We start from the raw sequence: 55876 nt of genomic DNA on the forward strand, positions 1-55876 counted from the left end.
AGGGGCGCTCAGGCGTCGTCGAAGAGCGTGGGCACCGCCACGGAGCCGACGGCGTCAGGAGGCGGAGTCAGGCCGAGGTGCGCCCAGGCGGTGGCGGTGGCGACGCGGCCCCTCGGGGTGCGGGCCAGCAGCCCCTGCCGCACCAGGAAGGGCTCGGCCACGACCTCGACGGTCTCCGGCTCCTCCCCCACGGCCACCGCGAGCGTCGACAGGCCCACCGGGCCGCCGCCGAACTTGCGCAGCAGCGCGTCGAGCACGGCCCGGTCGAGCCGGTCCAGCCCCTCGGCGTCCACCTCGTAGAGGTTGAGCGCCGCCGCCGCGACCTCCCGGGTGATCACGCCTTCCGCGCGGACCTCGGCGAAGTCGCGCACCCGCCGGAGCAGGCGGTTGGCGATGCGGGGCGTGCCGCGCGAGCGGCGGGCGATCTCGAGGGCGCCCTCGTCCGGCAGCTCCACCGACAGCAGCCGCGCCGAGCGCCGCAGCACCTGCTCCAGCTCGGCCACCTCGTAGAAGTCCATGTGGGCGGTGAAGCCGAACCTGTCGCGCAGCGGCGCGGGCAGCAGTCCCGCCCGGGTGGTGGCCCCGACCAGCGTGAACGGGGCGATGTCGAGGGGGATCGAGGTGGCGCCGGGACCCTTGCCGACGACGATGTCCACCCGGAAGTCCTCCATGGCGAGGTAGAGCATCTCCTCCGCCGGGCGGGCCATGCGGTGGATCTCGTCGATGAACAGGACCTCGCCCTCGGTCAGCGTGGACAGGATCGCGGCGAGGTCGCCCGCGCGCTCCAGCGCCGGGCCCGAGGTCATCCGCAGCGGCGCGCCGAGCTCGGAGGCGATGATCATGGCGAGCGTCGTCTTGCCGAGCCCGGGGCCGCCGCTCATCAGGACGTGGTCGGGCGGGCGGTTGCGGCGCAGGGCGCTCTCCAGCACCAGCGACAACTGCTCGCGCACCCGGCCCTGTCCGATGAACTCGTCCAGGCGCCGGGGGCGCAGCGCGGCCTCGATCGCCCGCTCGTCGCCCTCCGGTTCCGGCGACACGAGATCCCGCTCGAAGCTCACTCGACACCATCCGCTCGACCCGCCGGGATCCGTCCGCTTCCCGGTGAAACTTTCATCGAACCATCAGCCCGCCACGCGCCCCGCACGGCGCGCGAGGCGCGGCCCTTCACGAGGTCACCGCACGCTCAGCGCGCGCAGGGCGGACTTGAGCAGCGCGGCCACCCGCGGGGTGCGGCCGGCGGCGACCTCCGCCTCGGCCTCCGCGCTGACCGCCGCGACCGCCTCGTCGGCGTCCCTGGACGAGTAGCCGAGCCCGACCAGTCCCGCGTGGACCTGGTCGCGCCAGACGGGCGCCGCCGCCGCGCCGTTGATCGCGGCGTCGACGGCCGCCGCCGGGGTGCCGAGCTTGTCCTTGAGTTCGAGCACGATGCGCTGCGCGCCCTTCTGGCCGATGCCGGGCACCATCGTCAGGGCCTTGATGTCGGCGCTCGCCACCGCGACCCGCAGCGCGTTGGGCGCGTGGACCGCGAGCATGGCCAGGGCCAGGCGCGGCCCGACCCCGCTGGCCGTCTGCAGCAGTTCGAAGACCGTGCGCTCGTCGTCGGAGGCGAAGCCGTACAACGTGAGCGATTCCTCGCGGACGACGAGCGAGGTCGACAGCCGGGCGGGTTCGCCGACGCGCAGTCCGGCCAGGGTGCCCGGGGTGCAGTGGACGAGCATCCCGACGCCGCCCACCTCGACCACGGCGCTGTCGGCTCCGATCGCCGCCACCTGCCCCGCAACGGATGCGATCACCGCGTGCTCCCTCCCCGGTCCGGACGCCCGGCCGCGACTTCGCCGGGCCTCCCAGTCCTACCAGAGCCCCCAGAGCCCCCAGTGCCAGCAGTGCCAGCAGTGCCGGCAGCGCCCGCACCCCCGGAACGGGCCCGGGCCAGGGCGTCGGCCAGGCGGTTTTGCACGCCGCCGCGCCAGACGTGGCAGATGGCCAGGGCGAGCGCGTCGGCCGCGTCCGCGGGCTTGGGCATGGCGTCGAGTCGCAGCAGCCGGGTGACCATCGTGCCGACCTGCTTCTTGTCGGCGTTGCCGTTGCCCGTGATGGCGGCCTTGACCTCGCTGGGCGTGTGCAGCGCGACCGGCAGCCCCCGCCGGGCCGCGCAGACGATCGCGACGGCCGACGCCTGGGCCGTCCCCATGACCGTACGGACGTTGTGCTGGGCGAAGACCCGCTCGACGGCGACCGCGTCGGGCCTGATCTCGTCGAGCCAGCGCTCGATCTCCGCCTCGATGACGACCAGCCGGGACCCGATGTCGTCGTCGGCCGGGGTGCGGACCACCCCGACCGACAGCAGGCTCAGCGGCGCGCCGGGACGGCCCTCCACGGCGCCGAGACCGCATCGCGTCAGCCCCGGGTCCACGCCCATCACCCGCAGTTGGGGCAACCGCACCGGCACGCCTCCCTGATCCCGGCGGCGCGGCCGCCGCTGCGCCGAACATCTGTTCGGTCGGTCATGCTATCGCGATCAGCGGCCGCGCGGGCGCGTCAGAAGTAGTCGATCATGTACGCGGCGCAGCCGAACGCGGCGTCCAGTGCGTCGTCGGCGTCGGGAGAGCCGCCGCTCAGCAGGCCGGCGCGGCGGAGCGTGGCCGTGGGCACGCCGGCGAACAGCGCGGACATCCCGCCGATCGTGAGCCGCGTCGCGTCCTCGTGTGCCCCCTCACCACGCGCCGCGTCGGGCCGCGTCACGGAGCCGGCGCCGCCGTCCACCCGCAGCACCCACGTGCCCGCGTTGCCCGGGCGCCGGGAGTCGGTCACCTCGACGGGGGTCTCGACGCGGACCCCTGCGGGGAAGCCGCGCCCCTCGACCGCGGCGGGCAGGTCGATCAGCCGGAACATCCACCGGGTCTGGGTGACCTCGTCCTTCGACCGCTCCCGCAGCATCCAGAGCACCGGGTCGGCGGGGTCGACGCAGGCGGTCACCGACTTCGCGACGGTCGAGGCGCTGCCGACCATCGACCACAGGGCCCTGGCCGTCGCCTCCGACCCCGCCAGCAGGTTGTCGACCTCGATGTCCCCGTCGCTCCACCGGTAGACGACGAACCCGTCCTCGGCCAGGTAGCAGAAGTCGTCGTCGTCCTCCAGCCACAGCCGCCAGGTCCGCTCGTCGAAGCACAGCGGCCCGCTCGCGCGGGTGGCGGCGTGCACCCTGCCGATCAGAGCCACGAGCTCGGCCGCGTCGGCGGGGCCCATGCGGCGCAGCTTGACCGCGCCGGCCGGGCCGCCGGGGCCGCCCAGCCTACGCAGCGCCTCGGCGGGCACGGTGATCCGCTGGAGCACGCCGGCGTGCTCGTAGCCCGCGCTCCTGTACACCGGCGTGGTGGCCGGGTAGAGCGCGGAGACCGCGTGGCCGAGCTCCGCGCAGCGCTCGATGGCCGCGTGCGTGAGCGCCCGGCCCACACCCCTGCCGCGGTCCTCAGGCGACACCGTCACACCCGCCACGCCGCCCATGGACAGGGGACGGCCGTGCCACCACTGGACGTACGGGTTGATCCTGGCCGTGCCGACGAGGCGGGGGCCGTCGAAGGCGCCCAGGTAACGGCCCTCGGGCAGCATCGGGGAGACGAGCTTGCGCCAGGTCTCGGCGCCGCCGCCGGACAACGGGCCGAAGGCGCGCCTGCGGTTGTCGAGGACGGCGTCCAGGTCGTCGCTCGTGAGATGACGGATTTCCACAACCGGCCAAGCTATGCGGGCCCCGGCGGCCTCTGCCACCGGTTTTCCGCCCCCTCGCGGATCTGGGGCCGAGGCTCTCCGCCGATCCGGGGCCAGGGCCCGTGCCCGCCTCCGGCGTCAGGCCTCGACCTTCTCCATGACCTCGTCGCTCACGTCGAAGTTCGCCCAGACGTTCTGGACGTCGTCGCTGTCCTCGAGCGCGTCGATGAGCTTGAAGATCTTGCGCGCGCCGTCCTCGTCCAGCGGGACGTTGAGCGTCGGGACGAAGCTCATCTCGGCCGACTCGTAGTCGATGCCCGCGTCCTGCAGCGCCTTGCGCACGGGGATGAGGTCGGAGGCCTCGGAGATCACCTCGAAGTTCTCACCGAGGTCGTTGACCTCCTCGGCCCCCGCCTCGAGGACGGCCATGAGCACGTCGTCCTCGGTCAGCGACCCCTTGGGGACGATCACGACGCCCTTGCGGTTGAACATGTACGACACCGAGCCGGGGTCGGCGAGCGAGCCGCCGTTGCGGGTCAGCGCCACGCGCACCTCGGACGCCGCGCGGTTGCGGTTGTCGGTGAGACACTCGATGAGGACCGCGACGCCGCCGGGGGCGTAGCCCTCGTACATGATCGTCTGCCAGTCGGCGCCGCCGGCCTCGAGGCCGCCGCCGCGCTTGCGGGCCCGCTCGATGTTGTCGATCGGGACCGAGTTCTTCCTGGCCTTGGTGATGGCGTCGAACAGCGTGGGGTTGCCGTCCGGGTCGGGCCCGCCGGTCCTGGCCGCGACCTCGATGTTCTTGATGAGCTTGGCGAAAAGCTTGCCGCGCTTGGAGTCCAGCGCCGCCTTCTTGTGCTTCGTCGTCGCCCATTTGGAGTGGCCGGACATCGCCTAGAGCTCCCTCACCATTTCGACAAAATACGAGTGCACTCGCGCGTCGCCGGTCAGCTCCGGATGGAAGGACGTCGCGAGCAACGGTCCCTGTCGGACCGCGACGATCCTATCCCCAGCTTCGGTGCGGCCCAGCACCTCCACGTCGGGCCCCACGGACTCGACCCAGGGCGCCCGGATGAAGACGGCCCTGATCGTCCCGCGCCCGGCGAAGTCGAGATCGGCCTCGAACGAGTCGACCTGGCGGCCGAAGGCGTTGCGCCGGACCACCATGTCGATGCCGCCGAGCGTCTCCTGGCCCTCGATGCCGCCCTCGATCCGGTCGGCCAGCATGATCATCCCGGCGCACGAGCCGTAGGCGGGCATGCCCTCCTTGATCCGCAGCCGCAGCGGTTCGAGCAGCTCGAAGATGGTGGCGAGCTTCCACATCGTGGTCGACTCCCCGCCCGGGACGACCAGCGCGTCCACTGCGGCGAGCTCCTCCTGCCTGCGCACCGGCGTGGCGGTCGCGCCCGACTCCTCCAGAGCGCGGATGTGCTCGCGCACGTCGCCCTGCAGGGCGAGCACGCCGATCTTGGGTGCGGACGTCACGGTTTCCCTTCCTGTGGTGACCCTGTTCAGGGTATGGCCACGGTCTTACGCGCCCAAAACGATAAATCAGACACCGGCGCTCAGACACGACCCAGCTTGGCCAGGGCGGGGAGGGCGCGGGCGATGGCCGTGCGCTCCTCCGGGGTCAGCGCGCCCAGCCGGCCGGACAGGTAGGCGATCCTGGCCTGCCGTACGGCCCGGAGGCGGTCGCGGCCCTCACCCGTCAGTTCGACGGTGCGCACCCGCGCGTCGGAGGCGTCGGTGCCCCGCGCGACGAGACCGGCCTCCTCCAGGCGGTTGACCTGCACGCTCATCGTCGGCAGCTGCACGCCGTGCTCCTCGGCCAGGTCGGTCATCCGGCACGCGCCGTCCTCGAGGGAGCCGAGCACGGAGTACTGCTGGGCGGTGACCGGCTGTCCCGCCGTCGTACGGCGCAGCAGCATCACGATGTGGCGCAGCTCGCGAGACAGGTTCTCGGCGAGCCGTCCGGTGTCGTCGGTCGTCATAGCAGGTCACCATAACGGTGGCCGGCCCGGCGCAGACGAAGCGGGCGGCGCCCCCGGAAGGGGGACGCCGCCCGCTCGGTGCACCTGCGCGCGCCGTCAGGGGCGCTCGGTCTCCTGCCGCACGGTCTCCTCCACCATGTCCTCGACCGTGATCTCCCGCCGCGCCGCGATCGAGGGGTCGAGCGGGCGCAGGTAGGTCTGCTGCACGCCGGGCACCCTGTCCTCGATCACGAACGTCGCCCTGGTGCGCACCTCGGAACCGGGGGCCGAGACGACGGGCACCACTTTGAAGTCGGCGGTCAGCGCGTCCTTGTCGATCTTCGTCAGGACGTAGCCGCGCTGGTTGTTGTAGAACTTCAGGTGGGGGTTGATCTTCAGGAACGGGTGCGCCGCCGGGTCGGAGTCGGCCCCGTCGCCGGTGGTGCTGATGGAGGTCGTCACCAGCTCGGACCCGACCGTGGGACCGGTCGGGTCGTCGTAGTCCAGCTTCAGGTCGCTCGCCCAGTGCGCGTGCACGTCTCCCGTGAGCACGACCGGGTTGCGCACGCCGGCGTCGATCCAGCCCTGGGTGACACGCCGCCGCGACGCGACGTAGCCGTCCCAGGCGTCCTGGCTGGTGATCTTCGCCGGCCCGGCGTTGTTGTCGCGCTGGGCGAAGAAGACCTGCTGGCCGATGACGTCCCAGCGCGCCCGCGACCGGCGGAACCCGTCGAGCAGCCACGCCTCCTGCTCGAAGCCCATGATCGAGCGGGCCGGGTCGACCGCCTCGGGGCAGTCCTTGTAGCCGTCGCCGCAGCCCTGGTCGTCGCGGAACTGCCGGGTGTCGAGCATGTGGAAGTTCGCCATCGCCCCCCACCCGACCCGCCGGTAGAGCTCAATGTCGACGCCGCGCGGCACCGAGGTGCGGCGCAGCGGCATGTTCTCGTAGTAGGCGCGGAAGGCGGCGGCCCGGCGTTCGAGAAAGGTGGGCTGCTCCTCCGGGTGCTCCGGCATCTCGTCGGCCCAGTTGTTGTCCACCTCGTGGTCGTCGAAGACGACCAGCCACGGCGCGCCGGCGTGCGCGGCCTGCAGGTCGGGGTCGGTCTTGTACTGCGCGTGCCGCTGGCGGTAGTTCGCCAGCGTCGTCGTCTCCGGCCCCTCGTGGTCGCGCACGTTGCCGCCGGCGGCGACGTAGGTGTTCTTGGTGTACTCGTACTGGTAGTCGCCCAGGTGGAGGACCAGGTCCGGGTGGTCCTCGGCCAGGCGGCGGTAGGACGTGAAGTAGCCGTGCTCGTACTGCGCGCAGGACACGAAGGCCATCGTCAGCGGGCCGCCGAACGACAGCGGGTGCGGCGCGGTCAAGGCCCTGCCGGCCGGTGAGACGTACGGCCCGACGCGGAAGCGATACCAGTACTCCCTGCCGGGTTCCAGGTGGTCCACCTCGACGTGGACGCTGTGCCCCCATTCCGGGCTCGCCTCGGCCACGCCCGCCCGCACCACGCGGCGGCAGCGCTCGTCGGCGTAGACCTGCCACTGCACGGCGAACGCCCGCTGCGGCACGCCGCCGAGCCCGTCCTCGGCCAGCGGCTGCGGGGCGAGGCGGGTCCAGATCACGAAGCCGGCGTGGTCGGGGTCGCCCGAGGCCACGCCGAGCGTGAACGGGTCGGAACGCAGGCCGCGGGAGGCGAGTTCGCCCGCCGCCTCGGGCGTGGGCGTGGGGGCCGCCGAGGCGGCGGCGGGGATCGCCGTGACGGCGCCCGCGGCGAGTCCGGTGACGAGGAAGGAACGACGATCGAGGCCGGGCAATTGGGCTCCCTGTGACGATCAGAGGCGGGACGCCCGCAGCCTGACGATCGATCGTGACAGGAGAGTAAAGATCGGCGGAACGATATCGGTCCCACGAAAGGCGACATCACCGCACCGTCGCCCCAAATCCGACATAAGCCTCAAATAGCAAGAACGCCCGGCTGGGATGTCCCAGCCGAGCGTCCGTCCCCTGGTTTCAGGGAATGTCTACCAGCCGCGCTCGGCGAGGCGGTGCGGCGCGGGGATGTCGTCGACGTTGATGCCGACCATCGCCTCGCCCAGACCGCGCGAGACCTTGGCGATCACGTCGGGGTCGTCGTAGAACGTGGTGGCCTTGACGATGGCGGCGGCGCGCTTGGCGGGGTCGCCGGACTTGAAGATGCCCGAGCCGACGAACACGCCCTCGGCGCCGAGCTGCATCATCATCGCGGCGTCGGCCGGGGTGGCGATGCCGCCCGCGGTGAACAGCACCACCGGCAGCTTGCCGGTCTTGGCGACCTCGGCCACCAGCTCGTACGGCGCCTGCAGTTCCTTGGCGGCGACGTACAGCTCGTCCTCGGGCAGCGAGGTGAGGCGCTTGAGCTCGCCCCGGATCTTGCGCATGTGGGTGGTGGCGTTGGAGACGTCGCCGGTGCCGGCCTCGCCCTTGGAGCGGATCATCGCGGCGCCCTCGGTGATGCGGCGCAGCGCCTCGCCGAGGTTGGTGGCCCCGCACACGAAGGGGACGGTGAACTGCCACTTGTCGATGTGGTTGGCGTAGTCGGCCGGGGTGAGGACCTCGGACTCGTCGATGTAGTCGACCCCGAGCGCCTGGAGCACCTGGGCCTCGACGAAGTGGCCGATCCTGGCCTTGGCCATCACCGGGATGGAGACGGCGCTGATGATGCCCTCGATCATGTCGGGGTCGCTCATCCGGGACACGCCGCCCTGGGCGCGGATGTCGGCGGGGACGCGCTCCAGCGCCATGACGGCGACGGCTCCGGCGTCCTCGGCGATCTTGGCCTGCTCCGGGGTGACGACGTCCATGATGACACCGCCCTTGAGCATCTCGGCCATGCCGCGCTTCACGCGGGCGGTGCCGACGGCGGTGGTCTCGTTGACTTCGGGCGTGCTGCTGGACACGGTGATACCTCACGACGGCGGGCCTACGGAATCCCCTCCATGGTAGGCGCTGGCCGATCCCGCACCCGACGCACCCATCTGTCAGAGTCGATCAGGCGTTTTGTCCATCATGGTGCGACGGGCTTGCGCGAGGCGAGCACGACCCAGACCTGGCCACGGGCGAACGGCATGGGCGTGCCGTCGGCCATGGTGTAGGTCGTGCCCTCCTTCTCCGAGGCGCGCGACCACTTCACCCGGTAGGCCTGGCCGTCCCTGAGCACGACGCCGGTGCCCTTGCCCACCGTGTGCACGAGCGGGGTGTAGCTGCCGGTGAAGTCGTGGAACTCCGAGCGGTCGGTCTTCACCCACTGGATGACGATCGTCGGGGCGCCCTGCTGGCCGCCCTCCGCCGCCATGTCCTTCTCGCCGTCCTGCGTCACCAGCCAGCGCTTCTGGGCGGCCGACCAGGCGAACGTGAAGCGGGCCGCCGGATAGCGGACGCTGACGCTCTTCTGCGGCGTACCCCCGGCCGGCGGTTCGTCGGAGAAGACGAAGCCGATGTCGTCCGCCTTGCTCGCCTGCGGCGCCTTGGCCAGCAGCTTCCTGGGGCTGCCGATCAGGTTGTACGGCGCGACCCGCCCGGCCGCGCGGGTGTAGGCGCCGGGGACCCGGCTGTCGGACACGTCGAACAGCGAGGCCTTCTGGACGAAGGGGATCATCTTCGTCTGCACGCCGGAGTAGGCCAGGGCGGGCTTGCCGAACATCGGGAGGATGTGCAGGTCGGAGATGCGGGCGCTGCGGACCGGCCCCACCTGGGCGGGCAGCTTCGAGGAGAAGATCGCCATGAGCCGGGTGAGCCCGCCCTCGACCTGCTCGACGAAGACGACGTCGGCGCTGCGCAGGCCCATCTGCGGCTTACCCGCGTGGGTATTTTCGATCTTCACGGCGAGGACCGGCTTGCGGGCGGCGACGGGGCGGCCGGTGAACGGATGCTCGGGGGGCGGCGTCGGCGACGGGGACGCCAGCGGGCTCGCGTCCTGAGATTGAGCGGCGGGCTTGTCGTCGCCCGAGCACGCGGCTCCGGTCAGGATGACCGCCATGGCCAGCGTGAAGCCGATCCCTGCCCGCACCGTACCCGCTCCTCCCGGTGGAGAGCCCCCGCCGCCAGGCACGACGGACCCGGCCCACGCAGACCCGTTGACCAGCATGGCAATGAAACGGCATGAGCTTACCGGGATCAGACCGAAATGCCCGACAAAAAGTGACTATCCAGTAGCGAGGGATTCGGGCGGTTCGTCGTCGATGTCGAAGAAACGGGGCGGATCGGTGTGCCCGGCCAGACGCAGCGTGCGGGCCAGCCAGCGCCGCTGCGCCGTACGGGTGACGCCGGCGGCGTTGTTGTAGAACCGGCGCGAGTAGACGACCTTCGCGACGGCCGTGTCCAGCTCCTCCAGCAGCGCCGCCCCCGCGGGATGCTCGGCCAGCTTCTCCCGGAACCGCTCCTGGTCGACCACCGCCCGCAACGTCCTCGACAGGTCGCTCTCGGCGTGCTCGCGCTCGTCCGGCCCCGCCGTACGGGCCTCGTGGGCGGCCGCGGCGAGCACCAGCGAGGTGGCGGGGTCGAGGATGCGCGAGCCGGCGAGCTCCAGGCAGACCGCGGCGCGGCGCAGCAGCGCGGCGTCGAGCGCGGCCTGCGCGGTCTCCAGGCGGATGTGGAGACGGTCGAGCCGCCCGGCCCGCCAGGAGACGTAGACGGCGAACAGCACGACGACCACGGCCGCCACGAGGATCAGGGTCGTGGTCACGCCGGCACCTCCCCGTACGCGGCCTGATCGCTGCGGATCGTCATGGCAGCACGTCCTCCACCACGCCCGCGCTGGCGTGGGCGACCGTCTCGTAGACGCGCACGACCTCCCGCGCGACCGTCGACCAGTCGTACTTCCACACCGCCTGGCGGGCCTCGTCGGAGAGCTTCGCGCGCCGCTCGGCGTCGTCGAGCAGCCGGGCGGCCTCCCTGGCCAGGGCGGCGGAGTCCCCGGTGGTGAACAGCGCCCCCGCCTGCCCCTCGCCGAGCACGCGCCGGAAGGCGGGGATGTCGCTGGCGAGGATCGGCGCCCCGGCCGACATGGCCTCGGTGAGCACGATGCCGAAGCTCTCCCCGCCCAGGTTGGGCGCGCAGAAGACGTCCACGGAGTGGTAGGCGCGCACCTTGTCGGCCTCGCTGACCATGCCGAGCAGCCCGACCCTGTCCCGGTACTGCCTGGGCACCCGCCCGAGCACGTCGTCGGGGTCGCCCGGGCCGGCGATCAGCAGGCGCAGCGCGGGCCGCTCGGGGGCCAGTAGGGCGAACGCCTCCAGCAGCACGGCCAGGCCCTTGCGCGGCTCGTCCATCCGCCCGAGGAAGCCGATCACGTTGCCGTCCGGGCCCCAGCCCGGCAGCGGCTCGCCCTCGGCGTACCTGCGCACCGTGACGCCGTTCGGGATCAGCACCGCGTCGCCGCCGAGGTGCTCCACCAGCGTCTTGCGGGCGGCGTCGGAGACCGCGATCCTGCCTGTGATCTTCTCCAGCGCGCTCTGCAGCATCGGCGCGGCCACCGACATCGCCCGCGACCGCTCGTAGGAGGCGTGGAACGTCGCCACGATGGGCCCGCGGGCGACCCAGCAGGCGAGCACCCCGAGGGACGGCACGGCGGGCTCGTGCACGTGCAGCACGTCGAACCCGCCCTCCCTGATCCACTTGCGCACCCGGTTGGCCGACAGGAACCCGAACGCCAGGCGCGCGACCGACCCGTTGTACGGCACGGGCACGGCGCGGCCCGCCGGGGTCACGTACGCCGGCAGTTCGGCGTCGTCGGCCGCGGGGGCGATGACGGACACCTTGTGCCCGTCGTCGATGAGCGCCTCGGCGAGGTCCCTGATGTGCGCCTGCACGCCCCCGGGGACCTCCCAGGTGTACGGGCAGACGATGCCGACGTTCACGACCCGGCCCCGGCGCGGGGCTCCAGGTCGTCGAGCCACAGGCGCTGGAGCATGTGCCAGTCCTCCGGGTGCTCGGCGATGCCCTTCTCGAACACCGCCGCCAAGGCCTGGGTCATCACCCTGACCTTCTCCTCCCGCGTCCCCTCGGTCGGGACCGGGATCTCCTCGTGGATTCGGATGCCCCAGCCGTCCCCGTCGAACCACAGCACGGCGGGCAGCAGCGCGGCGCCCGTCTGGATCGCCAGCACGGCGGGTCCGGCGACCATGCGCGTCCTGGCGCCGAAGAACTCGACCTCGACGCCGGAGGCGGTCAGGTCGCGCTCGGCGGGCAGGCAGACCGGCTTGCCCTCGCGCAGCCGCTTGGCGAGCGTGCCGAACGCCATGGCGCTGCCGCCGTCCCTCGCGGTCAGCGGCAGCACCTCCATGCCGAGTCGCTCGCGGTAGGCCATGAAGCGCTCGAACAGCGACTCCGGCTTCAGCCGCTCGGCGACGGTGGTGAAGCGGTGGCCCATGTGGACCAGCCAGGCCCCGGCGAGGTCGTAGTTGCCCATGTGGGGCAGCGCGATCACCACTCCCCTGCCCCGGGCGAGGTTGTCGAAGATGTGCTCGCCCCCGGTGGCCCGGGTGCCGTCGAGGATGCGCTCGCGGGTGTAGGCCGTGAAGCGGAACGACTCCATCCAGTACCGGAAGTAGGAGCGCATGCCGGCCCGGCTGAGGTCGCGCACGCCGGGGTCGCCGGGGTCGCCGCCGACGACGCGGGCCAGGTTGGCCTCCAGGCGGAGCACGGACTTGCCCCGCCTGCGCCACAGCCGGTCGGCGAGGACCCGGAAGAACCAGGCGGCCAGCCGTTCCGGCACGTATCGGACCACGGCCCAGCCGACGGTGTACGCCGCCGCGACCAGCCGGTCGGCGAGCGGCGCCGCGCCGGGTCGCGGGGGCCGCCCGGGGGGTGAGCCGGCCGTGCCCTTCATCTGACCACCGCCTGTCTGTAGACGTGCACCATCCGCTGGACCACCGTGACGGCGCTGGCGGCGGCGAGCAGCCAGAGCCCGGCCGCCAGGACGTACGGCACGCCGAGGCCGGACAGGCCGGCCGCGACGAGCACGACCACGAGACGCTCCCCACGCTCGGCGATGCCGACGTTCGCGGTCATGCCGAGGCCCTCGGCCCTGGCCTTGGCGTAGGAGACCAATGCTCCCGCGACGAGACAGAAGAGCGCGACTGTCGCGAGGACGATCTCGGGTTCGTCCTTGAGGACGAAGTAGAGGATCAGCCCCGAGAAGATCGAGGCGTCGCCGAGACGGTCGAGCGTGGAGTCCAGGAAGGCGCCCCACGTGCTCCCCTTGCCCGTCATCCGGGCCAGCACGCCGTCCAGGAGGTCGGCGAGCACGAAGAACGTGATGACGAGCGTTCCCGCGAACAGATGCCCGAGCGGGTAGAAGACGAGAGCCGAGACCACCACTCCGAGCGTGCCGATCGTGGTGATCACGTCGGGCGAGATCCCCCAGCGGGCGAGGGCTCGCCCCAGCGGGGTCATGACTCGGGTGACGGCGGGACGCAGGATGTTCAACATCGCCGTCCGATCGTAGGCCATCCAGCGCCGCCGCACCTCGCAAGCACATTCCGCCGAAAAGTCTTGTGATATGCGCCACATGGGTAAAGGGTGAAGAGCACGCGCCCGCAGGACCGCGCGGAGATGTCACGGAGGTGAACCGCCGTGTCAGCCGCCGCACGGTCCTGGAAGGGCGAGGCCCCCGGGCGCGGACAGCGACGGCACGAGCGGCCGGCGCGGGGTGCGTGCCACGTGCCCATCCCGACCGCTCAGAGATTCGGGAGGCGATGTGGCCGAAAGATCAACCGGCGCGACAACAGGGGCCGCGGGCAGGGCACCCGCGGCCGATCGGCCGGACATGGTGCGCAATGTCGTGCTGGTCGGCCATTCCGGGGCCGGGAAGACCACGCTGGTCGAGGCGCTGCTCACGGAGACGGGCACCATCCAGCGTCCCGGCCGGGTCGAGGACGGCACGACGGTCAGCGACTTCGACGAGGTGGAGGTGCGCCAGCAGCGTTCGGTGAACCTGTCGGTCGCCCCCGTCGTCCACAACGGCATCAAAATCAACTTTCTGGACACCCCGGGGTATGCGGACTTCGTCGGCGACCTGCGGGCCGGGCTGCGCGCGGCCGACGCGGCGCTGTTCGTCGTCTCGGCGGCCGAGGGCGTGGACGGGCTCACCCGCATGCTCTGGGAGGAGTGCGCGCTCGTCGGGATGCCCCGAGCCGTGGTCATCACCAAGATCGACCACCAGCGCGCCAACTTCGACGAGGTCCTCGCCACCTGCCAGGACGCGTTCGGCGACGGCGTGGCGCCGCTCTACCTGCCGGTGGACGGCACCGGGCTGCTCGGCCTGCTGTCGCAGCGGCTGTTCGACTACGGCGGCGGGCGCCGGACAGAGCGGGAGCCGGACGCCGACCAGCTCGCGCTCATCGAGCAGTACCGCGGCGACCTCATCGAGGGGATCATCCAGGAGAGCGAGGACGAGTCCCTGATGGACCGTTACCTCTCCGGTGAGACGATCGACACCAAGGTGCTCATCGACGACCTGGAGAAGGCGGTCGCCCGGGCCGGCTTCTACCCGGTCCTCGCCACGGCGCCCGGCGTCGGCATGCTGGAGCTGCTGGAGATCGTCACGCAGGGCTTCCCCTCGCCCCTGGAGCACCCGCTGCCGAAGATCACCTCGATCGACGGCAAGCCGTGCAGGGAGATCACCGCCGATCCGGACGGCCCGCTCGTGGCCGAGGTCGTGAAGACCACGAGCGACCCGTACGTGGGACGGATCAGCCTGGTCCGGGTCTTCTCCGGCACGCTGCGACCGGACATGACGGTGCACGTCTCCGGCCACGGCCTGGCGGAGCGGGGGCACGAGGACCACGACGTCGACGAGCGGGTGGGCGCGCTGTCGTCGCCGCTCGGCAAGTCGCAACGGACCGTGGGCAAGTGCGTCGCCGGGGACATCTGCGCGGTCGCCAAGCTGTCGCGGACCGAGACGGGCGACACGCTCTCGGACAAGGACGACCCGCTGCTGGTCGAGGCGTGGACCATGCCGGAACCGCTGTTGCCGGTCGCCATCAGGGCCAGGTCGAAGGCCGACGAGGACAAGCTCAGCCAGGCCCTGAGCCGCCTGGTGGCGGAGGACCCGACCCTGCGGCTGGAGAACAACGCCGAGACCCGCCAGCTCGTGCTGTGGTGCATGGGCGAGGCGCACTCCGACGTCCTGCTCGACCGCCTGGCCAAGCGGCACGGGGTCGAGGTCGAGAAGATCGACCTGCGCGTGCCGCTGCGGGAGACGTTCGCCGGAAAGGCGCAGGGCCTGGGGCGCAACGTCAAGCAGACCGGGGGCCACGGGCAGTACGCGATCTGCCACATCGAGGTCGAGCCGCTGCCGTCGGGCGGCGGGTTCGAGTTCGTCGACAAGATCGTGGGCGGCGTGGTGCCGAGGCAGTTCATCCCGTCCGTGGAGAAGGGCGTGCGGGCGCAGATGGAGCGCGGGGTCGTCGCCGGCTATCCGATGGTCGACGTGCGCGTCACGCTCTACGACGGCAAGGCGCACTCGGTCGACTCCTCCGACATGGCCTTCCAGATCGCCGGTCAGCTCGCGCTCAAGGAGGCCGCGTCCAAGGTGGCGACGCACCTGCTCGAGCCGGTGGACGAGGTGTCGGTGCTCGTGTCGGACGAGTACGTCGGGGCCGTGATGTCCGACCTGTCCTCCCGCCGTGGCAGGGTGCTCGGCACCGAGCCGGTCGGCACCGGCCGCACGCTGGTGCGCGCCGAGGTGCCGCAGCTGGAGATCACGCGGTACGCGATCGACCTGCGGTCGCTGTCCCACGGGGCGGGCACGTTCAGCCGCTCCTTCCTGCGGTACGAGCCCCTGCCCGCCCACCTTGCCGACAAGGTGGCCGCGGCGGGCGAGTAGCGGCCCGATCGCAGCGATTCCGAGCGATCCGGAGACCCCGGCGGCCCGCCTCCCGTCCGCCGGGGTCTTCGCAGCTCACGCGCACCGTCGCCGGCGCCGGGTTTCGCACGTCCGGGGTAAGGGGAGCCCCAGAGGGTGCCCCGCGTCACATCCGCATCACAAGTTCATTTCGTTTTTCTGGCTAAACCGCTCTTTTGCCGATGTAAGACTTATGGCCGGACTTACTGGCAAATCGGAGGGGTAGCCACGTGACCGAGCGGAGACAGGTCGTCCGCCCGTTGATCGCGACCACCGTCATCGCCGCCGTCGCCGTGGGAGCCGCCTACACGTTCGGCCCCGGCGCCCAGGCCGAGAAGGTCGGTGCCGAAAAGGCCGGCCGCTCGGCGGTGCCGAAGGCGACGCGGCAGCACGTCGACGCGGAGACGCTCACGGCGGCGGACACCTGCGCCACCAGCGTGAAATACCCCAAGCGCCAGCTTCGCGGCGTCTGGATCGCCACCGTGCACAATCTCGACTGGCCGTCGAAATCGGGGCTGTCGCCCGACCGGCAGAAGGCCGAATATGTGAAGATCCTCGACAACGCGGTCAATCGGCGTCTGAACGCGGTGTTCTTCCAGGTGCGGCCCGCCTCGGACGCGATCTACCGCTCGTCGATGGAGCCGTGGTCCCAGTGGCTCACCGGCGCGGCGGGCAAGGACCCGGGCTGGGACCCGCTGCCGTTCCTGGTGGAGGAGGCCCACAAGCGCGGCCTGCAGTTCCACGCGTGGTTCAACCCCTACCGGGCGGCCGACTCGGCCTCCTCGAAGCTGCCCGCCGGGCATCCGGCGCTGCTACATCCCGACTGGGCCGTCAAGCACGAGGGGAAGCTGTACTACAACCCCGGCCTGCCGCAGGTGCGCGACTGGGTGACCAAGGTCGTGACGGACGTCGTCAAGCGCTACGACGTCGACGGCGTCCACTTCGACGACTATTTCTACCCCTACCCCGGCCAGGGCACGCGGTTCGCCGACCAGGCCGCGTACAAGAAGTACGGCAAGGGCCTGACGCTGGCCGACTGGCGGCGGCGCAACGTGAACCAGCTGGTCGCCCAGGTCTCGCAGGCGGTCCACACGGCCAAGCCGTACGCCGCCTTCGGGATCAGCCCGTTCGGCATCTGGCGCAACAAGGCCGAGGACCCGGCGGGCTCGGACACCAAGGGCATGTCGGCCTACGACTCGATCTACGCGGACGCCAGGGCGTGGATCAAGGCGGGCTCGGTCGACTACGTGATGCCCCAGCTCTACTGGCCCCGGGGATTCGCCGCTGCCGACTACTCCGTGCTCGCCAAGTGGTGGGCCGACGCGGTGAAGGGCACCGACGTCGACCTCTACATCGGGCAGGCGCTCTACCGGGTGGGCGCCGCCGACACCCCGGCCTGGACCAAGGCGGGCGAGCTGCCCGCCCACCTCACGCTGAACCGCAAGTATCCGGAGATCTCGGGCGACGTCTACTTCAGCGCCGCGCAACTGGTGAAGAACCCGCTGGGCGTGCTCGACCGGATCGTGAAGAGCCACTACGCCCACCCGGCGCTGCCGCCGATGCTCAGGCAGGGGCCCGCGCCCGCGGCCCCGCGCGGGGTGAAGGCGGCCGGCGGGACGCTGACGTGGCAGGCCCAGCCGGGCGCCCAGTCATACGGGATCTACCGGGTGACGGGCCAGGACGCCTCCTGCGCCACGGCGGACGCGCGCAACCTGGTGGCCGTCGTGCCGGCCTCCCAGGCTCCGTCGTACGCCGCCGGCGACCCGGGCGCCTACTACGTCACCGCCGTCGACCGACTCGGCAACGAGAGCCCCGCGACCCGGGCGGCCTGACCCCGGGCTGGGGCCCTCCCCTCCGCCGGGACGGGTCGTCGCGGATTGCTGCGCGGACGTCAGCGGGTCCGATAGCGTGGTCGCGAGTTTTTTCAAGATCACGTACGGGGACTGCGCGTACTGGGACCGCGCGTACTGGGATTGGGGGCCGCCGGTGAAAGGCACGTGGGTGAAGCGCGCGGTCGTCGCCGCCGTGTTCGGCGTCGCGGTCGTGGCCTCCGCTCCCGCGGCGGCCGCGTCCGCCGGGCTCGCGGCCCGGCCGGCGACGGCGGCCGGTGAACGGGTCGTGCTCGTCGGAATCCCCGGCCTGATGTGGAGCGACGTCACCCCGGCCGACACCCCGAACCTCTGGCGGCTCGCCGGCGACTCCGCCCTCGGCTCTCTGTCGGTGCGGGCCGTACGCAAGGACACCTGCCCGTACGACGCCTGGCTCACGGTCTCGGCCGGGGTGCGGTCGGCAGTGGGGGGAGCGTGCGGCATGGCCCCCACGCCCAAGGCCGACGGCGAGGGGGCGGTGGTCCCCGAGTTCTCCTGGCTGTGGGAGGTGCGGGAGCAGCGCGAGGCGGGCACGCTCGGGCAGGCCCTGCACGCGGCCGGGCGGACGACGATGGCCGTAGGCCCGGGAGCGGCGCTCGCGCTGGCCGACCGCGAGGGCCGGGTGGACGCCTACGCCCCCTCGCCCGCCGAGGTCACGCAGTGGTCGCGCGGCGACGTGGTCGCCGTGGAGATTCCCGACCTCGTCGCGCCCTACGTCTCCGGCGACCGGCTGAGCGACGTGCCCGAGCGCCTGTCCGCGGACGCGCGGCGGGCCGCGGCGCGGGCGGCCGACGCGAAGCTGGGCTCGTTCCTGCCGCGGCTCGGATCGGCGACGGTGCTCGTCGCCGGGCTCTCCGACCACGGTTCGGTCCCCCACCTCAGGACCGCCATGCTGCACGGCCCCGGCAGTGGACTCGGCGGTGGACTCGGCAGTGGACCGGCGCGGACGCTCGGCGCCCGGTCCACCCACAGGGACGACATGATCATCCTCCCGGACCTCACCGCCACGATCCTGGCCAGGACCGGGGTGGCCGCTCCCCCGGCCGTCGTCGGCGTGCCGGTCGAGACCCATGCGACGGGTGGAAACCTGGACGAGCGTGTGGCGGCCCTGCGCACCGCCGACGTCGCCGGGCAGACGATCCGCGACACGACAGGCGTCTTCTTCACCACGCTCGCCGTGCTCCAGGTGGTCTTCTACGTCACCGCGTTCCTGCTGCTGCGCCGCCGTGACGGGCTGCCCGCAGTGCGGGCCGCCGCCGTGGCGCTCGCCTCGATCCCCGTCTCGACCTACCTCGTCAACCTCACCCCGTGGGCCCGTGCGGCACAGCCCGCGGTCACGCTCTTCGCCTCGATCGCGGCGATCGCCGCGGCGCTGACCCTGGCGGCCCTGGCGGGACCGTGGCGGCGGAGCGTGCTCGGGCCGCTGACCGTGATCGCGGCGGTGACCGCAGCGGTGCTTCTCGGCGACCTGCTGACCGGCACGCCCCTGCAGCTCAACAGCCTGATGGGCTACACGGGCGTGGTCGGCGCCCGCTACTACGGCCTGGGGAACATCCCCTTCGCGTTGCTCGCCACGGCCGTGCTGCTCGTCACCACGGCCGCCGCCGATCGGCTGGTGAGAGCGGGCCGCAAGGCCGTCGCGGTGGCCCTGGTCGCCGCGCTCGGGGCCTTCGCCATGCTGCTCGACGGCTGGCCGGGCGTGGGCAGCGACTTCGGCGGCGTCATCGCCTTCGTCCCCGGCATCGCGGTCACCGCCCTGATCGTGGCGGGCAGGCGGGTGTCGATCGTCAAGCTGGGTGCGTTCTGCGCCGCGGGCGGCGTTCTGGTGATGGCGATCGCCTACCTCGACTACCTGCGCCCCCCGGCCAGCCAGACGCACCTGGGCCGCTTCGTGGGGCAGGTGGCCGACGGCACGTTCCTGCCGGTGATCTCCCGCAAGCTCGGGGCCATGCTCTCCACGCTGCTCAGCCCCAACCTGATGCCCGTGGTGATCGCCGCGTTCGCGTTCCTCGTCTTCGCGCTGCTGCGGCCGGGGGCGGCGAGCGCCGGCGTCCTGCCGATCGCGTTCGAGCGGGCGCCCATGCTCAGGGCGGGCCTGCTCGGCGCGCTCGTGAGCGGCCTGGTCGGCATGCTCGTCAACGACTCGGGGGCCGCGGTGCTGTCCATGGCCCTGGCTCTGGCCGTGCCGCTCGTCCTCAGCGCGGGCATCCGCGCCCTGCAGCACGGCGAGCAGGTCCCGGCCGCCGGATCGCCGGGCCTGCCGCCGAGCCCCGCGGCGGCCTGACACCGTTCGGGGCGACCGGATCTTGGCCGAGGAGCGGTCAGGAGGCGGCGGGCCAGGCGTCGGCGAGCAGGTCACGCGTGTCACGCAGCAGCTGCGGCAGCACCTTGGTGCGCCCGACCACCGGCATGAAGTTGGTGTCGCCGCCCCACCGGGGCACGACGTGCTGGTGAAGGTGGGCGGCGATGCCCGCGCCCGCCACACTGCCCAGGTTCATGCCGACGTTGAAGCCCTGCGCCCCGCTCGCCTTGCGCAGCGCCTGCGTCGCGCGCTTGGTGAAGTCGGCCAGCTCCGCCGTCTCGGGCCCGTCGAGGTCGGCGTAGTCGGACACGTGCCGGTAGGGGCAGACCATCAGGTGCCCGGAGTTGTACGGATAGAGGTTGAGCACGGCGAACACGGCCGATCCCCTGGCCACGATCAGCCCGTCCTCGTCGGGGAGCTTGGGAATCTCGCAGAACGGGCAGCCGTCATCCGCGCCGGACCCGCTGGGCTTGTTCTCACCCTTGATGTAGGCCATCCGGTGCGGGGTCCACAGGCGCTGGAAGCTGTCGGGAATCCCGGCGCCCGACTGCTCGATCGGCTCTGAATCCACGTCCGCGATCTCCTCCGCTCCCGTTGTCCCTGTGCACTGTTGCATTTGGTACTGGGCACTGGCAGCAGCATATGACCTCGCGGATCTCCTCTCACCGGCCGGGTTGCACCAGGCCGACGACCACCAGGCCGACGACCGTCGGCCCACCGATATCCGCGGACACCGGGCGGCTCGCTCGGTCATCGGGCAGAATGCACCTGCCGGACGCCCCACCCCCGAGGAGCCGTCACATGAGTGAGACCGCCGCCGTCGAGGAGCGAGTGGAAGAGCAGACCGACGCGTACGCCGAGGGGAGCCTCGACGACCCGGCGGGCCTGGAGGCGGCCGATCCGGCGGCGCCGGAACTCCCCTTGCAGACGCCGAGGCCCGAGGCGCCGACCGCCGACGTCCTCAAGGGCCGGATCAAGGTCGCTGACGAGGTGGTCGAGAAGGTGGCCGCGCTGGCCGCCCTGGAGATCCCCGGCGTCGCCGACCTGGGCGGCGACCTCGAGCGCGCCTTCGAATCCGTACGTGACCGCATCGGCGTGGGGACCAAGCGGGCGACGCAGGGCGTGCAGGCCAGGATCCAGGACCAGCGGGTCTCGGTCGACGTGACCATCGTCATCGTGTACGGCCACGTGGTGATGGACGTCGCCACCGAGGTCAAGGTCAACGTCGCCAGGTCGGTGAGCCGGATGCTCGGCATGCGTGTGGTGGAGGTCAACGTGACGGTCGACGACGTCCGCCTCCCCGGTCAGGACTCCCCCACCAGGGACGCCCCGGCCGCCTGACCCAATGCCGCCGGAGGACTTCCCCCGCGGCCGGGGAGATCCACCTCGCGCGGCCGGGGAGAAGCGAGAACGCGGGGGCCCCAGGTGGGGCCGCCCGCGTTCGAGGCGATGACGGGTCAGACCTGGATGCGGCGGCGGACCGCGTCGACGATCTCGGCGACCGCCTGCTCGACCGGCACGCCGTTCTTCTGCTCGCCGCTCCGGTAACGGAAGGAGACCGCGCCCGCGGCGATGTCGTCGTCGCCGGCCAGCAGCATGTACGGCACCTTGGCCTTCTGCGCGTTGCGGATCTTCTTCTGCATGCGGTCGTCGCTCTCGTCGACCTCGACCCGGATGCCCTCCTCGCGCAGCCGCTTGGCGACGTCCTGCAGGTAGGGCACGTGGGCGTCGGCGATCGGGATGCCGACCACCTGCACGGGGGCCAGCCACGGAGGGAAGGCACCCGCGTAGTGCTCGACCAGCACGCCGAAGAACCGCTCGATCGACCCGAACAGCGCCCTGTGGATCTTGACGGGCCGCTTCCTGGTGCCGTCCGCGGCCTGATATTCCAGCTCGAACAGCTCGGGCAGGTTGAAGTCGAGCTGGATGGTCGACATCTGCCAGGTGCGGCCGATGGCGTCCCGCGCCTGCACGGAGATCTTGGGGCCGTAGAAGGCCGCGCCGCCCGGGTCGAGCACCAGCTCCAGGTTCTCGGACTCGGCGACCTCGCGCAGCGTCTCGGTCGCCTCCTCCCACACCTCGTCGCTGCCGACGTACTTCTCCGGGTCCTTGGTGGACAGCTCCAGGTAGAAGTCGTCGAGGCCGTAGTCGCGCAGCAGATCGAGCACGAACCGCAGCAGCGACTTGAGCTCGTCACGCATCTGCTCGGGCGTGCAGTAGATGTGTGCGTCGTCCTGGGTCAGCCCGCGTACTCGGGTCAGGCCGTGCACCACGCCCGACTTCTCGTACCGGTAGACCGTGCCGAACTCGAACAGCCGCAGCGGCAGCTCGCGGTAGGACCGCCCGCGCGCCCTGAAGATCAGGTTGTGCATCGGGCAGTTCATCGGCTTGAGGTAGTAGCGCGCGCCCTCCAGCTCCATGGGAGGGAACATGCCGTCGGCGTACCAGTCGAGGTGGCCGGAGATCTTGTAAAGGTTCTCCTTGGTGATGTGCGGGGTGTTCACGAAGGAGTAGCCCGCCTCCTCGTGCCTGCGGCGCGAGTAGTCCTCCATGACCCGGCGGATGACGCCGCCCTTCGGGTGGAAGACCGGCAGGCCCGAGCCCAGCTCGTCAGGGAAGGAGAACAGGTCGAGCTCGGCGCCCAGCCTGCGGTGGTCGCGCTTTTCGGCCTCCTCCAGGAAGTGGAGGTACTCGTCCTGCTTCTCCCGCGACTCCCAGGCGGTGCCGTAGATGCGCTGGAGCTGCGGGTTCTTCTCGCTGCCCCGCCAGTAGGCGCCGCCCGACCGCATGAGCTTGAACGCCGGGATGACCCGGGTGCTCGGCAGGTGGGGCCCCCGGCACAGGTCCTTCCAGCACAGCTCGCCCGTCTTCGGGTCGAGGTTGTCGTAGATGGTGAGCTGGCCGCCGCCGACCTCGACGCTCGCGCCCTCGGTGGACTCGGCCGCGCCGCCCTTGAGCCCGATCAGCTCCAGCTTGTACGGCTCGGCGGCGAGCTCCTCGCGGGCCTCGTCGTCGCCGATCGGACGGCGCCGGAAGGTCTGCCCCTGCTTGACGATCTCGCGCATGCGCTTCTCGATGCGCTTGAGGTCGTCGGGAGTGAACGGCTCGCGGACGTCGAAGTCGTAGTAGAAGCCGTTCTCGACCGGCGGGCCGATGCCCAGCTTGGCCTCGGGGAAGATCTCCTGGACGGCCTGGGCCATGACGTGCGCGGTGGAGTGGCGCAGGATGGCCCGGCCGTCGGAGCTGTCGATCGCGACCGGCTCGACCACGTCGCCCTCGGCGACCTCGGCGGCCAGGTCGCGCAGCTCGCCGTTGATCCTGGCGGCGATCACCGACCTGCCGTCGGCGCCGAGCGCCTCCCCGGCCGTCGTACCCGCCGCCACCACGCGCTCGGCTCCGGCGAGGGTGATGCGTATCTCAAGGGCGGCGGACACGGTGGCTCCTTAGGACAGGGTCGATGCATGGATCTCGGTGGCCGCGCGCACGCGCGGCGGCGGCTCCGGTCGCATCCGATGCTACCGGTGCCGTCGCCCCCGAATGGCGGTGATGCGCCGCGCCCGCTCCCCGGAATCAGTACGGCCACGTCCAGTCGCGGATCTCGGCGGGGTCCTCGCCGAACTCGCGGGTGTGGGCGCGGGCGCGCAGCCGGGCGTCGGCCATCCGCTGACGCAGGTGGGCCGCCCTGCTGCCCAGGCCGGGCACCCGGTCGATCACGTCTATCACCAGGTGGAAGCGGTCGATGTCGTTGAGCATCGCCATGTCGAACGGCGTGGTCGTGGTGCCCTCCTCCTTGTAGCCGCGCACGTGCAGGTTCTCGTGCCCGTTGCGCCGGTAGGTCAGGCGGTGGATCAGCCACGGGTAGCCGTGGAAGTTGAAGATGATCGGCCGGTCGGTGGTGAACAGCGCGTCGAACTCGGCGTCGCGCAGGCCGTGCGGATGCTCGGAGGCCGGCTGCAGCCGCATGAGGTCGACCACGTTGATCACCCGGATCCGCAGCTCGGGCAGGTGCTCGCGGAGCAGCGCGACGGCGGCCAGGGTCTCCAGCGTGGGCACGTCACCGGCGCAGGCCAGCACGACGTCGGGATCCGTGCCCTCGTCGGTGGAGGCCCAGTCGAGGATGCCCAGCCCTCGGGTGCAGTGGACGATCGCCTCGTCCATGCTCATCAGGTCGAGCACGGGCTGCTTGCCCGCCACGACGACGTTGACGTAGTCGCGCGAGCGCAGGCAGTGGTCGGCGACCGACAGCAGGGTGTTGGCGTCCGGCGGCAGGTAGACGCGGACGACCTCGGCCTTCTTGTTGACGACGACGTCGAGGAAGCCGGGGTCCTGGTGGCTGAAGCCGTTGTGGTCCTGGCGCCAGACGTGGGACGACAGCAGGTAGTTCAGCGAGGCGACCGGCCGCCGCCAGGGGATCTTGCGGGAGGACTCCAGCCACTTGGCGTGCTGGTTGAACATCGCGTCCACGATGTGGATGAACGCCTCGTAGCAGTTGAACAGCCCGTGGCGGCCGCTCAGCAGGTAGCCCTCCAGCCAGCCCTGGCACTGGTGCTCGCTGAGCACCTCCATGACCCTGCCCCGGGGACCGAGGTTCTCGTCGGTGGGCAGCAGGGCGGCCTCCCACTCCTTGTCGGTCGCCTCGAAGACGGCGGACAGGCGGTTGGAGGCGGTCTCGTCCGGGCCGAGCAGCCGGAAGTTCGTGGGGTTGGCCGCGATGACGTCGCGCAGGAACGCCCCGAGGACGCGGGTCGGCTCGCTGGAGGCGCTCGCCGGCGCCTTGACCTCGACCGCGTAATCGCGGAAGTCGGGCAGCGCGAGCGGGCGCAGCAGTTCCCCGCCGTTGGCGTGCGGGCTGGCGCTCATCCGCAGCGGCCCGTCCGGGACGGTCCGCGTGATCGTCTCGATCGGCCGTCCGTCGGCGTCGAACAGCTCTTCGGGCCGGTAGGAGCGCATCCACTCCTCCAGAGCCTCCAGCCGGTCGGGCCGGTTCCGCACGTCGGTCAGCGGCACCTGGTGGGCGCGCCACGTGCCCTCGACCGGGAGCCCGTCGACCTCGCGCGGCCCGGTCCAGCCCTTCGGCGTACGCATAATGATCATCGGCAGCGGGCCGCCGTCGGCCATCTGGTCGAAGACGGTGTCGAGGGTCGCGGCCATGAGCTCGTGCATCTCCGCCGGTTCCTGGCCGGAGACGATGTGCGGTCGGTAGCCGTACCCCTCGAAGAGCTTGACCAGCTCGCCCTCCGGGATCCTGGCCAGCACGGTCGGGTTGGCGATCTTGTAACCGTTCAGGTGCAGGATCGGCAGGACCACCCCGTCGGTGTCCCGGTTGAGGAACTTGTTGGAATGCCAGCCGGTGGCGAGCGGGCCGGTCTCGGCCTCGCCGTCGCCGACGACGCAGGCCACCACCAGGCCGGGATTGTCGAAGGCCGCGCCGTACGCGTGGGAGAGGGCGTAGCCGAGCTCGCCACCCTCGTGGATGGAGCCCGGAGTCTCGGGGGCGACGTGGCTGGGGATGCCACCGGGGAAGGAGAACTGGCGGAAGAGCCTGCGCATGCCCTCGGCGTCCTGGGTGACGTGGGGGTAGCGCTCGGTGTAGGTGCCTTCGAGCCACGCGTGGGCGACCGCCGCCGGGCCGCCGTGACCGGGGCCGGCGATGTAGATCATGTCCTGGCCGCGCTCCCGGATGATCCGGTTGAGGTGGGCGAAGCAGAAGTTGAGCCCGGGCGTCGTGCCCCAATGGCCGAGCAGCCGCGGCTTGACGTGCTCGGGGCTGAGCGGCTCGGTCAGCAGCGGATTGTCCATCAGGTAGATCTGGCCGACGGACAGGTAGTTCGCGGCCCGCCAGTAGGCGTCGATGTTCCCGTATGCGTCCATGCCCCTGACACTTTCCCAGCAGCGGCGGCCGAACCAGGGTCTTTCGCCCACAAAACAGCGTGCCCACCGACTGTAGTCTTGGCGCCATGTCCGGCACCCGATGGCTCGACGAGGAGGAGCAGCACACCTGGCGTTCCTACCTGCGGACGAGCCAGCTCCTGCAGGAGGCCCTCGAACGGCAGTTGCAGCGCGACTCGGGCATGCCGCACGCCTACTACATGATCCTTGTGGTCCTCTCCGAGTCGCCCGGGCGGACCATGACGATGACGGAGCTGTCCGCCATCCTCCAGTATTCGGTCAGCCGCCTGTCCCACGCCGTCTCCCGGCTGGAGGAGAAGGGCTGGGTGCGGCGGCTCAAGCGGCCGGAGGACCGGCGCACGACCGTCGCCGAGCTCACCGACGAGGGCTTCGCCGCTCTCGTGGAGGCGGCGCCGGGCCACGTCGAGGAGGTCCGCCGGGTGCTGTTCGACCCCCTCACCCCCGGCCAGGTGCGGCAGTTCGGCGAGATCCTCGACACGATCCTGTCGGCCTTCGAGTACCAGAGGTCCGCGGAGGCCGGGCGCCCTCCCGCACTCGACGCCGCCGCCCAGTGAATCCGGCACCCTCGGCGGTCTCGGACGGACCGTCCGCGCCGTGTGGATGACGTGCCGGTCGGGGAACCCCTCGGGGCGCCGCGCGCCGTGACCGGCGACGCCGTGGGCGGCCGCCTGCGGGGACGGATCAGGTTCCGGGCGGGTCGGGGTGGAGCATGAGCAGCACGGCCCGGTTGCGCTCGTCGTGGCCCTGGTAGACGTGGGGCCGGGAGGCCTCGAACCGCAGCGAGTCGCCCTCCGCCAGGTCCACCGGCGCGTCGGCGGGCCCCGCCGTGATCCGGCCGCCCGTGAGGACCAGGCACTCCTCGACGCCCGGCAGGTGGGGCTGCGACTCCTGCCCGTCGGTGGCCACCTCGATCGCGTAGACCTCCACGGTGCCGCGCAGCCGGATGCGGTGCAGCAGGCGGGCGCTCACGGCGTCGCCGGTCACGGCGGGCCGTTCGTCGCCCGCGCGCACGACCTCCACGACGGGAGCCGGCGGTTCGATCAGCTCCCCCAGTGAGACCCTGAGCGCGGCGGCGAGGGCCCACAGCGTGCCGAGGGTGGGGTTGCCCGCGCCCTGCTCGATGCCGTGCAGCGTCGTCTTGCTGACCCCGCCCGCCGCCGCGAGGTCCGCCAGGGAGATGCCGGCCGCGTTCCGCAGCCGGTGGACGTTGTCGCCGACCACTTGCGCCATGTTCACACGTATCAGCATAGTGGTACGCCGATATCAACATAACGAACGGAGTTCCCATGACCGTGTCCCGGCTCCGCGACATCCCCGGCATCGGGGTCGACGTCGTCGGCGACGCCGCCGACGCGGCGGACGATCCGGAGTTGCTGCGGCTGGAGAACCTGGACACCGACCTCCGGCCGCCCGCCGTCGCCATCGAGGCGACCCGGGCCGCCCTCGACGACGACGCGGCCAACAGCTACCTGCCGTTCCAGGGCCGCCGCTCCCTGCGTACGGCCGCCGCCGCGCATGTGGGCCGCATGGCCGGGCGTACGTACGACCCCGGCACCGAGTGCGTCAGCGTCGCGGGCGGGCTCAACGGCGTGCTGAACACGCTGCTCGCCACCGTCGAGCCGGGGCGTGAGGTCGTGCTGTGCGACCCCGTCTACGCGGGGCTGGTCAACCGGGTGCGGCTGGCGGGCGGCGTCCCGCGCTTCGTGCCCGCCAGGGCCACGGCCGGGGGCTGGACGCTCGACCCGGAGGAGCTGGCCGCGGCGGTCACCGGGCGGACCGCCGCGGTGCTGATGATGAGCCCGCTCATGCCGACCGGGCTCGTGCTCGACGACCGCCACTGGGCGGCGCTCGCCGCCGCCTGCGAGCGGCACGACGCCTGGTTGATCTACGACGCCGCGATGGAGCGCATCCGCTTCGACGGCCGGGCTCCGAGCCACCCCGCCGCCCGCGACGACCTGGCCGGCCGCACGATCACCGTCGGCTCGGCGTCGAAGGAGCTGCGGCTCATCGGCTGGCGGGTCGGCTGGGTGGTGGGGCCGGCCGCCGTCCTCGCCGACATCCGCCTGGTGGGCCTCACCAACGTCGTCTGCCAGGTGGGGATCGCCCAGGAGGCGGTGGCGGCCGCCCTGGACGCGCCGGACGCCGAGGCGGACGTGGCGGCGGCCACCGCGGTGTGGGCGCGCCGCGGGGACGCCGTCCTCCGCGAACTGGCCGGCTATCCGGTCGTTCCGCCGCACGGCGGCTGGTCCGCCCTGGTCGACACCCGCCCGCTCGGGCTGACGCCCGCCGAACTGGCCCGGCTGTTGTTCGAACGCGGCAGGGTCGCCGCCACGCCCATGGACGGCTGGGGCCCGTCGGGGGCGCACTACCTGCGGCTCGTGTTCGCCAACGAGCCGGTCGAACGGCTGGCCGGGCTCGGCGAGCGCTTCCGCCGCGCGATCGGCTGACCCTCAGGCCTTGGGGTTTCGCTGCGCTTCCGGGTTGTGCCGTGCGATGGCGGCGTTGAGCGCGGTGGCGAAGACCGTCCATCCGGCGTACGGCAGCAGCAGAAGCCCGGCCGTGCGGTCCTGGCGGAGGAGGCGGCGGGTCAGCAGCACGTTCGACACGTTGAGCGCGAGGATCTCCGCGAGCGCGAGGCGGGGGTTGCGGGCCTTGAAGAACAGCGGCGGCCAGGCCGCGTTGAGCGCCAGGTTCGCGGCGAGCGCCCGCCGCAGGGCCGGCCGGGAGCCGTCGTCGCCGTGCGACAGCGCCCGGGCGGAGGCGTAGGCGATCGTCGCGTACAACGGCGTCCAGACCAGGCCGAACGCCTGCGGCGGCGGCTGCCAGGAGGGCTTGCGCAGCCGGGCGTACCAGCCGGAGCGGACGTCGGTGGACAGGCCGCCGACCGCGGCGGTGGCCGTCACGGCGAGGGCCGTGCGCAGCAGCGTCTTCTTCGATGTGCGTCTCATGCGTCCTCTTTCTTCCCGGTGGTCCGCGCTCATGCGGGGATGTGGTTGCGCAGGCGCAGCGCGTCGGGATACGGGGACAGGTAGGTCTGGTCGCGGACGTACCGCGCGTGGACGTACTGGGCCCCCGCGCCCCTCGCGTGGTGCCTGAGCAGGGCGAGCGGCACCGCGAGGGCGACCCTGCGGGCCTGATACGACGCGATCACCTCGGCCAGGTCGGCCCGGCGGACCGGGTCGAGCTCCCGGCCGATCATGCCGAGGCAGTGGTGCAGGACGTTGACGTGACGCCCGACCGTGGCCCTGGCGGCGAGGGCCGCCCGGAACGCCCGGCCGTACTCGCGGGCCAGCGACTCCCGTGGGCGCTCGCCCGCCGCGGCCACGAGCCGCCCGATCTCCCGGTACGCCGCGGGCGCGTGGGCGAGGATCTGCATCTTGTGCCGGGTGTGGAAGGCGACCAGGTCGCGCGCGTGCCAGTCGCCGGCCAGCAGGGCGCGCAGGCGGGCCGAGGCGAAGATCCGCTCGACGAACGCCTCCCGCAGCACGGCGTCGTGCAGCCGGCCCTCGTCCTCGACGGCCAGCTCCGGGCGGGCCGCGGTGAGCGCGGCGGCGAAGACGCCCTTCCCGCGCCGGTCGGCCGCGGCGCCGGACTCGGCGTACACGGGGATTCCGTGCAGCCCGCAACTCGGGCTCCTCGCCTTGAACACGTACCCGTCGATGTCGGCCAGACCGGCCGCGCGGTCGGCGGCGAGGGCGGTCATCGGCGCGGTCAGGTCCTCGCGCGTCCGGCGGGTGACGAGCCGGGGCCCGTCCGGGGAGCGCTCCAGGCGGAGCGTCTCGCGCGGGGCGCCGAGGCCGAGCTCGATCTCGGGGCAGACCGGCACCCAGTCCACGTGCTCCGCGAGCTCCGCGCTCAGGAACCGGTCACGGCTGTGGCCGCCGTTGAACCGCACGGGAGCGCCGAGCAGGCAGCTCGACACGGCCACCCTGGGCCTGATCGCTTCCACAGGCTCCATGATCAGGCCGCCGGCCGCAGCAGGGTGGACAGGCGGTGGAGGCCGCGGGCCGTACGCGCCTTGACCGTCCCGAGCGGGACCCGCAGGTGCTCGGCGATCTCCCGCTGCGTCAGGTCCCCGTAGTAGGCCAGCTCGATCGCCTGGCGCTGCACCTGCGGCAGCGAGGCGAGCGCGCGGCGGATCCGGTCGCGGTCGGCCAACTCGTCGCCGTCCAGCCGGCCGTCGCGCCCCGCCGGGTCGGGGACCGCCTCCAGCGGCACCGTCGCCGGCGCACGCGCCCGCAGGTGGTCCACCGCCCGGTTGCGGGCGATGCCGAACAGCCAGGCCGACAGGCTGCGGCCCGGGTCGAAGCGGTGCCGGAAGCGCCACACCTCGGTGAAGACGACCTGCAGGACGTCCTCCACGTCCTGGGGCGGCACGAGTTTACGCAGGTAGGAGCGCACGGCCGGCGAGTGCACCCGGTAGCACTCCCCCAGCGCCCCCGTGTCCCCCGCGGCGAGGCGGAACTCCAGGGTCTCCTCCATCGGCCCCCCTTGGACAGAAGACTGGACGAGAAACTTACTCAAAACCTATTCATACCTGCCCGCGTCAGCAGCGGACAACCATGGGGGCCGAACACTGGATCAAAAATGCGCCAAATAGGGCCGAATCACCGCAGAGTGGTCATTACCGCCGAGAGGGCGTCACGAAACGTGTTCGCCCGGACGACGTGCGTGGGCAGGCCGTCCCACCATCCGGGGCCGCCGACCACGACGCGGCAGGCGGGGCGGAGCCCCGGCAGACCGGCCAGCGGGGCCGGATCGCCCGTCTCCCGGATCTGCGACCACACGAACACCGCCGCGGGACCGAGGCGGCGCATCGCGTCCGCCAGGGCGGTGTACGGCGTGCGCGCCCCGAGCACGCGGGTCTCCACCCCGAGCACGCCGAGCGCGGCGGCCAGCGCGTGGATCGGCAGCACGTGCTGCTCCTCCTCCGCACCGGCCAGCAGGACAGGACGGGGATGCACGGGCGAGGGCGCACGCGCGGAGAACCGCGCCAACGCGGCCTGGAGCCGGTCGGAGAACAGGTGCTCCACGTCGATCCCGGCTCCGGTGTCCTGCTGCCTGCGGGTGACGGCCGCGAACACCGGCAGCACGAGCCGCTCCCACGTCCACACCACGCCGTGCGCGGCCAGCGCCGCGTCCAGTCCCGCGTTCACGGTCGCGGCGTCCAGCGCCGTCGCCGCGCGGGCCAGCATCACCGCCGACAGCAATCCGGGTTCCGGGGCCGGCCGTACGGCGGAGGCGGACGGCACCGAAGGCTCCGGCGGCCTGGGGGTCTCCGGCGGCCTGGGGAACTCGAACGGACCGGGGGACTCGGGCCGTCCGGGCGGCTCCGGTGGCGCGGCGGCTCCCTCCCCTGCCGGAGACGCCGCCCGCTCCCCGGGTGCGGGCCTCGGCCGCAGCGCCTGCCTGGCGGCGTCGGCCGGCGGCATCCCGGCGCGGATCAGCCGGTTCATCTCCTCCAGGCGGCGCAGGTCCGCGTCGTCGTAGCGGCGGTGCCCGCCGGGGCTGCGCCTGCTCGGGCCGATGCCGTACCTGAGGTTCCATGTGCGCAGCGTCGACGCGGGCACGCCGAGCCGCCGGGAGACGGCCCCGATGCCGTAGCCCGGCTCCTCCTCGGCGGCCGCGTTCTCACCGGCCCCCGACCCGCCCTCGCGCGTCACGTGCTCACCCCGTGTCCATCCGATCGTCGCCGCGGCCCCGCGCACGGCGCCCGTGCCCGCCCCTGACCTTGTTTCGGCTGGGGCCACCGGCACGGATGCAACCGCCGGAGCGGGCGGGCGCGAAAACTCTACTGACGGCGCCGCCGATCACCGTAACGATCGAAGGAGCAGTGGGCATGCTGACGTTGACCCGCGAGACCGGCAGTGTTCGGGACGAGACGCGGGAGCCGTTCGATCGCCACCTTTCCGACCTGTTCGACCGCGCCCTGAACGAACTGCTCCGGCGCGAGATGAGCCGGTTGTCCTTTCTGGGCACCGACGACCGGGAGGTGCTACGGCGTCACCTCGCCGACTTCGTCGTGCGCGGCGGCAGGCGGCTGCGGCCGGCGTTCGTGTACTGGGGCCACCGGGCCTCCGGCGGCTCACCCGACGACCTCGGGGCCGTGCTGGCGGCGGGCTGCTCGATCGAGCTCCTCCACGCGTGCGCGCTGATCCTCGACGACGTGATGGACGAGTCGCCCCTCCGGCGCGGCCGGACGACCGCCCATCTGGCGCTCGCCGAGCGCCACCGGGAGCTCGGCTGGGCCGGGTCGCCGCGGCGGTTCGGGGAGTCGGCCGCCATCCTGCTCGGCGTGCTCGCCTTCACCTGGGCCGACTCCGCGCTGCTGGCCGACCGCCGCAGGCTGGCCGACGCCCTGGAGGTCTTCACCCAGCTGCGCGTGGAGCTGATAGCCGGGCAGTACCTCGACCTGACCTGCGCCGCCCGGGGTGGCGGCGACCACCGGGAGGCACTGCTGATCTCCACGTACAAGTCGGGCAAATACACGGTGGAACGGCCGCTGCACCTCGGTCACGCCATCGCGGGAGGCGAGCCCGGGCTGCGCCGGGTCCTCAGCGCGTACGCGCTCCCGCTGGGCGAGGCGTTCCAGCTCCGCGACGACGTCCTCGGCGTCTTCGGCGACCCGGCGCGGACCGGGAAGCCCGCCGGGGCCGACCTGCTGCAGGGCAAGCGGACCTACCTGCTGACGCTGGCGCGCGAACGCGCGGACGGCCCGGGAGCGGCGCTGCTGGACGCCCTGCCGGGGACGGGCGAGGCGCGGCCGGACCACCTGGCCGCGGCCCGGGAGGTGATCGTCGCGACCGGCGCACTGGAGGCGGTCGAGCGGCGCATCCGCGGCCTCACCGACTCCGCGGGCGAGGCGCTGTCCGGGGCGGACATGCCCGCGGACGCCCGGGCGGCCCTGCTCGGCCTCGCCCGCCGCCTGGCCCAGCCCGGCCCCGCGGCTTCGCCCGATCAAGCCGACCGCGCGGCCTCGTCCGGCCCCGCTCCTCTGGCCGGCCCCGCTTCCCAGCCCGGCCCCGCTGCTCTGGCCGGCTCCGCGGAGCCGGCTGCCGGCGGGGCGGGCTGATGACCGCGGGCGGGCCGGTCGTGGTGATCGGCGCCGGGCTGGGCGGCCTGTCCGCCGCGATGCGCCTGGCCGGGGCGGGCCGTGAGGTGACGGTCGTGGAGGCCGCCGACGTGCCGGGCGGCTGCTGCGGCACGGCCACCCTGGGCTCCCACCGCTTCGACACCGGCCCCTCGGTGCTGACCATGCCGGGGGTGCTGGCCGACACCTTCGCCGCCGCCGGGCAGGACCTGGAGCGCTGGCTGCCGCTGCGGCGGCTCGATCCGTACTACCGGCTGACCTTCCACGACGGATCGCGGCTCGACGTGGTGGCGGGGGCCGACGCGATGACCGAGCAGGTGCGGGCGCTGTGCGGGCCCGCGGAGGCCGGGCGCTACCGGCGGTTCCGGCACCTGCTGGGAGAGATGTTCGAGGCCGAGTGGGGCGCGTTCATCGACCGCGACATGACCCGGCTGCGGGCGCTGGCCCGGCCGTACGCGCTGGCACGGCTGGCCGCGCTCGGCGGCTTCCGCCGGCTCGACGGGCTCGTGCGGCGTCACCTCACCGACGAGCGGCTGATCAGGGCGCACACCTTCCAGGCGCTGTACGTCGGCCTGTCGCCGCGCCGCGCCCTCGGCGTGTACGCCGTGATCGCCCACATGGACACGGTCGGCGGGGTCTACTTCCCGCAGGAGGGCGGCATGCACGCCGTCCCCCGGGCCATGGCCGCCGCCGCGGAGAAGGCCGGGGCGGTCTTCCGATACGGCGTGCGGGCCACGCGGATCGAGACCGACGGGGCGGGGGTGGTCGCCGTCCGCCTCGGCACCGGCGAACGGCTCGCCGCCCGGCACGCCGTGGTGGCCTGCGACCTGGTCCGGGCGCACGGCCGGCGGGGCGGCGACGGCCTGCTGCCCGAGGAGGCGGCCGACTGGCGGCTGCGGCGGCCCCGCTTCTCCCCCTCCTGCCTGGTGGCGCACTTCGCGCTCGACCGGCGCCCGGAGGGGCAGGCTCACCACACCCTGCACTTCGGGCGGGAGTGGGAGACGACGTTCGCGGCCCTGGAGGCGGGCAGGCCGCAGCCGGACCCGAGCCTGCTGGTGACTTGCCCGGCCGACGGCGGCCCCGCCGTGCTCAGCGTGCTGGAACCCACCGCGAACACCCGGGGCGGCGCCGACTGGACCACCCTCACCCCCCGTCTCGTGGACCGCATGGTGGGCCGGCTCGCCGGCCTCGGGTACGGCGACCTGTCCGGCACCCCCCGGCTGGTGTTCGATCCTCCCGCCTGGCGGCGGCGCGGCCACGCGGCCGGCACGCCCTTCGCGCTCGACGCCCGGTTCACCCAGACCGCGTGGTTCCGCCCGTCCGGCGCGGCCCGGCGGGTCCCCGGCCTCCACTTCGCCGGCATGTACACGGCTCCCGGGGTCGGGGTGCCGCCCGTTCTGATCTCCGGCCGTCTGGCCGCCGAACGCATCCTGGAGAGCGCCCCATGAGCACGCCGAGCACGCCATCCCCGGCGCCGGCCGCGACGCTGACGGCCGGCTACGAGCGGTGCCGCAGGCTGCACGCGAGCTACGGCCGCTCGTACTACCTGGCCACCCGCCTGCTGCCCGCCTGGAAACGGCCGCACGTCCACGCGTTGTACGGCTTCGCCCGCTACGCCGACGAGATCGTCGACTCGCTCGCGCTGACCGGCGACCGGGCCGCGGCGCTGGAGCGCCTGTCCTCCCGGCTCGCCGCCGCGCTCGACGGCGAGCGCGTCCACGATCCGGTGCTCCCCGCGTTCACGCACACGGTGCGGGCGTTCGGGATCGACCAGGCCGACGTGCGGGCGTTCCTCGCGTCCATGCGCGCCGACCTCACCGTGGACCGCTACGCGACCTACGATGACCTGCTGGGATACATGGAGGGATCGGCGGCGGTCATCGGGACGATGATGCTGCCCGTGCTGGAGGCCCTGCCGGGCGAGGAGGCGCGGGCCCGCGAGCCCGCCCGCCAGCTCGGGCTGGCCTTCCAGCTCACGAACTTCATCCGCGACGTCCGCGAGGACCTGGCGCGGGGCCGCATCTACCTGCCGCTGTCGGACCTCGACAAGTTCGGCGTGACCGAGGCCGACCTGGCCGCGCCGTACGCCACGCCGGCGGTGCGGGAGCTGGTGGCCTACGAGTGCGACCGTGCCCGCGACCACTACCGGCGGGCCCGCGACGGGATCGCGCTGCTCGCGCCGTCGTCCCGGCCGTGCATCAGGGCCGCGTACGAGCTGTACGGCGGCATCCTGGACGAGGTCGAGGCGGCCGGGCACGACGTGCTGGTGAGGCGGGCCAGGGTCTCCCGGCGGCGCAGGCTCGCGATCTTCGCCCGGCACCTGCTCGCCGCGCGTGCCGCCGCGCAGGCCGAGCGCCGTGTGGAGGTGGCCTGACGTGGAGCCCGGACAGGACGCCGCGCCGGGCGCCGGTCCGGTCCCCGGGCCGAGGATTCCCGCCCCCGAGCGGGACGTGATGTCCCGGCCGGTCGTGGTGGACGCCATGGGCGGGGACCACGGGCCCGCGGAGATCGTGCGGGGGGCGGTCGAGGCGTGGCGGGAGCACGGCGTGCCGGTGGTTCTCGTCGGCCAGGCGGGAGTCGTACGCGGGGAACTGGCCCGGGCCGGGGCGGCGGGCGAGATCGACGTCGCGCACGCCGCCGACGTCGTGCCGATGACCGAGCGGGGCGCGGGTGCGGTCCGCATGGGCTGCTCCAGCCTGGCCGTCGGTTTCGATCTCGTGCGGGACGGAGCGGGCCCGGCCTTCGTGTCGGCGGGGTCCACCGGGGCCGTGGTCGCCTGCGCGGTCGACCGGCTGGGCACCGCGCCCGCCGTGCTGCGCCCCGCGCTGGCCGTGGCGCTGCCGACGACGGCGGGCGGGGCCACCGTGCTGATCGACGCCGGCGCGACCGTGGATCCGACGCCCGAGATGATGGCCCAGTTCGCGCTGCTCGGGGCGTCGTACGCGCAGCTCGTGCTGGGCGTGGCCGACCCCCGCGTCGGGCTGCTGTCGATCGGCGCGGAGCCCGGCAAGGGCAACCGGCTGACCCGCCGGGCCGAGATCCTGCTGCGCGGCATGCCTCTGCGTTTCCACGGCAACGTCGAGGGCGGCGACGTGCTCACCGGAGGCGTCGACGTGATCGTCACCGATGGCTTCACCGGCAACGTCCTGCTGAAGAACGTGGAGGGGACCGTGCGCGCCACGCTCGCCCTCGCGGCGGCGGAGGGCGTGGCCGGGTCCGCCGACCTCGGCCGGGTGGCGCGACGCTACGACCCCGAGACGCACGGCGGCGCGGCCCTGCTCGGGCTCACCCGCACCGTCGTCGTGGCGCACGGCTCCTCCCGGGCCGCGACCATCGCCAGGGCCTGCGTGGTGGCGCGCGACCTGGCCGAGGGCGAGGTCGTGGCCCGCCTCGGCGACCGTCTCGCCATCCGATCAGGCCGATCACCGGCGTGATCGTAGCTTCGGTGGGGGATCACGACGGAGGGTGGGCCAGGAACGCGAGAACGGCGGCGACGCGCCGGTGGATCGCCGGTTCGTCGGTCAGCCCGAGCTTGCTGAAGATGGAGTTGACGTTCTTCTCGACGGCCGAGACGCTCAGGTGCAGGTGGGCGGCGATGGCCGCGTTGCTGCGCCCCGCCGCCATGCCTTCGATGACATGGCGCTCCCGCTCCGTGAGCCGGCTGAGGGGCGAGGCCTCCTGACGCGCACGCCGCTGCACGAGGCCTTCGACGACGACCGGGTCGATCACGCTGTCCCCCTTCGCGACGGCTCGTACGGCGGCGAGGAGCTGGCTCCGGTCGCCCACGCGGTCCTTGAGAAGGTATGCGAGGCCGGTCATGCCGTCCTTGAAGAGTTCGAGCGCGTAGTCGGGATCGGCGTGGTTGGACAGCACCACGACCCCGAGGGCCGGATGCCTCTCGCGGAGACGGTGCGCGGCGGCGACACCCTCCAGCGTGTGCGTCGGCGGCATCCGGATGTCGGTGATGACGACGTCGGGCCGGTGCTCGTCGACCGCCGCCATGAGGCGCTCCGCGTCCTCCACCGAGGCGACGACGAGGGCGTGGCCGTCGAGTTCGAGCAGTTGCCGGGTGCCCTCGCGGACGAGGTAGTGGTCGTCGGCGAGAACGACCCGCAGGGGTGGTGTGTCAGGCGGTTGCGGCATCTTCCATCACCGAGGTCGGGAACGATGCGACGACAGTAGTACCGGCGCCGAGGGCCGAGCTGATCTCGAGCCGCCCTCCGACCGCTTCGACGCGGTCGCGCAGCCCCGCCAGCCCCGAACCGGTCGTGCCCGCGGCGAAGCCGGCGCCCTCGTCGGCGACCGCGACCCGCAGCCCGTCGGCGGCGAGCGGAGTGACGACGATGCGGGCGCGTCCGGCCCCTGAGTGCTTGATCACGTTGGTCGTGGCCTCACAGACGACGTAGTAGGCCGCGGTCTCCACCGCCGGCGCGAACCGCGTCTTCGCCAGCCGGGGGTCGGCGTCGACCGTGAAGGGGATCGGCAGTAGGTCGGCCTGCGCCTCGATCGCCGGCACGAGGCCCCGGTCGGTCAGCAGCGGAGGGTGGATGCCCCGGACCAGGTTGCGCAGGTCGGCGAGCGACCGCTGCGCCAGCGCGTGCGACTGGGCCGCGATCTCGCCCTGCGACGTCTGCTCGCCGAGCATCGCCCGGAGCAGTTCCAGCCGGGCGAGCAGGACGACGAGTTGCTGCTGGATGCCGTCGTGCAGGTCGCGTTCGAGCCGGCGGCGCGCGTCGTCCTCGGCCCGTACGAGCCTTTCGCGCGACGCGGCCAGCTCGTCGACCCGGCGCGCGAGGGCGGCGGCGAGATCGGCGCCCCGCAGGGCGAGCGCAGCGTGCCGTGCCAGCACGGTGAGCAGCCTGACGTCCTCGTCCGACCAGCCGCCGCGCCGCGGCCCGCACTCGATGGCGCCGATGTCCTCCCCGGCCGCCACGAGCGGGACGACGAGCCGTGCCTCGCCCGCGCGGGGCGACCCGGCGTGGGCGTGGATGCCGGACCGGCACCGGATGTCGATCCAGGCCACGTCCATTCCCGTCGCGATCGTGGCGGCGGCGCGGGCCGCGAGCGTCTGCGGGTCGGTGCCCTCGATCGACTCGGTGAGGTGGCGCACGAGGGCGTGACCGCGAACGCGGCCCCCGCTGAGGACGCGGTCGACGAGGGCCTCCAGCCGGACGCGCACCGTGTGGCCGCTCACCGCCGCCACGCTCGCGACCGCCACGGCTGGCAGGGCGCCGCCGCGCCCGGCGAGGGCGGCGGCCGCCGCGTAGAGGGCGAGGATGAGAGCCAGGACGCCGCCATAGGCGAGGGTGCGGGCGGCATACAGCTCGACCTGCAGCAATCGGTAACGGCGGACGCCCGCGAGCAGCGCGATCGGCAGCGCCCCGGCGACGGGGACGAACACCAGCGCCCACCGGTCGCCGAGCACGTAGGCGCCGGCGGGCGTCGCGACGAGCATCAGCGCGAGCACCGCCGCGATCGTGAGCGGCCAGAGCAACTGCCGGCGGCGCTCCCCGGTCGCCCCGTGCACGCGGGCGACGAGGGTCGCGAGCCCGGCGAGCACCAGCAGCGGCAGCGCACCCGACAGGTCCACCGGCCCCGGGCCCCACGGGAGCGGGGCCGGGGCCGTCTGCGCCGCCCGGCCGACTTCCAGGGCGAGGTCGGTCTGCCGGGAGGTGACGGCGGCGACCACCGGGACGACGACCGCGGCGGCGACGCTCGCCGTGACCATCGCCCATCGCATCCGGCCCCGCACGCGTTCGTCGGGGAAGACGGCGAGGAGGATCGCCAGAGCGGCGAAGCCCGACCAGTAGACGACGTCCGCGGCGACGGCGGCCAGCCACGGCAGCCAGCCGGCCTCGTCCGGGACGGCGACGCCGATGACGCTCGCGATCGCGAACGCGACGAGATGGCACGTGCCGACGGCGGCCAGCCACCGTGCGCTCGCGTGCTCCGGACGCGCGCCCAGCGCCACCAGTCCGGCCAGCCACCACACCGCCGCCAGCGCGACGGGAAACAGCAGATGGGGAGCCGACACCGTCAGCGACGCCCAGGCGCACACGGCGACGGCGGCCCCACCCGCCGCGGCCGGCGCTCCAACCACAACCCGAGCCGTCATCCGTCCATTGTCAGGCGGAGACCGGGCGAGGGACACGGAGGCAGGCCACCGGCCCCACTGCGGACAACCTCCGTTCTCCGGTGCGGTGACGCGGACCGTACGCGGTGGCCGGCAGGGCGGCGCCTGGCGGCGGGTGGCTCGTAGCGTCCCTGTCGTCCATCGCATACCCCAACCTGGAGGGAGCCGTCATGGCCGCACCCACGAGCAAGGGCTGGATCGCCTACGTCGTCATCAACGGCCTGGTGACGTTCTTCGGCCTCAGCTACATCTTCTTCCCCGGCGAGGACGTCGTGAAGGCGGGCTACAGGACCGAAGGCGTGCTCACGCTGCCGGCGGCCGTCTGGGGCGGCTACGTCGTGGTCTCCGCGCTGGCCATGCTCGCGGTCGCGGTCACGGGACTGCGCCGCGGCGAGCGGTGGGCGCTGCGGGCCGTCCTGTACGAGTTCGCGTTCCTGGCGGCCGTCGTCGTGATCGAGCCGGACCCGGTCGTCCCGACGATCTTCGCCGCCATCCTCGCCGTCGCGCTGTGGAGTTCCGCCCGCGCGGCGCGCAAGAGCGCGGCCTCGGGCGAACTCGCGTCTCCGGCCGAATCCGCCTCACGCTGAGAGGCGGGGCCCGCGGCACGGCGGAGCGGACCACCCGGCCCGCGCCCGGCGTGATCTCCCCCGGGACCGCGCGTGTGGGACCACGCCGGCGCTTGCCGAAGGCTTTGGGCCCGGGTGCGTACGCTGATCCCATGCCAGCCCCACGCTCCGGCCGCTCAGCTCTCGGGCGTTCCGCCGTGCGGGAGCCCGGTGATCCGCGCGGCGAGGGGGTCGGCGCCGTCCCAGGTGCCCGCGCTCGCGTACGGGATGAACCGGGCGAACAGCTCTTCCGAGTACCAGTCGTGAGCACGGACCCGTTCGACGACCTCGCGGTGCGCCCGCCCGGCGTAGGCGAACGCGCGGACGGCGGCGGCGTCACACCACAGGGAGAAGGTGGCCTGCCTGGCCAGCGGCCACTCCCCCAGCCCGACGGAGGCGAGGCAGCCCTCCTGGGCCCGCAGCGACCGGTCGACGGCGGGTGCGGACCGGTAGAACGCCGGCAGCCGCGACGGCCGGATCGACGCCCGGGTCAGCACCGCCACCGGACCGCTGTGCGGCTCGCCGTCAGGGCCGCCGGTCACGGGGGCGAACGGCTCGACGCCGTTCCAGCGCCCGCGCGAGGCGGTCGGCGCGAGCCGTACGTGCCAGGTCTCGATCGCCTCGCGCCGCCACCTCGCGGGGATCGGCGAGCGTGCCAGGAACTCCTCGAGCGCCCGCTCGTCCCGCCAGACGGCGAGCAGCGCCCAGCGGCGCAGATCGGCGCCGAGGGTCGTCGACGCCCCCCGGCCCGTGCCGAGCAGCCGCCAGAACAGCAGGCCCCCGGTGCGGCGCAGCACCGGGCGGTCGAAGGCCATGTGCCGCATCGCCCCCCGGCCGGCGTATCTCTGGAGGTGGAACGTGACGACGCTCCCGCCGCTCGTCCCCATGCTGGTGGCGCTCATCGGCGGCTACCTTCTCGGCTCGATCCCGGTGGCGGTGCTGGCCGCGGGGCGGCGGGGCGTGGATCCCCGGGAGGTGGGCGATCGCAACCCCGGCTTCTGGAACGTGCGCGAACGGCTCGGCCGCAGGGCCGCCGCGCCGGTCTTCGCCGGGGACATGGCCAAGGGCGTGCTCGCCGGGCTGCTCGGGCTGCTGGCCGGGGGCGCGCACACGACCGGGCTGGGAGTGGTCACCGGCCCGAGCGCCACGGCCGCATACGTGGCGGTGGGGGCCGCGATGATCGGGCACGCCTGGCCGGTCTTCGCCGGGTTCCGCGGCGGGCGGTCGGTGCTGACCTTCGCCGGCGGCATCGCGGTGATCTGCCCGCCCGCGTTCGTGCTCGCGCTCGCCCTGCTGGCGGTGACGTTCCTGCTCACGCGGTCGTTCGCGATCGGGGCCAGGGCCGGGGTCTTCGCGATCCCGCTGCTGCAGCTGCCGTTCGCGCCGATAGGCCACGTCGCCGCGACCGGTGCGCTGATGTGCCTCATCGGGCTGCGTTTCGGTCAGGCGGCGCTGGCCGCGCGCCGCGCGTGACGGCATCGGCGCAGGCCGGGCGGCCGAGGCTGTAGGCGCGGCTCCGCCAGGTCCTGACGGGCCGCAGCGTCGCCTGCGTCAGCCGTACGGCCGTGGCCGGGTCGAGCAGGAACGACAGCAGCACGCCCGCGCCCGGCCGGGCGTAGCTGCGCCGCAGCGCGGTGGTGAGCAGCACCCGTACGGCGAGCAGCGTCAGGTCGAGCCGGGTCGGCCGCCCGGCGGCCAGGCGGAGCGCCGGCAACGCGGCGGCGAGCCAGACGACGGCGAGATCGGCCGCCTGCCAGGCGGGGCGGGTGACGTCGCGCAGCGGCAGCGAACGCCCCCACTCCCGCCACACCTCGGCCGCCGACTCGTGCATGTCGACCTCCAGCAGGCCCCCCGCGTCGAGGAAGCCGACCCTCCAGCCGTCTGCGGCCAGGGTCCTGGCGAGGGCGACGTCGTCGGTCATGTGGCCGCGTACCCGGGCGAAACCGTCGGCCCGCCGCATCGCCTCCCGGCGGAAGGCCAGGCACTGGCCGTTGGCCACCACCCGGTGGGGCGGCGGCGGGGCCGGGGGCCCGATGGGGCCGAACCGGTAGACCAGCGTGGCGAGGAACGACGCGTGCAGCGCCTGCTCGGCGAGGCCGTCGCAGACGAAACGCGGGCCCGCGCTGACCAGGTCGTGATCCCCGAGGGCGGCGTCGAGCGCGCCGAACAGGCCGGGCCGGGGCCGGGTGTCGGCGTCCAGGGTGACCACGATCTCGCCGCGTGCCTCCCGCAGCCCCTGGTGCAGCGCCCACTGCTTGCCCACCCAGCCGTCCGGCAGCGGACGTCCGCGCACCACCGTCGCCCCGCAGGCGGCGGCGATCCGCGCGGTGCCGTCCGAGGACTCGTCGTCCACCACGATCACCTCGGCGACGGCGGGATCGGCCAGCACCGCCCGCAGGCAGGGGCCGAGCCGCCGTTCCTCGTCCCGCGCCGGGATGACCACCGAGATCTCCGGACTTCCACCCCCCGGGGTTCCGCCGCAGCCGATCCACGCCGCCGAGCCGCCGCCGGTGCCGGTGTCCGGAGACGTGTCCGGCACAGGCGCGGCGAGCGGGGGGAGGCGCCGGCGGCCGCGGGCGAGCCGCACCAGCACGACGACTGCGGCGACGGCCTGGGCGGCGGCGAGTAGCCGTGCGGCGGCCCCGGCCCGCGGGCGCCCGGCCGTCCCGACCGTCCTGGCGGTCTTGGTCGTCCCGGCCCTCACCGTCTCGTCTCCTCCGGCCGCCGCGTGGAACGCGGGAAGTCCCTGCGAGCCAACGCGGCCACGATGCGCCCGCCCATCGCCACCAGCGGCAGCCCGCCCCCTGGATGCGCGGACCCGCCGACGAGGTACAGCCCGCGCCGCGGTCCCCGGTTGCCGGGACGGCGGAAGGGCGCGAGCGGGCCGCCGTACGCGCCGCCGTAGATCGCCCCGCCCCACGCGCCGTACCGGTCGCGCAGGTCGGCCGGGGTCAGCAGGTCGAGGAAGCGCAGCCGTCCGGACAGGTCGTGCCCCCGGCTCGCCAGCCGGTCGAGGACGAGCTCCGCGTACGCCTCGGGCGGCGTGGGCCAGCGCCCGGGGTCGCCGGCGGGGACGTTCACCAGCATGCTCCAGCTCTCCGCGCCGGCGGGAGCCTGGGTGGCGTCGGCCACCGCCGGGCAGCCGATGTAGACCGTGGGGTCCTCCGGCGGCCGCCGCCGATCGAAGATGTCGCCGAACTCGCGCCGGTAGTCGGCGGAGAACACGACCGAGTGGTGCGGCAGGCCCTCGGTCCGCCCCTCGACGGCGGCGAGCATCAGGAAGGCGGACGACGACAGGCCCAGCCGGGCGATCCGGCGCAGGCGGGCGCGGTCGGGCAGGAGCCGCCCGTAGAGGGAGGCCGCGTCGGCGTTGACGATCACGATGTCGGCCCTGACCGCCTCCCCGAGGGCCGTGCGGACGCCGCCGACCCGCTCCGCATCGGCGATGACCTCGGTGATCTCGATCTCCAGACGGATCTCCACGCCCGCCTTGTCCAGCGACGCGGCCAGCGCGTCCGCGAGGCGGGGCAGCCCGCCCCGCACGTACCACCCGCCGTCGCCGTGTTCGATGGCGGGGACGCAGCCCAGGGCGGCGGGTGCCCGGTAGGGGTTCGACCCGGCGTAGGTGGCGTAGCGGTCGACGTACTGGCGCAGGCGGGCGTCCCGGAAGAATCGGGCCGCCAGAGCATGCAGGGTGCGGCCCGGCGCGACCGCGAGCAGGTCGCCCGGCCGGGGGCGCGGGAGAGGGCCGCTCGGCTGCCCACCCGCCGGTCCGCCCGGCTGATCGCCGGGCCGCTGACCCGCCGACCGGAACGGCGGCTCGACGACGGGCCCGGACGGCGGTCCCGCGAAGAAGGTGCGTGTGGAGGCGTCCAGGCAGCGCCCGGCCCAGCGATGGAAGGCCCGCCAGTTGGGGCCCTCGCCCGGCGCGAGCCGGTCCACCGCCTCCGCCGTACGCTCCGGGTCGCGGCAGGTGGACAGCGTCGAGCCGTCCGCGAAGCGATACCGGCACAGCTCGTCGAGTTCGAGCAGGTCGAGCGGCACGCCGAGGTCCAAGAAGAGGCCGGGCAGCGTGAGCAGCGAGGGGCCGATCGAGAACGTGAAGCCGTCCCGCCTGTGCTCGGCCAGCTTGCCGCCGAGCCGGGGCAGCCGCTCGTAGATCCGCACGTCGTGCCCGTCCCGCGCGAGCAGCAGGGCGGCCACCATGCCGCCGACACCGCCCCCGACCACGATCACCTCCGCCACGCGCGCCCCCAGGCGAGCAGGGCGAAGGCGCCCATCGCGAGCCCTCCGGCGGCGGCCACGAACGGATCGGGCGGCCGGAAGACCACGGCGAAGCCGACGGTCTCCATCATCGCCATGACCGTGTAGAGCGCGACGAGCCCGGTCGTCCCCGCCGCCCCGGCGCCGCTCACCGGCCGGCTCGTGGCGGCACGGCCCGTGACGCGGTCGAGAAGCACCATGACCAGGACAGAGACCACCAGCCAGCCGGCGAAGTTGGCGAGCGGCACACCGCGGTACGGTCCCGGCTCCGCCCAGACCCACAGTCCGAGCCTGAGCATCTGCGGGTCGAGGAACAGGTCCCACGCGGTGAGCGCCAGGGCTCCGGCGAGGATCGGCGTCAGCCGGCCGCGCGGCGCCACGCGGCGGGCGACGGCGTGGGCGGCCAGGCCCATGCCGCCCCAGGCGAGGGCGACGATCAGCGGGACGCCCCCAGGCCGCGGCCACAGGGCGTCGGTGTAGCGGTAGTCGCCGAAGGGCAGGCCCGTCCTCGTGCCGATCCACTCGGCGGCGTAACCGGCCGCCACCGCCGCCGCGAACGCGCCCGCCGCCCTGCGCGGGGTGTGCGCCGCCGCCGCGAAGGCGAGTGCGCTCACCGCGAGCAGGACCACGACCGCGGTGGTTAGGCGCAGGTCCTGGGGCCGCAGTCCCGTCGCGATCTGGGCGGCCACCATCGCGGCCAGCGCGACCACGCCGGCCGCGTTCGGCCACGCACCCCCCAGGCGCGGCGCGTTCGCCGGCGTCCCCCTCCCCGGCCGCCGCGGCGACCGCGACGTGTCCGGTGGCTTCGGCGGTTCCGGCCCAGGTGACGGACCGGAGAGCTCCGGCCCGCTCACCCGCCGCCGGGGCGGCCGCGAGCCGCGCCGCTCCGGTGGCGCGCCGTCAGCCTCGGCCGCGCTCTTCGCCGTGCTCTTCCGTGTGGTCTCCCACGTCTCCACGTAGGGTGATTCGAGCGCATCCCCCTGATCGGATGCGCTCGGCCCCGCGCGGGTGCGGCCGGTGGAGATCGGCTACGGCCGGCCGCCGGGAACGCCCCCGCGATACCGGCCGGGTCGTCACCAGCGGTGGTGGACCTGCGGGCGGACCAGGTCGTCGTAGACCTGGCGGACCGCGTCGTGGGTCTCGGCCGGCAGCGGCGGGAACTGCGCCGCCGCCGCGTTGGCCTCGGCCTGCCGGGGGTTGCGGGCACCGGGGATCACGACGCTGACCCCGGACTGGTCGATGATCCAACGCAGCGCGAACTGCGCCATCGTCATGCCCTCGGGCACGAGGCCGCGCAGCCGCTCGACCGCCTGGAGGCCCACGCCGTACTCCACGCCGGAGAAGGTCTCGCCGACGTCGAACGCCTCACCCTGGCGGTTGAAGTTGCGGTGGTCGTCCTCGGCGAAGACCGTCTGCGGGCCGTACTTGCCCGACAGCAGGCCGCTCGCCAGCGGGACCCGGGCGATGATGCCGACTCCGGCCTTCTCCGCGGCGGGCAGGACCTCGTCCAGCGGCTTCAGGCGGAAGGCGTTGAGGATGATCTGCACGGTGGCCACGCCGGGGCGCGCGATCGCGATCAGCGCCTCGGCCACCGTCTCCACGCTCACGCCGTACGCGGCGATGCGGCCCTCGGCGACCAGCGTGTCGAGCGCGTCGAAGACCTCGTCGGTCTCGAAGACGGCGCTCGGCGGGCAGTGGAGCTGCACCAGGTCGAGCGTGTCGACACCCAGGTTGGCGCGGGAGCGGTCGGTCCAGGCGCGGAAGTTGTCCAGCGTGTAGGCGTCGGGCGTCTGCTGCACCCTGCGGCCCATCTTCGTGGCCACGGTCAGGCCGGACCGCTCCTTGATCAGCTTACCGATGACCTTCTCGCTGCGGCCGTCGCCGTACACGTCGGCCGTGTCGATGAAGGTGGTCCCGGCGTCGATCGCGGCGTTGAGCGTGGCCAACGCGTCGGCCTCGCTCACCTCGCCCCAGTCGGCCCCGAGCTGCCACGCTCCCAGCCCGACGACGCCGACCTGCCTGCCCGTCCTGCCCAACACGCGCTGTTCCATGAGGTCAGATCGTAGCGGGGCAGCTCAGGCGGAGGCCGCTCCACCCGCCAGGTGGTGCAGGAACCAGTCGCGGGCGAGCCGCGCGACCGTCTCCAGTGCGCCCGGCTCCTCGAACAGATGCGTGGCGTGGGGCACGATCTCCAGCCGGACCGGCGCGGTGATCGCCCGCATCGCCTCCCTGTTGAGGTCGAGGACGACGGAGTCGCGCTCCCCCACGATCAGCAGCGTCGGCTGGCGCACCGAGCGGAGCGCGTCCGCGGCGAGGTCGGGCCTGCCGCCCCTGGACACCACCGCGGCGACACCGCCGGGCCGCGTCGCCGCGGCGACGAGCGCGGCGGCGGCGCCCGTGCTCGCGCCGAACAGGCCGACGGGCAGACCGCCGACGAGCTCGTCCTCGGGCAGCCGGTCGGCCAGCGCGCCCACTCTGTCGGCGAGGAGGCCGATGTCGAAGCGCAGGTGGCCGGTGACCGCGTCGACGCGCTCCTCCTCCACCGTGAGCAGATCGGCCAGGACGGTGGCCAGCCCGGCCCGCTGCAGCTCCCTGGCGACGTACCGGTTACGCGGGCTGTGCCGGCCGCTGCCGCTGCCGTGGGCGAACAGCACCGCTCCCCGGGCCTCCCGGGGGACCGCCACGTCGGCGTCGAGCACGACATCGCCGACCGGGATCCGCACGCTGAGTTCGACTTCGCTCATGACGCCCGCCCCCCTCGGCCGCGCCCTGCTGAGCGGCACCGGACAACCAGGATGGCGCTGCACAACCGGGACGGCACTGGACAACCGTGGGGCGTACCCCCGGCCGGTCGAGGCAAACCGGGGACGACGTGGCCTCCGCGTACGGAACGGGCGGAGTCAGGAGCGACGTGAGCGCATCGCCTTGAGCACACGCACGCCGCCGTCCTCCCCGGCCTGCGCGCCGCGGGACGCGCCGTCCACCAGGCGCCGGTACTCCTCCGACTCCACGGGACACAGCGCGATGCGGCCGTCCCGGTCGAACAGCAGCCCCCAGCCGTACCTCTTCGGCAGCGGGGACGCCCTCAGGCACGCCTGGGAACGGGAGAAGAACTCCTTCCTGAGCTCCGCGCGCCGCGCGGCGGGCAGGTCCGCCGGCAGGTCCTGGCGGCGCAGCCAGGTCTCGAACAGCACGTCCTCCTGCGTCATGCCGTACGGCGCGCCGGAGATCAGCGCGTACTGGAGGACGGCGACAGTGGGCTTGCCGCCCCGGGGCCCGGGCACCTCCGCGGCGGTCACCGGGCAGTCGTCGGCGACCGCGATGAGCGTCGAGTAGTAGTTCAGGTCCTCGGCCATGTCTCCACTATGCCGCAGGAGATCGACGGCTCATCCCGCTCCGGGCGCGCCTCCGGAGGGCTTGCCGAAGGCGGCAGGGGGGCGGGCCTCGGGGATGAGGCGCACCTCCTCGGGCAGGCCGCTCACGTGCACCTCGCCGCTGTCCTCCCGGGCCTCCAGATCGACCCGCGCGCCCGCGAGCGGAAAGCCGGAGATGCGTAGGTGCCCGAACCCCTTGGGCAGCACCGGCGCGATCCACACCTTGCAGTGCGGCACCCACGGGTCCACGCGGAGCAGGAGCCGTATGAGCTGGATCGGGGTGGCCGAGGCCCATGCCTGCGGTGAGCACGAGGTCGGGTACGGCACCGGCATGTGGAACTCCCCGCGGTCGAACCCGCAGAAGAGCTCGGGGAGCCGGTCGCTGAAGGCGCGGGCGGCGTCGAACAGGCCGGTGGCGACCCGCTGGGCCCCCTCCACGAATCCGTAGCGCATGAGCCCGGACGCCACGAGCGCGCTGTCGTGCGGCCAGACGGACCCGTTGTGATAGCTCATCGGGTTGTAGGCGCCCATGTCGGAGGCGAGGGTACGGATGCCGAAGCCGGTGAACATCCGGGGCGACAGCAGGTGCTCGGCCACGGCCGCGGCCTTGTCGCGGTCGACGATCCCCGACCACAGGCAGTGGCCCATGTTGGAGGCGAGGGCGTCGATCGGGCGGCCCTCGTGGTCGAGCCCGACGGCGAAGTAGCCGCGGTCGGGCAGCCAGAACCGTTCGTTGAACCGGGCGCGCAGCTCGGCGGCCCGTTCCCGGTAGCGTCGCTCGGTCTCGGTGTCGCCCGCCTCCTTGGCGAAGTAGTGGCGGGCGATGCAGGCTGCGTAGACGTATCCCTGCACCTCGGCCAGGGCGATGGGCGGCCGGGCGATCGTGCCGTCGGCGAAGTTGATGCCGTCGAAGGAGTCCTTCCAGCCCTGGTTGAGCAGGCCCTGGTCGGTCTTCCGCTGATACCACAGGAACCCGTCACGCATGCCGTACCGCTCGATCCACTGCAGCGCCGCGTCCGCGTGCGGGAGCAGCCGCTCCACCGCCGCCCGGTGCAGGCCCCAGCGGCGCAGCTCGCCGAGGAGGATGACGAACAGCGGGCTGGCGTCGACCGAGCCGTAGTAGGCGTGCCCGCCGGGCGACGTGTCGTCCTGCCTGGCGCCGTAGCGCAGCTCGTGCATGATCTTCCCGGGCTCCTCCTCGGTCAACGGGTCGATCTTGGTGCCCTGCAGGGCGGCCAGCCGGGTCAGCGTGCCGTGCGCCAGTTCGGGGTCGAGCGCCAGGGCCATCCACGCGGTGAGCAGCGAGTCGCGGCCGAACAGCGTCATGAACCAGGGCGCCCCGGCGGCGACGGTGGACGGCAGCTCGGGATGCTCGGGGTCGAACAGCCGCAGCGCACCGAGGTCGTTGTGGGACTGGCGCAGGATTCCCGCCAGAGCGGTGTTGGTCGTCGTCACCTTGGGCAGGCGCCTGTCCCACTCGAACAACTGTCCCGCCCGCCGGGCCAGCGCTGGCGACAGCCGCTTCTCCGAGTACCACGGCTCGGTCTCGGCCCCGTCGATGATCGGGTTGGCCTGCACGCAGGCCGTCCACTCGCCGCGCGGCGGCACCACCACACGGAAGATGATCAGGCGCGGGTTGAGCACCGGCAGCACCGGGGTGCCGTCGGCTTTGGCGACCACCCGCACCCCCCTGCCCTTGCTGACCGAGAACATCCGCAGCGACCGCTCCTCCGCCGCGGTCGTCACGTCGGCCACCCAGTGCACCCGGTGGGTCTTCACCTCGAACAGGTCGCACACGTCGGAGCCGACGTGCAGGGTCACCATGCAGCCGGCCGGCTCAAGGGACATGTTGCGGATGGTGAGGTCCTCCGACAGCCCGCCGCCGACGTACCGGTCGCGCACGACCAGCAGCGTGCTCTCCGCCTGCCCCGGCCGCGGCTTGGCCCGGCCGACGAACGTCGCGTGGTACGGCTCGCCCGGCAGGACCTGCAGCTCCTCGATGGGCCCGTCATCGATGCGCAGCTCCCAGTGGGACAGCAGCCGGGTGTCGGCGTAGTAGATCCCGTGCGCCGATCCGGGGAAGATGTCGCCGCTGCGGGCCGACACGCAGAACGATCCCCCGGCCACGAGCGTCATGGCCCCACCGCCGATGGCGCTGGGCTGCCCCTCGAACGTCCACCCGCCCGTCATCCCGATCACCCCGGCCCGGTCCCTCGGTCCCGACGGTTGCCCTCATACCCGCAGGTCGAGCCGGTTTTCCCCGAGTTTGCAGTCTTATATCCGCATTGAGTGGCCCAGAGGGCCCTTTACTCCCCTATGACCTGCCGTTTCCTACTCTTCCGGCATGCGCAGGTGGGTGAGCTCGGAGGGGCACGAGGTGGACCCGGTCGTCATCGAGGGCCGCCCGCTGCTGCGCGTACGGCACCTGGGCTACCACATCGGCTACTGCGCCTCCGTCGCGGAGGTGGCGGCCCACGTCGATCTCGCCGACCTGGTGGAGGTCGTCGACCTGCGTCACGCCGCCGGGGCTCGCGGACAAGGATGAGGGGTGAGCCGGACCGGCTCACCCCTCCGTCGCGCCACCGCGTCGCCTCACCGCGGCGCGGGCGCTCAGTCCCAGCCCGGCATGTTCCAGAAGTCGTCGGCGGCCGCCTTGGGCTGCGCCTTGAACTGGGCCTTGGGCTTGGCCTTGGCGACGGCGGGCTTGGCCTTGCCGACCTTCGGCATGCCCCAGCCCTGGAGCGGCCGCGCCCAGGCGCCGGCGTCCTCGTCGTCGGTCTTCGCGCTCGACGGCTTACGGCCGAAGTCGTTGCCGGACATCTTGGTGTACGTCGGCTGGTTGGACGTGGGGTGAAGGAAGACGTCCTGCGGCGAGCCCTGGCTGTTGTTCCTTCCGGTGGCGGGCATCGTGAACATGGAGCCCGGCTGCGATCCGTTCGCCTGGTTCCCGTTCATCGGGCCGCCGGCGGGCCTGCCGCCCACCACCGGGACGCCGGTCAGCGAGTTGCCTCCGGCGGGACCTCCGGCCGGCTGCGTGCCGGCCTGCCGGCTGTCGGCCGTGCCACCGCCGGGCGCCTGCCTGCCGGTCATCGAGCCCTTGGGGCTCTGGCCGTTCGCCATCGGTCCGTTCGCCCGGTTCTCGGCCTCGTCGTCCGCCGAGAGGAACGGGTCGACCTTCGCGCCCTTGTCCAGAATGTCCAGGGCCTTGGACGCGACGAAGTCGGGCTCCTCCGGGTGGTTCATCGCCATGGCGGCGATCTGCTTGCCGGGCGACATCGGCTCCTTGGCGGACAGCGGAGCCGGGTCCGCGGGAGCGGGACCCGACAGGAGAGCCGCGGCGAGTACGGCTGTACATATAGGCATGAGAATTTCCCCCGAAATCTTGCGGACGGTACAAGAACGAAGGTAAGCGCACGATGCCGGGCCATCACGGACCCGATGCTCAGTGTCCGGTCAAATAAGAGGATCAGCCGCTTCAGGACATAGACCCCCAGGCCACCCCTGCTCCGCCGATTACAGGCGCAGGTGACAGGAAGCGGCGCCGAGTAGTGATCTGTCCTCAGCCGAGAATGAAGACGCCCCCGGCGGCCGTGGCGAGGACGGGGCCGAAGGCGGCAGCCGGCGTGTAGGCACCGGGCTCACCCGCACCCCGGGCGAGCCGCACGGTGGTTTCCGCGACGATCTCGGCGGTGTAGTCCATGCCGTCGCCGGCGCGCAGCCGTCCTTCTCGGCTGGTGCCGTCCGGCCCAGGTGATGACCGCGTGTCCCCAGGAGTGTCGCCGGGGGGCGGCCTTGAACGGCATGCGGGCCAGCCCGCGGACGGCGAGACGTCGCAGTGCCGGGACGGACAGCAGCATCCCGAGGAGGGGGAGCACCGCCCGGACGGCCGGGGCGGTCGGGGCCAGGGCGTCGACGCGTACGTCGCCGGGGGACGAAGGCCGGCACCCGAAGGTGATCGCCGAGCGCCGCGCCGTGATCGGCGCCGGCGAGGAGCTCCAGGAGCGCGAGCGCAGCAAGCTCGCGGCCGTCACCACAGGCAAGAGGAGGGAACGGCACGGGGGTGAGCCGCGAGCGACTCACCCCCGTCACAGCTGTCGCAGGACGACGGCCGGTTACCTCGGCATGAGGACCTTGTCGATCTGGTAGACAGTGGCGTTGCTCGTCGCGATGTTCCCGCAGGTCACAGCGGCGTCGTTGACCTTGAGGCTGGAGTCGGACCCCGAGACGGTGAGCTTGCGCCCCTCGAGGGAGCTCAGCTGACCGTGCATGTCCGCCGGTGCCTTGCGTCCCTTGACCACGTGGTAGGCCAGCAGTCCCCTGAGCGACTTGCGGTTCGACATCAGCTGGTCGAGCTGGCTCTTCGGAATCTTGCTGAACGCGTCGTTCGTGGGCGCGAACACCGTGATGTCCTGGGCGGAGTTGAGCGTCTCGGCCAGCCCGGCCTTCTTCACGATGCGCGCCAGCGTGGACAGCGACGGGATGTCGGAGAGCGCGGTGCCGACCGGCACCTTGGCCAGCTCGGCGGGGCTGCCCTTGCCCGAGGCGGGCAGCGAAGAGCAGCCCGCCCCGACGGGCGACCCGGAGACCGACGGCGACGCCGACGCGGTGGCGCTCTCGCTCGCCTCGGCGCTGGGGGTCTCGCTGGTCATGTCCGTGGCGGTCTCGTTGGCCGCGACAGGAGCCGCGGAACTGCCGCCGCCCTGGCTACCGCACGCCGCGGACATCGAAAGCGCCGCGGTCAGGGCGGCAAGGGCGAGCAGACGGGTATTCATGATCGTGTTTCCTTAGTCGTGGAAAGGTCGTTGCTGGGTGGCGACCCCTGCGGACGGCGACACCGGAAGAGCCCGCCACACCGGCTCAGGACCGGTGTGGCGGGCCGTTCAGACGGGCCGGTCACACGGGCCTCTTCCATCAGGCCGTCTGGGGCGGGCTCACCAGTCGCTCGGCCGCTGATGCTGGCGGGGCCGTGTGATCGTCTTCTGGCGCGCCGTCTTCGGCTGCGCCGTCTTCTGCTCCGCCCTCGGCAGCGGATAGGTCCTGGTCGACTGGACCCCCTGCACCGGACCGAAGGTGAACGGCTGCGGCGCCTGTCCTGGCTTGCCGGAAGTGAAGACGGGCTGGATGAAGACGTCGCGCGTCTTGGGATCGATCACCGGAACATACCTGGTCGCGGTATCTCCTCCGGCTGCCCCCTCGCCCGCCCTGTCGCCCGCCGTCGCGGAGGGCCGTCCGGTGCCCGCGCCCGGCCTGGCGGACGCGCCGGAGGCTCCGGGCTCGCTCGCCCCGGCCGGCGACCGGGGAGCGGCGGCGTTGTCGTCGCGCCTGCCGTCCATTCCGCTGGGAGCCATCCAGGGCGGCGCCTGGGGGAGGGCGAACGGAAACTCCCCGGCCTGGGGCGCCATGCCGGGCAGCGGCGCGAGTTGCGGCCGGCCCGCGGACGCCGGCGCGGCGTTGTTGTCGTCCGTGGCTGCCCTCGTCCCGGGCGGGGCCGGGTCCGGCGGCACGGCGGCCGGCCCGGAGAGCAGGGCGGCGGCCAGTACGGCTGTGCAGAGAGGCATGAGACTCCCCCGAGGTCATCGATGGTACGAGCACGACGGTAAGCGCCGCACCGGGGAGTGATCACGCATCCGACGACCAATGTCCGGTCAAGCATGGCGATCGGGCGCTTCACCCGCAAAGATCCCATCGCGCCCGCAAGCGGCCTGGGTACGCCGCCGGAGGAGGCCGTCGTGGGACACCACCGAAGACGCCCGCGTCCGTGCACGACGCCGCGGGGCCCACGGGTGAGGAGCGCGCCGGGCTCAGTCCGGCAGCCTCACCTCGATCGGCACCACGATCGGCGGATGCGAGGGCGCGTGCGGCACGGGCCGGCGCTCGAAGTAGTGCTCCAGGGCGTGCCGCAGGCGGTCGAGCGCCTCGTCGACCGTGTGCCCTTCGCAGGCCACCTCGACCTGGACGCACCGCGCGCAGTACAGCCCGCCGTCCTCGGCAGTGACGGTCGCGGTCAGCCGCACGGTCCGTCCCATGCTCCCACCGTGCGCGGCGGCGGACCGGGGTAATCCCGGCGCGCGGGCAACAGTACGGAGATTCCCCACCCCGGCGGCTCCGGCCCGCACGCGCTTCGCGCCCGAATTTTGCCTGATAGGGAGGCATGCCGACGTGCCGCCGAGAGGAAGGCGCGTTTCCTCGGGTAGGGCCGGGCGCATGGGCAAGAAGGACAAGAAGAAAGAGCCGTCGGTGGGCGACGAGGTCACCTGGAAGAGCCACGGCGGCGAGGCGGTCGGCAAGGTCGAGAAGAAGATCACCGAGCGCACGGAGGAGGCGGGCCGCACCGTGGCCGCCTCACCCGAGGACCCGCAGTTCCTCGTGCGCAGTGAGAAGAGCGGCGGGACGGCGGTGCACAAGCCGTCAGCCCTGCATCCGAAGGACTGACGTGACCGCCGTCAGGAGACAGACCGCGGCCGAGTTCGGCGAGGCGGTCAACATGTCCGCGGCCGAACTGGAGCGATGGCTGCGGGAGGAGCGGTCGAAGGAGGTCGGTGACAAGCCGGACGGCGGCGAGTCGACGGGTCACGAGTCCGGCCGGCACATCGTGGCCATTCTCCGCAAGCACAAGAGCGAACTGGACGACGAGGACTACGCCCACATGCGCAAGGTCGTCGGGTACGTCCACCGGCACCTGGCCCAGCGTCCCTCCGGTGACGTGCGGGAGACTCGCTGGCGGTACTCGCTGATGAACTGGGGCCACGACCCGCTGAAGTAGGGCCCTCGGAAGGGCGGGGCCGCGGGCGCGCGCCTGGGGGTCGCGCCCGCCGGGCCGTCTCCTGCCGCGCTAGTTGAGCGTCTTCTTCCAGTGGAAGCCGCCGGGCAGGTTCACGGTGAGGGTGCGGCGCCCGTCCGCCGTCTTGGTGACGCGGAAGGCCCGTCCGCCGAAGCTGTGACCGACGCCGCCGCGCGAGAGGTTGAGCCTGAACGGTCCCATCTTGATTGATTTTCGGTAGCTCCAGCCCATGGTTCCTCCTGAATTTTCCGTGCCCTCGCGACTACCCCGGAAGACGATCAGCACACCGGCCGACCGGATCTCCTCCGTTTACGACCGTTCCGCCGGGTATGGCCAGCAATGAGCCTTTCGACCGTCAGGAACGCGATCGGATCGCCGGCCGGGCGCCGGGGCTCACGGACCCGACCTCATCGGCGGGATCTCCGGCTCCTCACGGGGACACCCGCCCGAGACCGGAAGGAGCGACGCCATGGGACACGCCGGAGTGATGCTGGAGACCTATCCCGCCGACCTCGGCGGCGTGGACAGGCAGGTGCTCGCGAACTGCATCGAGGCCTGCTTTGACTGCGCGCAGACCTGTACGGCCTGCGCCGACGCCTGTCTGAGCGAGCACGCGGTGGCGGAACTGGTCCGCTGCATCCGCACCAACCTCGACTGCGCCGACATCTGCGCGACGACGGGCCGGGTGCTGTCACGGCACACGGGCTACGACGCGAACCTGACGCGCGCCCAGCTTGAGGCGTGCGCGCAGGCGTGCCGCAGTTGCGGCGACGAATGCGGCCTGCACGCCCACATGCACGAGCACTGCCGGGTCTGCGCCGAGGCGTGCCGCCGCTGCGCCCAGGCCTGCAACGAGTTGCTGGCCTCGCTCGGCTGAGCACGTCCGCCCCGGCGGCGTCCCTACGGCGTCCTCACGACGCGGCCCCGCCCGCCGCACGTTCGCCGGTGCGATGACATGGTCGCGAGACGGACCGTGTAAAAACGGTTCCTATGGCAAAGGAAGCGGATGAGGAGCCGACCGGCGACGACCTGGAGGCCGTCACCGCCGCCGTGCTCACCGCCTCGCGTGTGCTCGTCGCGATCTCAGCGCGGTCCCTCACCGCCGCGGAGGACAAGGTCACCCTGCCGCAGTTCCGCATGCTGCTGGTGGTCGGACAGGGCGAGACCAAGCTGGTGACGCTGGCGGACAAGCTCGGCGTCAATCCGTCGACCGCCATGCGCATGGCGGGCCGCCTCGCCGTCGCCGGCCTGCTGAAGCGTGAGGTGAATCCGCAGAACCGGCGGGAGACGCTGCTGCGGCTGACCGACAACGGACGGCGGATCGTGGAGGAGGTCACCGCCCGTCGCAAGGAGGAGATAGCCGCGATCCTCACGCGGATGCCGGCGTGCCGGCGGCAGGCCCTCATCACCGCGATGCGGGAGTTCAACGACGCGGCGGGCGAACCGCCCGCCCGAATCACCTTCCCGCTCGGCTGGCCCGGCCCGTCCTCCTGACCACGCCGCACACGGTTGCTCACCGCGCACACGTCGGCCGGGACCGCCGCGCCGCCGGCCGCCACGTCGACGGCCCTGCCGCGGCGGACAGGCGGGCCTCCGGTGTCGCGTCCGTGTGCGGGCCCCGGGGCCCGCGGGCCCATCGCGGGACCCCAGCGGGTCAGCCCGCGGTCAGCAGCCGGAGGCGGCGCAGGCCCCGGGAATGAGCCCGGGGGCTCCGTCGGCGCCCGACGGCACCTCGCCCTGATCCTGGCCGCTACCGCCCTTCGAGGCGCCGCCCGTCTTGCCCGACGAGCCGGTCCCGGCCCCGCCCGCGCTCTTCCCACCGGAGGAGGAGCCGCCGCCAGAGGAGCCGGAGGCGGTGTCCGCGCCGCCCCCGCCGGGCGCCTGCGCTCCGCCGGAGCCGTCCCCACCGGACCCGATCGCGCCCTGCTCCCCTGAACCCTGGTCCTCCGCGCCCTGATCCTCCGGGCCCTCCGCGGCGGCACCGGCGTCGTCATCGGCGT

Annotated in this window: 56 protein-coding genes (1 of these 56 running past the window's edge); 17 read left to right on the forward strand and 39 right to left on the reverse strand. The window is 73.0% G+C overall.

Features of this window, described 5'->3' with window-relative positions:
- Window positions 1-8: 8 nt before the first annotated feature.
- From ruvB to pgsA, 14 genes are all read right to left on the reverse strand, one after another.
- Window positions 9-1058, reverse strand: coding sequence for a Holliday junction branch migration DNA helicase RuvB (gene ruvB, locus QSK36_RS29770; RefSeq protein WP_183537184.1), 1050 nt, complete (start codon window positions 1056-1058; stop codon window positions 9-11).
- Window positions 1059-1172: 114 nt separating this feature from the next.
- The gene (gene ruvA / locus QSK36_RS29775) at window positions 1173-1793 is read right to left on the reverse strand and encodes a Holliday junction branch migration protein RuvA (RefSeq protein ID WP_285784652.1); all 621 of its coding nucleotides are present in this window, start codon (window positions 1791-1793) and stop codon (window positions 1173-1175) included.
- A complete protein-coding gene (ruvC, locus tag QSK36_RS29780) occupies window positions 1790-2428 on the reverse strand; it encodes a crossover junction endodeoxyribonuclease RuvC (RefSeq protein WP_285784783.1) in 639 nt (212 codons plus the stop codon). Before ruvC ends, ruvA begins: the two co-directional genes overlap by 4 nt.
- Window positions 2429-2538: 110 nt before the next feature.
- A complete protein-coding gene (locus QSK36_RS29785; protein ID WP_285784653.1) occupies window positions 2539-3726 on the reverse strand; it encodes a GNAT family N-acetyltransferase in 1188 nt (395 codons plus the stop codon).
- A 117-nt stretch (window positions 3727-3843) separates the two neighbouring features.
- The gene (locus tag QSK36_RS29790) at window positions 3844-4596 is read right to left on the reverse strand and encodes a YebC/PmpR family DNA-binding transcriptional regulator (RefSeq protein ID WP_183537180.1); all 753 of its coding nucleotides are present in this window, start codon (window positions 4594-4596) and stop codon (window positions 3844-3846) included.
- 3 nt (window positions 4597-4599) lie between these two features.
- Entirely contained in the window at window positions 4600-5190 is a 591-nt protein-coding gene (gene pdxT, locus QSK36_RS29795) for a pyridoxal 5'-phosphate synthase glutaminase subunit PdxT (RefSeq protein WP_139575029.1), read from the reverse strand.
- A gap of 80 nt (window positions 5191-5270) precedes the next feature.
- Window positions 5271-5696, reverse strand: coding sequence for a MarR family winged helix-turn-helix transcriptional regulator (locus QSK36_RS29800; protein ID WP_183537178.1), 426 nt, complete (start codon window positions 5694-5696; stop codon window positions 5271-5273).
- Between the two features lie 96 nt (window positions 5697-5792).
- A complete protein-coding gene (locus QSK36_RS29805; protein ID WP_285784654.1) occupies window positions 5793-7481 on the reverse strand; it encodes an alkaline phosphatase D family protein in 1689 nt (562 codons plus the stop codon).
- Window positions 7482-7688: 207 nt separating this feature from the next.
- On the reverse strand, window positions 7689-8603 hold the full coding sequence (gene pdxS / locus QSK36_RS29810) for a pyridoxal 5'-phosphate synthase lyase subunit PdxS (protein WP_285784655.1): 915 nt from the start codon (window positions 8601-8603) through the stop codon (window positions 7689-7691).
- Window positions 8604-8710: 107 nt separating this feature from the next.
- Window positions 8711-9712: a DUF3048 domain-containing protein gene (locus QSK36_RS29815; RefSeq protein ID WP_285784656.1), complete on the reverse strand. Its 1002-nt coding sequence runs from the start codon at window positions 9710-9712 to the stop codon at window positions 8711-8713.
- A gap of 135 nt (window positions 9713-9847) precedes the next feature.
- Window positions 9848-10387 carry a hypothetical protein gene (locus tag QSK36_RS29820; protein WP_183537172.1) on the reverse strand — a complete coding sequence of 180 codons (540 nt, stop codon included), beginning with the start codon at window positions 10385-10387 and terminating at the stop codon, window positions 9848-9850.
- Between the two features lie 40 nt (window positions 10388-10427).
- A complete protein-coding gene (locus tag QSK36_RS29825) occupies window positions 10428-11561 on the reverse strand; it encodes a glycosyltransferase family 4 protein (RefSeq protein WP_183537170.1) in 1134 nt (377 codons plus the stop codon).
- A complete protein-coding gene (locus tag QSK36_RS29830) occupies window positions 11558-12532 on the reverse strand; it encodes a phosphatidylinositol mannoside acyltransferase (protein ID WP_285784657.1) in 975 nt (324 codons plus the stop codon). The genes QSK36_RS29825 and QSK36_RS29830 overlap by 4 nt, the downstream gene beginning before the upstream one ends.
- The gene (pgsA, locus tag QSK36_RS29835) at window positions 12529-13134 is read right to left on the reverse strand and encodes a phosphatidylinositol phosphate synthase (protein ID WP_139575037.1); all 606 of its coding nucleotides are present in this window, start codon (window positions 13132-13134) and stop codon (window positions 12529-12531) included. Before pgsA ends, QSK36_RS29830 begins: the two co-directional genes overlap by 4 nt.
- A gap of 268 nt (window positions 13135-13402) precedes the next feature.
- On the opposite strand from pgsA, the gene QSK36_RS29840 reads away from it, so the two are divergent.
- The 3 genes from QSK36_RS29840 to QSK36_RS29850 all read left to right on the forward strand — a co-directional run bounded on the left by QSK36_RS29840 (window position 13403) and on the right by QSK36_RS29850 (window position 19702).
- Window positions 13403-15532 (forward strand): elongation factor G-like protein EF-G2, encoded by a 2130-nt coding sequence (locus tag QSK36_RS29840; protein WP_139575038.1) that lies wholly within the window; start codon window positions 13403-13405, stop codon window positions 15530-15532.
- 248 nt (window positions 15533-15780) lie between these two features.
- Window positions 15781-17382, forward strand: coding sequence for a glycoside hydrolase family 10-like protein (locus QSK36_RS29845; RefSeq protein WP_285784658.1), 1602 nt, complete (start codon window positions 15781-15783; stop codon window positions 17380-17382).
- Window positions 17383-17458: 76 nt separating this feature from the next.
- Window positions 17459-19702, forward strand: coding sequence for a hypothetical protein (locus tag QSK36_RS29850; protein ID WP_285784659.1), 2244 nt, complete (start codon window positions 17459-17461; stop codon window positions 19700-19702).
- Between the two features lie 37 nt (window positions 19703-19739).
- Here the strand turns inward: QSK36_RS29850 and QSK36_RS29855 are convergent, their stop codons facing one another.
- Complete coding sequence (locus QSK36_RS29855; protein ID WP_285784660.1) at window positions 19740-20291, reverse strand: HIT family protein; 552 nt, start codon at window positions 20289-20291, stop codon at window positions 19740-19742.
- 230 nt (window positions 20292-20521) lie between these two features.
- Here QSK36_RS29855 and QSK36_RS29860 point away from each other — a divergent pair, with 230 nt between their 5' ends.
- Window positions 20522-21061: an Asp23/Gls24 family envelope stress response protein gene (locus QSK36_RS29860; RefSeq protein WP_183537158.1), complete on the forward strand. Its 540-nt coding sequence runs from the start codon at window positions 20522-20524 to the stop codon at window positions 21059-21061.
- A gap of 116 nt (window positions 21062-21177) precedes the next feature.
- Here the strand turns inward: QSK36_RS29860 and thrS are convergent, their stop codons facing one another.
- Together thrS and QSK36_RS29870 are read right to left on the reverse strand one after the other, a co-directional pair.
- The gene (thrS, locus tag QSK36_RS29865) at window positions 21178-23154 is read right to left on the reverse strand and encodes a threonine--tRNA ligase (RefSeq protein WP_183537156.1); all 1977 of its coding nucleotides are present in this window, start codon (window positions 23152-23154) and stop codon (window positions 21178-21180) included.
- Window positions 23155-23290: 136 nt separating this feature from the next.
- Window positions 23291-25591, reverse strand: coding sequence for a phosphoketolase family protein (locus tag QSK36_RS29870; RefSeq protein ID WP_285784661.1), 2301 nt, complete (start codon window positions 25589-25591; stop codon window positions 23291-23293).
- An 86-nt stretch (window positions 25592-25677) separates the two neighbouring features.
- On the opposite strand from QSK36_RS29870, the gene QSK36_RS29875 reads away from it, so the two are divergent.
- Window positions 25678-26184: a MarR family winged helix-turn-helix transcriptional regulator gene (locus tag QSK36_RS29875; RefSeq protein ID WP_183537152.1), complete on the forward strand. Its 507-nt coding sequence runs from the start codon at window positions 25678-25680 to the stop codon at window positions 26182-26184.
- 127 nt (window positions 26185-26311) lie between these two features.
- On the opposite strand, the gene QSK36_RS29880 is transcribed toward QSK36_RS29875, so the two are convergent.
- Window positions 26312-26860, reverse strand: a complete 549-nt coding sequence (locus QSK36_RS29880) for a helix-turn-helix domain-containing protein (RefSeq protein ID WP_285784784.1) — start codon at window positions 26858-26860, stop codon at window positions 26312-26314.
- Between the two features lie 56 nt (window positions 26861-26916).
- Between QSK36_RS29880 and QSK36_RS29885 the strand changes: the two genes are divergently transcribed.
- Window positions 26917-28077, forward strand: a complete 1161-nt coding sequence (locus QSK36_RS29885; protein ID WP_285784662.1) for a pyridoxal phosphate-dependent aminotransferase — start codon at window positions 26917-26919, stop codon at window positions 28075-28077.
- A 3-nt stretch (window positions 28078-28080) separates the two neighbouring features.
- On the opposite strand, the gene QSK36_RS29890 is transcribed toward QSK36_RS29885, so the two are convergent.
- From QSK36_RS29890 to QSK36_RS29905, 4 genes are all read right to left on the reverse strand, one after another.
- The gene (locus tag QSK36_RS29890; protein ID WP_285784663.1) at window positions 28081-28578 is read right to left on the reverse strand and encodes a TspO/MBR family protein; all 498 of its coding nucleotides are present in this window, start codon (window positions 28576-28578) and stop codon (window positions 28081-28083) included.
- Between the two features lie 29 nt (window positions 28579-28607).
- Entirely contained in the window at window positions 28608-29588 is a 981-nt protein-coding gene (locus tag QSK36_RS29895) for a YbgA family protein (RefSeq protein ID WP_285784664.1), read from the reverse strand.
- 2 nt (window positions 29589-29590) lie between these two features.
- A complete protein-coding gene (locus QSK36_RS29900) occupies window positions 29591-30112 on the reverse strand; it encodes an RNA polymerase sigma factor (RefSeq protein WP_182899056.1) in 522 nt (173 codons plus the stop codon).
- A gap of 125 nt (window positions 30113-30237) precedes the next feature.
- On the reverse strand, window positions 30238-31293 hold the full coding sequence (locus QSK36_RS29905; protein WP_285784665.1) for a MerR family transcriptional regulator: 1056 nt from the start codon (window positions 31291-31293) through the stop codon (window positions 30238-30240).
- Window positions 31294-31469: 176 nt separating this feature from the next.
- Between QSK36_RS29905 and QSK36_RS29910 the strand changes: the two genes are divergently transcribed.
- From QSK36_RS29910 to plsX, 4 genes are read left to right on the forward strand one after another with little or no spacing between them, the layout of a single operon-like run.
- The gene (locus QSK36_RS29910; protein WP_285784666.1) at window positions 31470-32702 is read left to right on the forward strand and encodes a polyprenyl synthetase family protein; all 1233 of its coding nucleotides are present in this window, start codon (window positions 31470-31472) and stop codon (window positions 32700-32702) included.
- Entirely contained in the window at window positions 32702-34168 is a 1467-nt protein-coding gene (locus QSK36_RS29915; RefSeq protein ID WP_285784667.1) for a phytoene desaturase family protein, read from the forward strand. Before QSK36_RS29910 ends, QSK36_RS29915 begins: the two co-directional genes overlap by 1 nt.
- Window positions 34165-35094, forward strand: coding sequence for a phytoene/squalene synthase family protein (locus QSK36_RS29920; RefSeq protein WP_183537142.1), 930 nt, complete (start codon window positions 34165-34167; stop codon window positions 35092-35094). Before QSK36_RS29915 ends, QSK36_RS29920 begins: the two co-directional genes overlap by 4 nt.
- Window position 35095: 1 nt before the next feature.
- Window positions 35096-36154, forward strand: a complete 1059-nt coding sequence (plsX, locus tag QSK36_RS29925; RefSeq protein WP_352241139.1) for a phosphate acyltransferase PlsX — start codon at window positions 35096-35098, stop codon at window positions 36152-36154.
- Window positions 36155-36173: 19 nt separating this feature from the next.
- Here the strand turns inward: plsX and QSK36_RS29930 are convergent, their stop codons facing one another.
- Together QSK36_RS29930 and QSK36_RS29935 are read right to left on the reverse strand one after the other, a co-directional pair.
- Entirely contained in the window at window positions 36174-36863 is a 690-nt protein-coding gene (locus QSK36_RS29930; RefSeq protein ID WP_183537141.1) for a response regulator transcription factor, read from the reverse strand.
- On the reverse strand, window positions 36847-38835 hold the full coding sequence (locus tag QSK36_RS29935; protein ID WP_285784668.1) for a sensor histidine kinase: 1989 nt from the start codon (window positions 38833-38835) through the stop codon (window positions 36847-36849). The genes QSK36_RS29930 and QSK36_RS29935 overlap by 17 nt, the downstream gene beginning before the upstream one ends.
- A 188-nt stretch (window positions 38836-39023) precedes the next feature.
- Here QSK36_RS29935 and QSK36_RS29940 point away from each other — a divergent pair, with 188 nt between their 5' ends.
- On the forward strand, window positions 39024-39440 hold the full coding sequence (locus QSK36_RS29940; protein ID WP_285784669.1) for a hypothetical protein: 417 nt from the start codon (window positions 39024-39026) through the stop codon (window positions 39438-39440).
- 155 nt (window positions 39441-39595) lie between these two features.
- On the opposite strand, the gene QSK36_RS29945 is transcribed toward QSK36_RS29940, so the two are convergent.
- Window positions 39596-40360 carry a spheroidene monooxygenase gene (locus QSK36_RS29945; protein WP_285784670.1) on the reverse strand — a complete coding sequence of 255 codons (765 nt, stop codon included), beginning with the start codon at window positions 40358-40360 and terminating at the stop codon, window positions 39596-39598.
- Between QSK36_RS29945 and QSK36_RS29950 the strand changes: the two genes are divergently transcribed.
- Window positions 40317-40931 carry a glycerol-3-phosphate acyltransferase gene (locus tag QSK36_RS29950; protein WP_285784671.1) on the forward strand — a complete coding sequence of 205 codons (615 nt, stop codon included), beginning with the start codon at window positions 40317-40319 and terminating at the stop codon, window positions 40929-40931. The genes QSK36_RS29945 and QSK36_RS29950 overlap by 44 nt on opposite strands.
- Here the strand turns inward: QSK36_RS29950 and QSK36_RS29955 are convergent.
- From QSK36_RS29955 to QSK36_RS29985, 7 genes are all read right to left on the reverse strand, one after another.
- Complete coding sequence (locus QSK36_RS29955) at window positions 40882-42162, reverse strand: glycosyltransferase family 2 protein (RefSeq protein WP_285784672.1); 1281 nt, start codon at window positions 42160-42162, stop codon at window positions 40882-40884. The genes QSK36_RS29950 and QSK36_RS29955 overlap by 50 nt on opposite strands.
- Window positions 42159-43703, reverse strand: a complete 1545-nt coding sequence (locus QSK36_RS29960) for a phytoene desaturase family protein (protein ID WP_285784673.1) — start codon at window positions 43701-43703, stop codon at window positions 42159-42161. The genes QSK36_RS29955 and QSK36_RS29960 overlap by 4 nt, the downstream gene beginning before the upstream one ends.
- A complete protein-coding gene (locus QSK36_RS29965) occupies window positions 43691-44431 on the reverse strand; it encodes a carotenoid biosynthesis protein (RefSeq protein WP_285784674.1) in 741 nt (246 codons plus the stop codon). Before QSK36_RS29965 ends, QSK36_RS29960 begins: the two co-directional genes overlap by 13 nt.
- Before the next feature lie 363 nt (window positions 44432-44794).
- On the reverse strand, window positions 44795-45772 hold the full coding sequence (locus QSK36_RS29970; protein ID WP_183537132.1) for an aldo/keto reductase: 978 nt from the start codon (window positions 45770-45772) through the stop codon (window positions 44795-44797).
- A gap of 24 nt (window positions 45773-45796) precedes the next feature.
- Window positions 45797-46465 (reverse strand): dienelactone hydrolase family protein, encoded by a 669-nt coding sequence (locus QSK36_RS29975; RefSeq protein WP_183537130.1) that lies wholly within the window; start codon window positions 46463-46465, stop codon window positions 45797-45799.
- A 156-nt stretch (window positions 46466-46621) separates the two neighbouring features.
- A complete protein-coding gene (locus tag QSK36_RS29980) occupies window positions 46622-47077 on the reverse strand; it encodes a DUF6157 family protein (protein ID WP_285784675.1) in 456 nt (151 codons plus the stop codon).
- Between the two features lie 30 nt (window positions 47078-47107).
- Entirely contained in the window at window positions 47108-49285 is a 2178-nt protein-coding gene (locus QSK36_RS29985; RefSeq protein WP_285784676.1) for an amylo-alpha-1,6-glucosidase, read from the reverse strand.
- Between the two features lie 154 nt (window positions 49286-49439).
- On the opposite strand from QSK36_RS29985, the gene QSK36_RS29990 reads away from it, so the two are divergent.
- Window positions 49440-49640, forward strand: coding sequence for a transposase (locus QSK36_RS29990; RefSeq protein WP_183537123.1), 201 nt, complete (start codon window positions 49440-49442; stop codon window positions 49638-49640).
- A gap of 65 nt (window positions 49641-49705) precedes the next feature.
- Here the strand turns inward: QSK36_RS29990 and QSK36_RS29995 are convergent, their stop codons facing one another.
- The 5 genes from QSK36_RS29995 to QSK36_RS30015 form a co-directional block, all read right to left on the reverse strand.
- Window positions 49706-50458, reverse strand: coding sequence for a hypothetical protein (locus QSK36_RS29995; protein ID WP_285784677.1), 753 nt, complete (start codon window positions 50456-50458; stop codon window positions 49706-49708).
- Window positions 50459-50654: 196 nt separating this feature from the next.
- Window positions 50655-50795 (reverse strand): hypothetical protein, encoded by a 141-nt coding sequence (locus QSK36_RS30000; RefSeq protein WP_285784678.1) that lies wholly within the window; start codon window positions 50793-50795, stop codon window positions 50655-50657.
- Window positions 50796-51207: 412 nt separating this feature from the next.
- A complete protein-coding gene (locus tag QSK36_RS30005; protein ID WP_183537119.1) occupies window positions 51208-51867 on the reverse strand; it encodes a fasciclin domain-containing protein in 660 nt (219 codons plus the stop codon).
- A gap of 159 nt (window positions 51868-52026) precedes the next feature.
- Window positions 52027-52653, reverse strand: a complete 627-nt coding sequence (locus QSK36_RS30010; RefSeq protein WP_183537117.1) for a hypothetical protein — start codon at window positions 52651-52653, stop codon at window positions 52027-52029.
- Between the two features lie 243 nt (window positions 52654-52896).
- Window positions 52897-53121 carry a type II toxin-antitoxin system HicB family antitoxin gene (locus QSK36_RS30015; protein ID WP_183537115.1) on the reverse strand — a complete coding sequence of 75 codons (225 nt, stop codon included), beginning with the start codon at window positions 53119-53121 and terminating at the stop codon, window positions 52897-52899.
- Between the two features lie 178 nt (window positions 53122-53299).
- Here QSK36_RS30015 and QSK36_RS30020 point away from each other — a divergent pair, with 178 nt between their 5' ends.
- Window positions 53300-53527, forward strand: coding sequence for a hypervirulence associated TUDOR domain-containing protein (locus tag QSK36_RS30020; RefSeq protein ID WP_285784679.1), 228 nt, complete (start codon window positions 53300-53302; stop codon window positions 53525-53527).
- A gap of 1 nt (window position 53528) precedes the next feature.
- Window positions 53529-53858, forward strand: coding sequence for a DUF3140 domain-containing protein (locus QSK36_RS30025; protein WP_285784680.1), 330 nt, complete (start codon window positions 53529-53531; stop codon window positions 53856-53858).
- Between the two features lie 69 nt (window positions 53859-53927).
- Here QSK36_RS30025 and QSK36_RS30030 read toward each other — a convergent pair whose 3' ends face one another.
- A complete protein-coding gene (locus tag QSK36_RS30030) occupies window positions 53928-54107 on the reverse strand; it encodes a DUF4236 domain-containing protein (protein WP_142562482.1) in 180 nt (59 codons plus the stop codon).
- 238 nt (window positions 54108-54345) lie between these two features.
- Here QSK36_RS30030 and QSK36_RS30035 point away from each other — a divergent pair, with 238 nt between their 5' ends.
- Complete coding sequence (locus QSK36_RS30035; protein WP_139575069.1) at window positions 54346-54753, forward strand: four-helix bundle copper-binding protein; 408 nt, start codon at window positions 54346-54348, stop codon at window positions 54751-54753.
- A gap of 113 nt (window positions 54754-54866) precedes the next feature.
- Window positions 54867-55370 carry a MarR family winged helix-turn-helix transcriptional regulator gene (locus QSK36_RS30040; protein ID WP_183537111.1) on the forward strand — a complete coding sequence of 168 codons (504 nt, stop codon included), beginning with the start codon at window positions 54867-54869 and terminating at the stop codon, window positions 55368-55370.
- Between the two features lie 171 nt (window positions 55371-55541).
- On the opposite strand, the gene QSK36_RS30045 is transcribed toward QSK36_RS30040, so the two are convergent.
- Window positions 55542-55876, reverse strand: the 3' portion of a protein-coding gene (locus tag QSK36_RS30045; protein WP_285784681.1) for a hypothetical protein. 265 nt of this gene lie beyond the right edge of the window; only the last 335 of its 600 coding nucleotides appear in the window; the start codon falls outside the window, past its right edge; it ends in the stop codon at window positions 55542-55544.

The sequence above is a fragment of the Microbispora sp. NBRC 16548 genome, assembly GCF_030268985.1.
Lineage (GTDB): Bacteria > Actinomycetota > Actinomycetes > Streptosporangiales > Streptosporangiaceae > Microbispora > Microbispora catharanthi.

Bases quoted from the DNA above. Each gene is read 5' to 3' on its own strand.
- QSK36_RS29790 (WP_183537180.1), bottom strand. From the start codon at position 4,596: ATGTCCGGCCACTCCAAATGGGCGACGACGAAGCACAAGAAGGCGGCG.
- QSK36_RS29800 (WP_183537178.1), bottom strand. From the start codon at position 5,696: ATGACGACCGACGACACCGGACGGCTCGCCGAGAACCTGTCTCGCGAG.
- QSK36_RS29830 (WP_285784657.1), bottom strand. From the start codon at position 12,532: ATGAAGGGCACGGCCGGCTCACCCCCCGGGCGGCCCCCGCGACCCGGC.
- pgsA (WP_139575037.1), bottom strand. From the start codon at position 13,134: ATGTTGAACATCCTGCGTCCCGCCGTCACCCGAGTCATGACCCCGCTG.
- QSK36_RS29860 (WP_183537158.1), top strand. From the start codon at position 20,522: ATGAGTGAGACCGCCGCCGTCGAGGAGCGAGTGGAAGAGCAGACCGAC.
- QSK36_RS29870 (WP_285784661.1), bottom strand. From the start codon at position 25,591: ATGGACGCATACGGGAACATCGACGCCTACTGGCGGGCCGCGAACTAC.
- QSK36_RS29875 (WP_183537152.1), top strand. From the start codon at position 25,678: ATGTCCGGCACCCGATGGCTCGACGAGGAGGAGCAGCACACCTGGCGT.
- QSK36_RS29880 (WP_285784784.1), bottom strand. From the start codon at position 26,860: ATGGCGCAAGTGGTCGGCGACAACGTCCACCGGCTGCGGAACGCGGCC.
- QSK36_RS29885 (WP_285784662.1), top strand. From the start codon at position 26,917: ATGACCGTGTCCCGGCTCCGCGACATCCCCGGCATCGGGGTCGACGTC.
- QSK36_RS29890 (WP_285784663.1), bottom strand. From the start codon at position 28,578: ATGAGACGCACATCGAAGAAGACGCTGCTGCGCACGGCCCTCGCCGTG.
- QSK36_RS29895 (WP_285784664.1), bottom strand. From the start codon at position 29,588: ATGGAGCCTGTGGAAGCGATCAGGCCCAGGGTGGCCGTGTCGAGCTGC.
- QSK36_RS29900 (WP_182899056.1), bottom strand. From the start codon at position 30,112: ATGGAGGAGACCCTGGAGTTCCGCCTCGCCGCGGGGGACACGGGGGCG.
- QSK36_RS29910 (WP_285784666.1), top strand. From the start codon at position 31,470: ATGCTGACGTTGACCCGCGAGACCGGCAGTGTTCGGGACGAGACGCGG.
- QSK36_RS29915 (WP_285784667.1), top strand. From the start codon at position 32,702: ATGACCGCGGGCGGGCCGGTCGTGGTGATCGGCGCCGGGCTGGGCGGC.
- QSK36_RS29920 (WP_183537142.1), top strand. From the start codon at position 34,165: ATGAGCACGCCGAGCACGCCATCCCCGGCGCCGGCCGCGACGCTGACG.
- QSK36_RS29930 (WP_183537141.1), bottom strand. From the start codon at position 36,863: ATGCCGCAACCGCCTGACACACCACCCCTGCGGGTCGTTCTCGCCGAC.
- QSK36_RS29935 (WP_285784668.1), bottom strand. From the start codon at position 38,835: ATGACGGCTCGGGTTGTGGTTGGAGCGCCGGCCGCGGCGGGTGGGGCC.
- QSK36_RS29940 (WP_285784669.1), top strand. From the start codon at position 39,024: ATGGCCGCACCCACGAGCAAGGGCTGGATCGCCTACGTCGTCATCAAC.
- QSK36_RS29945 (WP_285784670.1), bottom strand. From the start codon at position 40,360: ATGAGCGCCACCAGCATGGGGACGAGCGGCGGGAGCGTCGTCACGTTC.
- QSK36_RS29970 (WP_183537132.1), bottom strand. From the start codon at position 45,772: ATGGAACAGCGCGTGTTGGGCAGGACGGGCAGGCAGGTCGGCGTCGTC.
- QSK36_RS29975 (WP_183537130.1), bottom strand. From the start codon at position 46,465: ATGAGCGAAGTCGAACTCAGCGTGCGGATCCCGGTCGGCGATGTCGTG.
- QSK36_RS29980 (WP_285784675.1), bottom strand. From the start codon at position 47,077: ATGGCCGAGGACCTGAACTACTACTCGACGCTCATCGCGGTCGCCGAC.
- QSK36_RS29985 (WP_285784676.1), bottom strand. From the start codon at position 49,285: ATGACGGGCGGGTGGACGTTCGAGGGGCAGCCCAGCGCCATCGGCGGT.
- QSK36_RS29990 (WP_183537123.1), top strand. From the start codon at position 49,440: ATGCGCAGGTGGGTGAGCTCGGAGGGGCACGAGGTGGACCCGGTCGTC.
- QSK36_RS29995 (WP_285784677.1), bottom strand. From the start codon at position 50,458: ATGCCTATATGTACAGCCGTACTCGCCGCGGCTCTCCTGTCGGGTCCC.
- QSK36_RS30000 (WP_285784678.1), bottom strand. From the start codon at position 50,795: ATGGACTACACCGCCGAGATCGTCGCGGAAACCACCGTGCGGCTCGCC.
- QSK36_RS30005 (WP_183537119.1), bottom strand. From the start codon at position 51,867: ATGAATACCCGTCTGCTCGCCCTTGCCGCCCTGACCGCGGCGCTTTCG.
- QSK36_RS30010 (WP_183537117.1), bottom strand. From the start codon at position 52,653: ATGCCTCTCTGCACAGCCGTACTGGCCGCCGCCCTGCTCTCCGGGCCG.
- QSK36_RS30015 (WP_183537115.1), bottom strand. From the start codon at position 53,121: ATGGGACGGACCGTGCGGCTGACCGCGACCGTCACTGCCGAGGACGGC.
- QSK36_RS30020 (WP_285784679.1), top strand. From the start codon at position 53,300: ATGGGCAAGAAGGACAAGAAGAAAGAGCCGTCGGTGGGCGACGAGGTC.
- QSK36_RS30030 (WP_142562482.1), bottom strand. From the start codon at position 54,107: ATGGGCTGGAGCTACCGAAAATCAATCAAGATGGGACCGTTCAGGCTC.
- QSK36_RS30035 (WP_139575069.1), top strand. From the start codon at position 54,346: ATGGGACACGCCGGAGTGATGCTGGAGACCTATCCCGCCGACCTCGGC.
- QSK36_RS30040 (WP_183537111.1), top strand. From the start codon at position 54,867: ATGGCAAAGGAAGCGGATGAGGAGCCGACCGGCGACGACCTGGAGGCC.